48 protein-coding genes, 1 tRNA gene and 1 pseudogene (1 of these 50 running past the window's edge) are annotated in these 56,927 nt (G+C 70.8%); 28 read left to right on the plus strand and 22 right to left on the minus strand.

The genetic code is table 11. The features are described from left to right. From ACFYPA_RS25860 to ACFYPA_RS25870, 3 genes and pseudogenes are all read left to right on the plus strand, one after another. Window positions 1-1,402, plus strand: a pseudogene (locus ACFYPA_RS25860) (hypothetical protein); the annotation flags it as partial. A 14-nt stretch (window positions 1,403-1,416) separates the two neighbouring features. Then, the gene (locus tag ACFYPA_RS25865; protein ID WP_359317003.1) at window positions 1,417-2,283 is read left to right on the plus strand and encodes an immunity 49 family protein; all 867 of its coding nucleotides are present in this window, start codon (window positions 1,417-1,419) and stop codon (window positions 2,281-2,283) included. Window positions 2,284-2,370: 87 nt separating this feature from the next. Further along, a complete protein-coding gene (locus ACFYPA_RS25870) occupies window positions 2,371-3,234 on the plus strand; it encodes an immunity 49 family protein (protein ID WP_389134408.1) in 864 nt (287 codons plus the stop codon). A gap of 154 nt (window positions 3,235-3,388) precedes the next feature. Here the strand turns inward: ACFYPA_RS25870 and ACFYPA_RS25875 are convergent, their stop codons facing one another. After that, a complete protein-coding gene (locus ACFYPA_RS25875; RefSeq protein ID WP_389134411.1) occupies window positions 3,389-3,748 on the minus strand; it encodes a winged helix-turn-helix transcriptional regulator in 360 nt (119 codons plus the stop codon). Between the two features lie 66 nt (window positions 3,749-3,814). Between ACFYPA_RS25875 and ACFYPA_RS25880 the strand changes: the two genes are divergently transcribed. From ACFYPA_RS25880 to ACFYPA_RS25910, 7 genes are all read left to right on the plus strand, one after another. Next, the gene (locus tag ACFYPA_RS25880) at window positions 3,815-4,375 is read left to right on the plus strand and encodes a carboxymuconolactone decarboxylase family protein (protein WP_389134413.1); all 561 of its coding nucleotides are present in this window, start codon (window positions 3,815-3,817) and stop codon (window positions 4,373-4,375) included. A 98-nt stretch (window positions 4,376-4,473) separates the two neighbouring features. Beyond that, window positions 4,474-4,767, plus strand: coding sequence for a DUF1330 domain-containing protein (locus tag ACFYPA_RS25885; RefSeq protein ID WP_359082489.1), 294 nt, complete (start codon window positions 4,474-4,476; stop codon window positions 4,765-4,767). 103 nt (window positions 4,768-4,870) lie between these two features. Beyond that, the gene (locus ACFYPA_RS25890; RefSeq protein WP_389134416.1) at window positions 4,871-5,491 is read left to right on the plus strand and encodes a hypothetical protein; all 621 of its coding nucleotides are present in this window, start codon (window positions 4,871-4,873) and stop codon (window positions 5,489-5,491) included. A gap of 235 nt (window positions 5,492-5,726) precedes the next feature. Next, window positions 5,727-6,686, plus strand: a complete 960-nt coding sequence (locus tag ACFYPA_RS25895) for an SDR family NAD(P)-dependent oxidoreductase (RefSeq protein ID WP_389134418.1) — start codon at window positions 5,727-5,729, stop codon at window positions 6,684-6,686. 281 nt (window positions 6,687-6,967) lie between these two features. After that, entirely contained in the window at window positions 6,968-8,125 is a 1,158-nt protein-coding gene (locus ACFYPA_RS25900; RefSeq protein ID WP_359082486.1) for an acyl-CoA dehydrogenase family protein, read from the plus strand. 18 nt (window positions 8,126-8,143) lie between these two features. Then, a complete protein-coding gene (gene tesB, locus ACFYPA_RS25905; RefSeq protein WP_359082485.1) occupies window positions 8,144-9,031 on the plus strand; it encodes an acyl-CoA thioesterase II in 888 nt (295 codons plus the stop codon). A 26-nt stretch (window positions 9,032-9,057) separates the two neighbouring features. Further along, window positions 9,058-10,131 carry a cation diffusion facilitator family transporter gene (locus ACFYPA_RS25910; RefSeq protein WP_389134422.1) on the plus strand — a complete coding sequence of 358 codons (1,074 nt, stop codon included), beginning with the start codon at window positions 9,058-9,060 and terminating at the stop codon, window positions 10,129-10,131. A 94-nt stretch (window positions 10,132-10,225) separates the two neighbouring features. On the opposite strand, the gene ACFYPA_RS25915 is transcribed toward ACFYPA_RS25910, so the two are convergent. From ACFYPA_RS25915 to ACFYPA_RS25930, 4 genes are all read right to left on the minus strand, one after another. Then, window positions 10,226-11,005: a phosphatase gene (locus ACFYPA_RS25915; RefSeq protein WP_389134424.1), complete on the minus strand. Its 780-nt coding sequence runs from the start codon at window positions 11,003-11,005 to the stop codon at window positions 10,226-10,228. A 90-nt stretch (window positions 11,006-11,095) separates the two neighbouring features. Continuing rightward, window positions 11,096-12,619, minus strand: coding sequence for a glycerol kinase GlpK (gene glpK, locus ACFYPA_RS25920; RefSeq protein ID WP_359082482.1), 1,524 nt, complete (start codon window positions 12,617-12,619; stop codon window positions 11,096-11,098). Window positions 12,620-12,706: 87 nt separating this feature from the next. Continuing rightward, the gene (locus tag ACFYPA_RS25925; protein WP_359082511.1) at window positions 12,707-13,552 is read right to left on the minus strand and encodes an MIP/aquaporin family protein; all 846 of its coding nucleotides are present in this window, start codon (window positions 13,550-13,552) and stop codon (window positions 12,707-12,709) included. Between the two features lie 258 nt (window positions 13,553-13,810). Next, window positions 13,811-14,422: a TetR/AcrR family transcriptional regulator gene (locus tag ACFYPA_RS25930; RefSeq protein ID WP_389134427.1), complete on the minus strand. Its 612-nt coding sequence runs from the start codon at window positions 14,420-14,422 to the stop codon at window positions 13,811-13,813. Window positions 14,423-14,561: 139 nt separating this feature from the next. Between ACFYPA_RS25930 and ACFYPA_RS25935 the strand changes: the two genes are divergently transcribed. The 6 genes from ACFYPA_RS25935 (at window position 14,562) to ACFYPA_RS25960 (ending at window position 22,567) form a co-directional block, all read left to right on the plus strand. Next, the gene (locus ACFYPA_RS25935; protein WP_389134430.1) at window positions 14,562-16,169 is read left to right on the plus strand and encodes a carboxyl transferase domain-containing protein; all 1,608 of its coding nucleotides are present in this window, start codon (window positions 14,562-14,564) and stop codon (window positions 16,167-16,169) included. A gap of 7 nt (window positions 16,170-16,176) precedes the next feature. Continuing rightward, a complete protein-coding gene (locus ACFYPA_RS25940; RefSeq protein ID WP_389134433.1) occupies window positions 16,177-18,264 on the plus strand; it encodes an acetyl-CoA carboxylase biotin carboxylase subunit in 2,088 nt (695 codons plus the stop codon). Further along, on the plus strand, window positions 18,261-19,235 hold the full coding sequence (locus ACFYPA_RS25945) for a hydroxymethylglutaryl-CoA lyase (RefSeq protein ID WP_389134435.1): 975 nt from the start codon (window positions 18,261-18,263) through the stop codon (window positions 19,233-19,235). Before ACFYPA_RS25940 ends, ACFYPA_RS25945 begins: the two co-directional genes overlap by 4 nt. 8 nt (window positions 19,236-19,243) lie before the next feature. Then, on the plus strand, window positions 19,244-20,410 hold the full coding sequence (locus tag ACFYPA_RS25950; protein ID WP_359082510.1) for an acyl-CoA dehydrogenase family protein: 1,167 nt from the start codon (window positions 19,244-19,246) through the stop codon (window positions 20,408-20,410). Between the two features lie 289 nt (window positions 20,411-20,699). Further along, window positions 20,700-21,683, plus strand: a complete 984-nt coding sequence (locus tag ACFYPA_RS25955; RefSeq protein ID WP_359082509.1) for an ABC transporter substrate-binding protein — start codon at window positions 20,700-20,702, stop codon at window positions 21,681-21,683. Then, window positions 21,680-22,567 carry a siderophore-interacting protein gene (locus ACFYPA_RS25960; RefSeq protein ID WP_359317023.1) on the plus strand — a complete coding sequence of 296 codons (888 nt, stop codon included), beginning with the start codon at window positions 21,680-21,682 and terminating at the stop codon, window positions 22,565-22,567. The genes ACFYPA_RS25955 and ACFYPA_RS25960 overlap by 4 nt, the downstream gene beginning before the upstream one ends. Window positions 22,568-22,664: 97 nt before the next feature. Here the strand turns inward: ACFYPA_RS25960 and ACFYPA_RS25965 are convergent, their stop codons facing one another. Beyond that, window positions 22,665-24,329, minus strand: coding sequence for a beta-N-acetylhexosaminidase (locus ACFYPA_RS25965; RefSeq protein ID WP_359082477.1), 1,665 nt, complete (start codon window positions 24,327-24,329; stop codon window positions 22,665-22,667). Between the two features lie 335 nt (window positions 24,330-24,664). Between ACFYPA_RS25965 and ACFYPA_RS25970 the strand changes: the two genes are divergently transcribed. Continuing rightward, window positions 24,665-24,940: a hypothetical protein gene (locus ACFYPA_RS25970; protein WP_359082476.1), complete on the plus strand. Its 276-nt coding sequence runs from the start codon at window positions 24,665-24,667 to the stop codon at window positions 24,938-24,940. A gap of 104 nt (window positions 24,941-25,044) precedes the next feature. Next, on the plus strand, window positions 25,045-26,874 hold the full coding sequence (glmS, locus tag ACFYPA_RS25975) for a glutamine--fructose-6-phosphate transaminase (isomerizing) (protein ID WP_389134438.1): 1,830 nt from the start codon (window positions 25,045-25,047) through the stop codon (window positions 26,872-26,874). Window positions 26,875-26,979: 105 nt separating this feature from the next. Here glmS and ACFYPA_RS25980 read toward each other — a convergent pair whose 3' ends face one another. Continuing rightward, window positions 26,980-27,552: an acetate uptake transporter gene (locus ACFYPA_RS25980; RefSeq protein WP_359082474.1), complete on the minus strand. Its 573-nt coding sequence runs from the start codon at window positions 27,550-27,552 to the stop codon at window positions 26,980-26,982. Window positions 27,553-27,932: 380 nt separating this feature from the next. Further along, window positions 27,933-28,454, minus strand: a complete 522-nt coding sequence (locus ACFYPA_RS25985; protein ID WP_359082473.1) for a universal stress protein — start codon at window positions 28,452-28,454, stop codon at window positions 27,933-27,935. A gap of 946 nt (window positions 28,455-29,400) precedes the next feature. Here ACFYPA_RS25985 and ACFYPA_RS25990 point away from each other — a divergent pair. From ACFYPA_RS25990 to ACFYPA_RS26005, 4 genes are all read left to right on the plus strand, one after another. Then, window positions 29,401-30,588: a helix-turn-helix domain-containing protein gene (locus ACFYPA_RS25990; protein WP_359082472.1), complete on the plus strand. Its 1,188-nt coding sequence runs from the start codon at window positions 29,401-29,403 to the stop codon at window positions 30,586-30,588. Between the two features lie 10 nt (window positions 30,589-30,598). Then, window positions 30,599-31,201, plus strand: coding sequence for an oligoribonuclease (gene orn / locus ACFYPA_RS25995; protein WP_359082471.1), 603 nt, complete (start codon window positions 30,599-30,601; stop codon window positions 31,199-31,201). A 160-nt stretch (window positions 31,202-31,361) separates the two neighbouring features. Beyond that, a tRNA-His gene (locus tag ACFYPA_RS26000) sits at window positions 31,362-31,434 on the plus strand. Window positions 31,435-31,681: 247 nt separating this feature from the next. Continuing rightward, a complete protein-coding gene (locus ACFYPA_RS26005) occupies window positions 31,682-33,229 on the plus strand; it encodes an FMN-binding glutamate synthase family protein (RefSeq protein WP_389134442.1) in 1,548 nt (515 codons plus the stop codon). A 99-nt stretch (window positions 33,230-33,328) separates the two neighbouring features. Here the strand turns inward: ACFYPA_RS26005 and ACFYPA_RS26010 are convergent, their stop codons facing one another. After that, entirely contained in the window at window positions 33,329-34,957 is a 1,629-nt protein-coding gene (locus ACFYPA_RS26010; protein WP_389134443.1) for a right-handed parallel beta-helix repeat-containing protein, read from the minus strand. A 154-nt stretch (window positions 34,958-35,111) separates the two neighbouring features. After that, window positions 35,112-35,951, minus strand: a complete 840-nt coding sequence (locus ACFYPA_RS26015; RefSeq protein ID WP_389134446.1) for an SDR family oxidoreductase — start codon at window positions 35,949-35,951, stop codon at window positions 35,112-35,114. Between the two features lie 91 nt (window positions 35,952-36,042). Between ACFYPA_RS26015 and ACFYPA_RS26020 the strand changes: the two genes are divergently transcribed. Further along, window positions 36,043-36,414 (plus strand): helix-turn-helix domain-containing protein, encoded by a 372-nt coding sequence (locus ACFYPA_RS26020; protein WP_359082467.1) that lies wholly within the window; start codon window positions 36,043-36,045, stop codon window positions 36,412-36,414. 163 nt (window positions 36,415-36,577) lie between these two features. Here the strand turns inward: ACFYPA_RS26020 and ACFYPA_RS26025 are convergent, their stop codons facing one another. From ACFYPA_RS26025 to ACFYPA_RS26050, 6 genes are all read right to left on the minus strand, one after another. Next, window positions 36,578-37,609, minus strand: a complete 1,032-nt coding sequence (locus ACFYPA_RS26025) for a LacI family DNA-binding transcriptional regulator (protein WP_359082466.1) — start codon at window positions 37,607-37,609, stop codon at window positions 36,578-36,580. A gap of 315 nt (window positions 37,610-37,924) precedes the next feature. Beyond that, window positions 37,925-39,385 (minus strand): beta-glucosidase, encoded by a 1,461-nt coding sequence (locus ACFYPA_RS26030; RefSeq protein ID WP_359082465.1) that lies wholly within the window; start codon window positions 39,383-39,385, stop codon window positions 37,925-37,927. 144 nt (window positions 39,386-39,529) lie between these two features. Next, window positions 39,530-40,450 carry a carbohydrate ABC transporter permease gene (locus tag ACFYPA_RS26035; protein ID WP_359082464.1) on the minus strand — a complete coding sequence of 307 codons (921 nt, stop codon included), beginning with the start codon at window positions 40,448-40,450 and terminating at the stop codon, window positions 39,530-39,532. A 15-nt stretch (window positions 40,451-40,465) separates the two neighbouring features. Continuing rightward, window positions 40,466-41,464, minus strand: a complete 999-nt coding sequence (locus ACFYPA_RS26040; protein ID WP_359082463.1) for a sugar ABC transporter permease — start codon at window positions 41,462-41,464, stop codon at window positions 40,466-40,468. A 208-nt stretch (window positions 41,465-41,672) separates the two neighbouring features. Then, window positions 41,673-43,001 carry an extracellular solute-binding protein gene (locus ACFYPA_RS26045; protein WP_359082462.1) on the minus strand — a complete coding sequence of 443 codons (1,329 nt, stop codon included), beginning with the start codon at window positions 42,999-43,001 and terminating at the stop codon, window positions 41,673-41,675. A 692-nt stretch (window positions 43,002-43,693) separates the two neighbouring features. After that, the gene (locus tag ACFYPA_RS26050; RefSeq protein ID WP_359082508.1) at window positions 43,694-44,389 is read right to left on the minus strand and encodes an FCD domain-containing protein; all 696 of its coding nucleotides are present in this window, start codon (window positions 44,387-44,389) and stop codon (window positions 43,694-43,696) included. Between the two features lie 175 nt (window positions 44,390-44,564). Here ACFYPA_RS26050 and leuA point away from each other — a divergent pair, with 175 nt between their 5' ends. After that, window positions 44,565-46,355: a 2-isopropylmalate synthase gene (leuA, locus tag ACFYPA_RS26055; RefSeq protein WP_359082461.1), complete on the plus strand. Its 1,791-nt coding sequence runs from the start codon at window positions 44,565-44,567 to the stop codon at window positions 46,353-46,355. Between the two features lie 150 nt (window positions 46,356-46,505). On the opposite strand, the gene ACFYPA_RS26060 is transcribed toward leuA, so the two are convergent. From ACFYPA_RS26060 to ACFYPA_RS26070, 3 genes are all read right to left on the minus strand, one after another. Continuing rightward, entirely contained in the window at window positions 46,506-47,999 is a 1,494-nt protein-coding gene (locus ACFYPA_RS26060; protein WP_359082460.1) for a cellulose binding domain-containing protein, read from the minus strand. Window positions 48,000-48,127: 128 nt separating this feature from the next. After that, on the minus strand, window positions 48,128-49,579 hold the full coding sequence (locus ACFYPA_RS26065; RefSeq protein WP_359082459.1) for a HAMP domain-containing sensor histidine kinase: 1,452 nt from the start codon (window positions 49,577-49,579) through the stop codon (window positions 48,128-48,130). Beyond that, complete coding sequence (locus ACFYPA_RS26070; protein ID WP_359082458.1) at window positions 49,576-50,286, minus strand: response regulator transcription factor; 711 nt, start codon at window positions 50,284-50,286, stop codon at window positions 49,576-49,578. Before ACFYPA_RS26070 ends, ACFYPA_RS26065 begins: the two co-directional genes overlap by 4 nt. A 90-nt stretch (window positions 50,287-50,376) precedes the next feature. Here ACFYPA_RS26070 and ACFYPA_RS26075 point away from each other — a divergent pair, with 90 nt between their 5' ends. Next, window positions 50,377-50,934 (plus strand): hypothetical protein, encoded by a 558-nt coding sequence (locus ACFYPA_RS26075; RefSeq protein WP_359082457.1) that lies wholly within the window; start codon window positions 50,377-50,379, stop codon window positions 50,932-50,934. A gap of 31 nt (window positions 50,935-50,965) precedes the next feature. Here the strand turns inward: ACFYPA_RS26075 and ACFYPA_RS26080 are convergent, their stop codons facing one another. Together ACFYPA_RS26080 and ACFYPA_RS26085 are read right to left on the minus strand one after the other, a co-directional pair. After that, window positions 50,966-51,889 (minus strand): spermidine synthase, encoded by a 924-nt coding sequence (locus ACFYPA_RS26080; RefSeq protein ID WP_389134450.1) that lies wholly within the window; start codon window positions 51,887-51,889, stop codon window positions 50,966-50,968. 65 nt (window positions 51,890-51,954) lie between these two features. After that, the gene (locus ACFYPA_RS26085; RefSeq protein ID WP_389134627.1) at window positions 51,955-52,419 is read right to left on the minus strand and encodes a hypothetical protein; all 465 of its coding nucleotides are present in this window, start codon (window positions 52,417-52,419) and stop codon (window positions 51,955-51,957) included. Window positions 52,420-52,673: 254 nt separating this feature from the next. Here ACFYPA_RS26085 and ACFYPA_RS26090 point away from each other — a divergent pair, with 254 nt between their 5' ends. Beyond that, window positions 52,674-54,053: a tetratricopeptide repeat protein gene (locus ACFYPA_RS26090; RefSeq protein ID WP_359082455.1), complete on the plus strand. Its 1,380-nt coding sequence runs from the start codon at window positions 52,674-52,676 to the stop codon at window positions 54,051-54,053. A gap of 88 nt (window positions 54,054-54,141) precedes the next feature. Here the strand turns inward: ACFYPA_RS26090 and ACFYPA_RS26095 are convergent, their stop codons facing one another. After that, a complete protein-coding gene (locus ACFYPA_RS26095; RefSeq protein WP_359082454.1) occupies window positions 54,142-54,738 on the minus strand; it encodes a histidine phosphatase family protein in 597 nt (198 codons plus the stop codon). A 279-nt stretch (window positions 54,739-55,017) separates the two neighbouring features. Between ACFYPA_RS26095 and ACFYPA_RS26100 the strand changes: the two genes are divergently transcribed. Continuing rightward, a complete protein-coding gene (locus ACFYPA_RS26100; RefSeq protein WP_359082506.1) occupies window positions 55,018-55,989 on the plus strand; it encodes a phosphatase PAP2 family protein in 972 nt (323 codons plus the stop codon). Further along, window positions 55,895-56,927, plus strand: the 5' portion of a protein-coding gene (locus tag ACFYPA_RS26105) for a hypothetical protein (protein ID WP_359082453.1). 134 nt of this gene lie beyond the right edge of the window; 1,033 of the gene's 1,167 nt are visible here — the first part of the coding sequence; its start codon is at window positions 55,895-55,897; its stop codon lies beyond the right edge, outside the window. The genes ACFYPA_RS26100 and ACFYPA_RS26105 overlap by 95 nt, the downstream gene beginning before the upstream one ends.

Here is a 56,927-nt window from a genome sequence, read left to right on the forward strand (position 1 = left end):
GCACGGCAACACCGTCTACCTGGACCGCCCCGGCAACGTCCTCAAGGAGGACGGCACCCTCCAACAACACCACAGCGCCGCGAAGCCGGAGAACGTGGCCACAGGGGCGGAGACCCCAGCCATCACCCCGCACCCGGTCCAGCAGCCGGTACTGGTCGGCGCCCACACCGTCGGCGGCAACGCGGACGGGGCGATCCGGATGGGCGACGACCTGGGGGGCGTGGGGCGTACCGGCGACGACGCCACCGGTAGCGGTACCAGCAGGACACCGGGCGGTGCGGCGAACAACCTGCCGGGCGCCTCAGCCGGCCACCACATGCCCAGCAACAGCCTGGACGGCGGCGGGCCGGGCGGCCCCGAGCGGGGCGGCCCGGTCAACCACCAGCCCACGAACACCCACAGTGGCGGAACGCGCGGCGAGGGCCACGCCGAGCCCACGGGTGCAGGCGGCCGTGACATGCCTGCCGGTCCGGCGGTCGACAGCGGAGTCCCGGGCAACGCCGCCGGAGGCGCGCGCCACGGCGGCGAAGAGACGAGCGTGCAGCGGCTCAGAGAGCTCCAGCAGAAGCACGTCGAGCTGGCGAACACAAACGAGGCCTGGCGTCTGGAGCACTACAACACGCTTGGCCGCCGTAAACGAATCGTCAACCTGGTGGACGGTGTCGAACTTCCACAACTGACCCTCGATGCCAACGGCAAGTGGATCTCCGTTCACGACTTGCCGAACGGGCCACGGGAGGCCCGGTTCAACCCCAAGACGCTGGACGCAAGCTCAATCCCGGGCGAGGTTCTGCCGGACTTGAACAAGGCCGCTGGCGATCGCCGCGTGTACGTCGACCTGAATAACGCGGAGCTCAAGCTGAAGGGGGCGGACACTCCGGCGCACCGCGAGGCCGTCAAGCTGGCCCGGGCGGCATACGACGCCCGCCTCCCCGGAGTTCCCAACAACAGTAAGATCCCGGAAGCGCTGGGCAACCGGGCGGCGGTGCTTCACGTGATCCCGCACGAATTCCCCCGAGCGCAGGGGATCGATCTCCCGAAGACCCTCAACGGCGCACACATGTTCGATGGCGCCTACAAACTGCCCGATGGGGAACGCCTGCTCGTAGAGGAAAAGGCCCCGTCCAACGATCCCGACTGGCGCCAAGGCAAATCCGATCCCGACCCGCAGAACCCGAGCGACCACGGCGGCGCTCAGGGCATGCGGGTCCAACAGGGCACCAAGCCTTACATCCGGACGATTCTGGCCGAGATGACGTCCCGTGGTGGCAAGGACGCCACGATCGCCGCAGATCTCCGCACCGCACTGAAGGCTGGGAAGCTGAGGTATGTGCTGGTCAAAGCACTGGAGGACACTAACGGCCTCTACGCTGGGGCCGTGATAGAGGAATTCAAGATCTAGCTGCAGGAGAGTGCATGACAACGCGCATTCCGCGCCACGACTTCCGTACGGACGACGCCACGGAGGCCATGAAGCCTGTCGTCGCAGCCGCCCAGGAGGCCATCGAGGGGATCGAGACGTCTGAGGACGATCGCTACGACGCCCTGGCATTCGCGCTTGGCGCCGCGAAATGGCAGTGTCTGTTGGATCCCGAGGCGAGTGAGCTGGTCACCTGGGAATCCTGGGTACGTGCTATGCAGGTCGGCTCCGCGCTCTTCGTCGCCGGCACCACGCAGGAGAGCACGGTGGCCTGCCGGGTCGGAACCCTGGACGAAGTACGCACGCTCCCAGGGACAGGGCCACAGGACTACCTGCACGCTGGGAACTGGCTCACCTCCTTTTACCTGGCCGTGATCTGCCGCGAGAACGACCGGGTGAAGCAGCTGGCCCAGGTTCCAGTACCGTTTCTGCGTGCTTCCGGTGCTGAGTTCGACGAGTACGTCTACACCTGGATCGAGACTCTCCAGCACCTCTGGTTCGGCCGCCCCCAGACTTGGGACTCCCTGGTCAGCGCGATCCAGGGCACCGCGCCCGACCAGGCCCGGATCGCGAGCACCGAACTGATGCTGAAGATCCTCTACCCGCCACTGGAACTCTTCCAGCTCTACCTGCGCCGGGAGAACCAAGCCTTTACCGACTCGCTGGCGACGGCTCTGACCTGGCACAAGGAGTACTGGACCGCGGACGAGGCCCGCTCGCTGAGCGGCGACGGACTCGTCGCCCTGGGCCCATTGGCCATCGCGTGCATGGCATACGACGCGGATATGCCGATCGACATCGAGTCTGCGTACCTCCCGAAACACCTGCTCCAGCGCAGCTGGATCGGCGAATTCCCCACCTGACATCCTTCCGGTCTCATACAGCGCCAGGAAGACCCTGGAATGACGGAGCATGTCGCCCGAGCCGGACACACAGGGAGGCAACCAGTTGTGACCGTCATCATCCCCCGCCACGGTGTGCCCGGGCCCGACGATGAGGGTTTTGCGCGTGACCTGACCCGAGAGACCATCGAAGAAACCTGTTCGATCGAGCAGTCGCCGCACATGATCGATGCTCTGTGGAACTCCGTGCGGACGTGCGTACGCGCCCGTTCGACGGTCGATCCCACATGTTCGGCCGTCGAAACCTGGGAAGCCGTTGTCAACGCCATGCAAGTCGGATCGGCCATCTTCCGAACCGCGACTGCCACCGGCGCCACCGTTGAGTGCCGCATCCATCACGAGATGCGCACACTGCCCGTTACCGGCCCCAGGACCTTCATCAACGCACCGTCGTGGATCGATGCCTTCTATTTCGCCCTCATCTGCCGCGACCAGGAACGGCTGACCGAACTCTGCGAGGTGCCGATGGACGTGCTGCGCGCCTCCGGTGCACAGCACGACGAATACCTCTACCACTGGGTAGCCACACTGCAGGCGTACTGGTCACGCCAGCAACCCCACATGGTTGAGGCCCTCACCGCAGCCCTCCAGACCTCCCACCCGGACGCGGCCCAAATCGCTCCGCGAGACTGGCTGCAGAACATCTCGTACCCGCCGATCAACCTCTTCTACCAGTTCATCAAACACGACCACGCCGGCTTCGACAGCGCCCTGGTAGAAGCACTTGAACTCCACAAAACCTACTGGACAAAAGACGAAGACCGCGAGGACGACATCAAAGGCCTGTGGGCCGTCGGCCCACTGGCCATCGCGTGCCTCGCCCACGACGGCGACTTCCCCATCGACGTCGAATCCGACTACCTCCCCCAGCATCTCCTCCAGCGCAGCTGGGTCGGGGAGTTCCCCGTCTGAAACCCCCCTCACCGGTGAACGGGCCTGCCCATGACGGCTGCGGCGCCGTGATCACACCATCACCGGCCGAGATCATGCCACCGAAGCCGCCGGCATGAACGGCCGAGCGATACTTCGCAGCGTGGTGGGCGGATGCTCTGCCGCCGGCGCGCCCTCAACTCCCGCAGCCCCCTGCCGTGTCGGTGCGTGTTTCCTCTGCCCATCGCCGACTCCAGGCGTTCAATGGGCTGAGCGCCGCAACGAGGCCCTCACCGAGCTGGGTGAGGTGATAGGCGTCGCCGTGCAGAGTGAGCACGCGGGCTCCGGTCAGCTCGCCCAGCCGGGTGCTGAGCACGCTCGACGACATGCGTTCACAACGGCGCTGCAACTCCCGGAAGCCTGCCGGGCCTTGGCTCAGTTCCCACAGGATGCGCAGCGTCCAGCGCCGCCCGAGCAGGTCGAGTGCGGCCATGACCGGGCGTCCTGAATCGGACCCTCGTACCGGTGAGCCCGGCCGAGGCGTTCTGGCTTCCATACTCACTCCTTGCGCTTCGACTTTCGAAGCATCATAGTGATGCGAAAACCGAAGCAGGAGGTGCCCATGCCGCGCATCGAACCGCTCACCCCGCCCTACCCCGCGCCCATCGACCAGGCACTCCGCCGATGGATGCCACCCGGCGTGACACACGAACCGCTCGCACTGTTCCGGGTACTGCACCGCAACCCGGACCTCGCCTCACGCATGTTCGCCCTGGGGGCCGGCCTGCTGGGCCACGGACTTCTTCCCGCCATCGACCGCGAGATCGTCATCGCCCGCGTGACCGCACGCACCGGCTGCGCCTACGAGTGGGGCGCACACGCCGCGACCCTCGCCCAGGAGACCGGACTGACCGAGGAACAGCTCCACGCCACCACTGACATCGACACCGCAGCCAACACCGCGTGGCCGCCTCGCCATGCGGCACTGCTCAACGCCGTCGACGAACTGCACGACACAGCACGACTCTCACAAGCCGTCTGGGATTCCCTGGACGCCCACTACGAAGACGCCCAACTCCTGGAGTTCCTCGTGCTGGCCGGCTGGTACCGAACCATCAGCTACCTGGCCAACGGACTCCTCCTGGAGGAGGAACCCTGGGGCACCCCGTTCCCAGCACGGTGAGCCCTTTCCGGCTTCACGCCCCTGATCCGTCGCCGGGGCCGATCCATCCGAGTGTCGACTCGGAGCCCGGCACACTCGTCCGAACACAGGAGGTTTCCATGGCCAAGGGCTACTGGGTCAGTGCCTACCGCACCATTTCCGACCCCGAGAAGCTAGCCGCCTACAACAAGCTGGCCGCCCCGGCCGTCCAGGCCGGGGGCGGCCGGGTTCTCGCCCGCGGCGGTCGGGTCGTCGCCCACGACGCCGGAATCGCCGAGCGCACCGTCGTGATCGAGTTCGACACCTTCGAACAGGCGGTCGCGGCTCGCGAGAGCGCGGCCTACCAGGAGGCGCTGGTCGCCCTTTCCGACGGCGTCGAGCGCGACTTCCGCATCATCGAAGGCATCGACTGACCAGCGCACTGGCGTTCAGGCCGGCGGCGCCGGCCTGGACGTCAGCCGGTGCCGACTCGACCTTCCTGCACCGCGTTGCGGAACAACTCATAAGGTTCGCCTCATGAGTTCTTCCTTGAGCGTCTACCTGGTGGACCTGTCCGCTACGCACGCCCTGATCGGGTCACGTGATGGCCAATTGCTGAACGTCATACGCGCCGACTTCGGGGACGACCTGACCCGCGACGACGAGTACCACAGTTACGCGATCGAGCAGGGAGCTCCGACGGCTGACGAGGCACTCTCCGCGGTCATCCACGGCGGCCCCTTCAGCGAGAACCGCGACCATGCCTTCCAGTACAGCTACGCCTACCAGCGAATATGCTCGCTCACCGGCGCATTCCTGCCCAACGACTGCTTCACACCGCACAAGGGCGACTGGCTGTCTGTCGTCGACCAGGGCCTGAAGTCCCTGGGTATCACCGCTGTGTCCGTGGACGCCTTCAGTTACGGCGCCCCGCCGGCTCCGCTGCCCTACGCCGACACACCGGGCTGCGACGAGTGGGCACCCGAGCACATCGCCCAGGCGCTCCAGCAGTTCGAGGCCACCAAGCGCGCGGCCGACGAGTCGGGGCAGGCCCCGCCGCTGGAGCCCGAAGTCCTGGAGGCTGCCATGCAGTGCCTCACCTGGATGCGGTACGCGGAAGCACGACCGGGCTACGGCGTCATAGGCTTTCGCTCCTGAATTCGAGGCACGGGCGACGGGCTGGACGTCTTCACCGCGTGGTCGGCGACGGAATCGGACAGCGGCGTCGGTCACGCCGACCGCCTGGCCGGCCATCGCCCTCCGCGCCCCCAGGGGGCCGAGGCCGCCCGGGGTGCGTTCCCCACGCACGCGGCGTGCACGCAGCGGCCGGCATCGGGCCTCCTCCGCCAACTGCCTTGCCTTAGAGCGCGGTTCAACACCTACCGTGCCGCTCATGACGACACCTCAGCACAAGATCGGTTCGGGCTTCGGCGCCCGCAGCACCGCGGACGACGTCCTGCACGGGATCGACCTGTCCGGCAGCACGGCGATCGTCACCGGCGGCTACTCGGGGCTCGGCCTGGAGGCGACCCGTGCCCTGGCGGCCGCCGGGGCCCGGGTCCTCGTCCCCGCGCGGCGACGGGCGGTCGCTCAGGAGGCCGTCGAGGGCGTCGACGGCGTCGAGATCGACGACCTCGACCTGTCGGACCTCGACAGCGTCCGCGGCTTCGCCGAGCGGTTCCTGGCCTCGGGGCGCGACGTCGACATCGTGATCAACAACGCCGGGATCATGGCCTGTCCCGAGACGCGTGTCGGACCGGGGTGGGAGGCACAGTTCGCCACCAATCACCTCGGCCACTTCGCCCTCGTCAACCATCTCTGGCCGGCGATCGCCCGCGGTGGCGCACGCGTGGTCGCCGTGTCGTCCGGCGCGCACGGCATGGGCGTCCGCTGGGACGACATGCACTTCGAGCGCGGCTACGACCGATGGGAGGCGTACGGGCAGGCCAAGGCGGCGAACGTGCTGTTCGCCGTGCACCTCGACGCACTCGGCCGTGACGCCGGAGTACGAGCGTTCGCCGTGCACCCGGGCAGCATCCTCACCCCGCTGCAACGCCACCTCGCGCGGGAGGACATGGTCGACGCGGGCTGGATCGACGAGAAGGGCACCCCGACCGATCCCACGTTCAAGACGCCCGGGCAGGGCGCGGCGACGCATCTCTGGGCGGCGACCTCCCCCCAACTGGCGGGCATGGGTGGCGTGTACTGCGAGGACTGCGACATCGCCGAGCCGGCCGCCGACGGCAAGGAGGGCGGCGTACACGCACACGCGACCGACCCGGAGCAGGCCGCCCGCCTGTGGGCGCTGTCGGCCGACCTCACGGGCGTCGACGCTTTCGCGCCCGCCCGCTGAGGGCCGTCCGGACCGGGAACGCCGACCGGCGCCCCCTCACTCCTTCCGCGACCCCCAGGGACGACGCGACCTGGGCGTTCGAGACGGGCCTCGACTGCGTGCTCGACGGGATCGCCGCCCGGTTCGGTATCTGAGGCGGCCGACGGGAACGGCGGGCAGCACCCGCGCCTCCGGCGTGCTCAGCATCACCCTGGACAGCTTCGGTGACCGCCGGGTAACTTTTAACCAAGGCTGAGCAAGCGCTTAGCCAAGCCGAGCGAAGCCGACCAGGGAGGCACCCCGTGCGCCGTACGGTATTCAACGAGGACCACGAGGCGTTCCGGGAGACCATCCGCGCCTTCATCGCGGCCGAGGTCGTGCCCGTGTACGACGAGTGGTTCGCGGCCGGTCAGGCCCCGCGCGACTTCTACCTGAAGCTCGGCGAGCTGGGTGTCTTCGGCATCACGGTGGACGAGGAGTACGACGGCGCGGGCATCGACTCGCACAAGTACGAGGCCCTCATCTACGAGGAGACCGCCCGCGCGGGTGTCTCCTTCGGCGGCTCCGGCGTGCACACGCTGCTCGGCCTGCCCTACATCAAGATGCTCGCCACCGATGAGCAGAAGAAGCGCTGGCTGCCGAAGTTCACCACCGGCGAGGAGATGTGGGCCCTCGCGATGACCGAGCCGGGCACCGGCTCCGACGTCGCGGGCATGAAGACCACCGCCAAGCTCTCCGAGGACGGCACGCACTACGTCCTCAACGGCTCCAAGACCTTCATCACCGGCGGCGTGCACGCCGACCGTGTGATCGTCTGCGCCCGTACGTCCGCCCCGCGCGAGGACGACCGCCGCTTCGGCATCTCCCTCTTCGCCGTCGACACCAAGTCCGAGGGCTACTCGATCGGCCGCAAGCTCGACAAGCTCGGCCTGCGCGTCTCCGACACCGCCGAGCTGGCGTTCGTCGACGTGAAGGTCCCGGTCGAGGACCTGCTCGGCGAGGAGAACAAGGGCTTCGGCTACCTCGGCACCAACCTGGCCTCCGAGCGCTGGGGCATCGCCTTCGGCGCGTACGCCCAGGCCGCCGCCGCCGTCCGGTTCGCCAAGCAGTACGTGCAGGACCGCACGGTCTTCGGCAAGACCGTCGCCTCGTTCCAGAACACCAAGTTCGAGCTGGCCGCCTGCCAGGCCGAGGTGGACGCGGCCCAGGCCGTCGCCGACCGCGCGCTGGAAGCGCTGGACGCCGGTGAGCTGACCGCCGCCGAGGCCGCCTCCGCGAAGCTGTTCTGCACCGAGGTGGCGCACCGCGTGATCGACCGCTGCCTTCAGCTGCACGGCGGCTACGGCTTCATGAACGAGTACCCGATCGCCCGCCTGTACGCGGACAACCGGGTCAACCGCATCTACGGCGGCACCAGCGAGGTCATGAAGTCGATCATCGCGAAGTCCATGGGCCTGTAGAGCGGCTACGTTCTCCCCATGAGCTCAGAACCGGACGCCCTGCTCGATCTGCTCGATCTGCTCGACCTGGAGCAGATCGAGCAGGACATCTTCCGGGGCACCAGCCGTTCGGCGATCGTGCCCCGCGTCTTCGGCGGACAGGTCGCGGCCCAGGCGCTCGTCGCCGCGGGCCGCACCGTCCCCGCGGACCGGCCCGCCCACTCCCTGCACGCGTACTTCCTGCGGGCGGGGGATCCGGGCGCGCCGATCGTCTACAGCGTCGACCGCATCAGGGACGGCCGCTCCTTCACCACCCGGCGGGTCGTCGCCGTCCAGCACGGGCAGCCGATCTTCCACCTCTCGGCGTCCTTCCAGACGCACGAGGAAGGACTGGAGCACCAGGCGGGCATGCCGGCGGCGCCGGATCCCGAGTCGCTGCCCACGGCCGCCGAGATGCTGCCCCGGTACGCGGACCGGTTCAGCGACCCGAGTGTCGTGGACCGGCTGATCGAGGCACGGGCCGCGGTCGACCTGCGGTACGTGGACGCCCCGCCGTTCGGCACGGTCGGGGAGCCGCGCGAACCGCGCTCGCAGGTGTGGTTCCGCACCAACGGCAAGCTGGCGGACGATCCGCTGCTGCACGTCTGCATGGCGACGTACGTCTCCGACATGACGCTGCTCGACTCGGTGCTCCTCGCCCACGGGCGCGGCGGCTGGGCGGTCGGCGACGTGGTGGGCGCGAGCCTGGACCACGCGATGTGGTTCCACCGGCCGTTCCGGGCCGACGAATGGCTGCTGTACGACCAGGAGTCACCGTCCGCCTCCGGCGGGCGCGGCCTCGGTCAGGCCCGCATCTACACCCAGGACGGCCGGCTGGCGATCACCGTCATCCAGGAGGGCGTCGTCCGGGTCCCGCGAGAGGGCTGAACGGACCGCACGGCGACGCGTCGGACATGCCCGGCCCGGCTGCGGACATACTCCCCATCATGAGTGACGAGAAATCTGCTGGTGGGGACTCCACGTTCACGGTCGTCGTCGCGGCGGTCGCCAACCTCGGCATCGCCGTGGCGAAGGCCGTCGCCGGCCTGATCAGCGGATCGAGCGCGATGCTCTCCGAGGCGGCCCACTCGGTCGCCGACACGGTCACCGAGGTGCTGCTGCTCACCGCCCTCAAGCGCAGCGAGAAGCCCGCCGACGAGGAGCATCCGCTGGGGTACGGCCCCGAGCGGTACATCTGGGCGATGCTCGCCTCCGTCGCCACGTTCGTCGGCGGCGCGGTCTTCTCGCTCTACGACGGCATCCACACCCTGGTGGCGGGCGAGGACCTCGGCGACCCCCTCATCTCGTACATCGTGCTCGCCGTGGCCTTCCTGCTGGAGGGCTACTCGCTGCGCACCGGGCTGCGGCAGGTGCGCCGGGAGGCCGGGCGGCTGGACACACCCGCCCAGCGCTACCTGCGGCGCACCCCGGACACCGCGGTCAAGGCCGTCGTGATGGAGGACTCCGCCGCGCTGGTGGGTCTGCTGCTCGCGGCGGGCGGTCTGCTCGGCGGCCAGCTGTCGGGTTCGGGCGTCTGGGACGGCCTCGCGTCGATCCTGATCGGCGTGCTGCTCGTGTACGTGGCCTGGGTGCTCGGCCGTTCCAACGCCCAGCTGCTGATCGGGCGGCCGGTACCGGAGTCGATGCGCACGGGGGTGCGGGAGGAATTGCTCTCGGTGCCGCACATCATCGAGGTACTGGAGCTGACCACGCTCATCCAGGGTCCGACCGAGATCCTGATCGCCGCGAAGGTCGACTTCCGGGACGTGGCCAGTGCCGAGCAGGTCGAGTGGGCCTGCGAGGAGGCGGAGCAGCAGTTGCGGGAGCGGTATCCGTCGATCAAGCGGGTGTACCTGGACCCGACGCCGGGTGTGGCACAGCGGCGCCGGGCCCGGGCCGCCGGAGCGGATCCGGTGGTCGGGCCCGGCGACGGGGAGGGCGACGGGGACGGCGGAGGGCTGTTCACCGACCGCCTGGACAACGGCTGAGCCCTTCGCCCGTACAGCGGCTGGGCCCTTAGTCCGGGCAACAGCTGGGCCCCTCGTCCCGGCAACGGCTGGTCCTCCCGTCCGGGCAGCCCGGTCAGAGCAGCCCGGCCGCGTCCAGCAGGTACTCGGTCATCGGGTCGTAGAACCGCGGGTCCAGCACGTGGTCGTCCAGCGGGACGGCCACCTGGAGGGTGCCCTCGGCCTCCCCCAGGAACAGGGCCGGGTCGTTGCAGTCCGCGTAGCCGATGGCGTCCAGTCCGCGCTGGGCGGCGCACCCGGCCCAGCCGTGGTCGGCGACGACCAGGTCGGGCATGGGGCGCCCGTCTCGTTCCAGGCCGTCCAGGATCGCGGCCATCGGGGCCGGGGAGTGGGTGTGCCAGAGGGTCGCGCCACGCTCCTGCACGGCGACGTCGGCGAACTGGAAGACCATGCCCTCGTCCGCCGTGAGCCCTGACGGGATCGTCATGATCTCGCAGCCGGCCGCCCCCAGCGCCGCCGCGGTCTGCCGGTGGACGTCCAGGAGCCCGCCCGGGTGACCGGTGGCGAAGAGGACCCGCTCGGTTCCGTCGGCGGCCTTGCGGAGCCGCGCCGCCGCCCGGTCGAGGGCGGCGACGGTGAGCTCGGGGTCGATGGTGTCCTGGCCGTACCGGTGCTCCGGGTCGTCGCTGACCCCGCATCTCTCGGCCATGACCGCCAGGACGTCCTGCTCGTCGCGCCACCGGTCGCCGAGTTCCAGCCCCAGCCAGAAGTGGCGGTCGCCGTTGGCGAGCTTGCGGTAGTGGGAGAGGTTGTTGTCGCGCGGGGTCGCGACCTCTCCCGCTATGCGCGTACGGACGAGGTGGTCGACGAGGGCAGCGCGGCTGGGTATCGGCATGAACCCATTGTGCCGGTCGGGACGCACCGTGCACGGGTCGTACCGCACTGTGGATGCGGCCTCAGCCGCGTCGCCGGCCCGCCGCGCCGCTCAGTCGGCTTGCACCCGCACCCAGTCCAGAGTGCGCTCCACGGCCCGTTTCCAGCCGTCGTAACCCTCCTGGCGCCGGTCCTCGCTCCACTGCGGCTCCCAGCGTTTCGACTCCTGCCAGTGGGATCGCAGCTCGTCGGTGTCACGCCAGAAGCCGGTGGCGAGGCCTGCCGCGTAGGCCGCACCGAGCGCCGTGGTCTCGGCGACCACGGGGCGGCTGACGGGCACGCCCAGCACATCCGCCTGGATCTGCATGCACAGGTCGTTGGCGGTCACACCGCCGTCCACCCGGAGCACATCGAGGTGCACACCGGAGTCCTGTTCCATCGCGTCGACGACGTCGCGGCTCTGGTAGCAGATGGCCTCCAGGGTGGCACGCGCGATGTGCGCGTCGGTGTTGTAGCGGGCCAGGCCCACCATCGCGCCCCGTGCGTCGGAGCGCCAGTAGGGTGCGAACAGCCCGGAGAAGGCGGGGACGAAGTACATCCCGCCGTTGTCGCTCACCGACCGGGCCAGTTGCTCGCTCTCCGGTGCACTCTTGATGATCTTCAGCTGGTCGCGCAGCCACTGCACGGCCGCGCCGGTCACGGCGATGGAGCCCTCCAGCGCGTAGACGACCGGGCTGTCGCCGAACTGGTAGGCCACGGTGGTCAGCAGCCCGTTCTGCGAACGGACGAGCTCGGTCCCCGTGTTGAGGACGAGGAAGTTGCCGGTGCCGTAGGTGTTCTTGGCCTCGCCCGGCGCGAAGCAGACCTGGCCGACCGTGGCCGCGTGCTGGTCGCCGAGGACTCCGGTGATCGGGACGGCGGCGTTCAACGGCCGTGAGGTGCGGGTGCTGCCATAGGATTCCGCGTCCGACGACGGGTGGATGTCCGGCAGCATCGCGCGGGGGATGCCGAACACGCCCAGGAGTTCGTCGTCCCAGTCCAGCGTCTCCAGGTTCATCAGCATCGTACGGCTGGCGTTGGTGACGTCGGTGGCGTGCACGCCGCCGTTCGGACCGCCGGTGAGGTTCCACAGCACCCATGCGTCCATGGTCCCGAACAGTGCGTGGCCCGCCTCGGCGGCCGCACGGAGACCGTCCACGTTCTCGAGCAGCCACTTGATCTTGCCGCCGGCGAAGTACGTGGCCGGCGGCAGGCCCGTCCGGTGCCGGATGGTGTCCCCGTGACCGTCGCGTTCCAGGGCTGCCGCGATCCTGTCCGTGCGCGTGTCCTGCCAGACGATGGCGTTGTAGTAGGGCCGCCCGGTGCGCCGGTCCCAGACGACCGTCGTCTCCCGCTGGTTGGTGATACCGATCGCCCTGAGGTCCGAGGCCTGCAGACCACTCGCCCGGACGGCGCTCTGCATGACCGTGTTCGTGCGTTCCCAGACCTCCACGGGGTCGTGTTCGACCCATCCCGACCGCGGCAGGATCTGCTCGTGCTCGAGCTGGTGCCGGGCCACCTCGTTACCTGCGTGATCGAAGATCATGAAGCGCGTGCTGGTGGTTCCCTGATCCACCGCGCCAATGAATTCGGGCATCGCTGCCGTCCCTTCCCATGGTGCAGATGTCCGCGAACGGACCGGTTCCTTGCGTCAGGTGGCTCCTCGTGTCGCCACCGCGGACGGTCAGCGTTCGGCCGTCGGCTCGTCGGGGACGTGCCCCTCCTGCGCCGGGCCACCGCGCGCCTTGACCAGCGGGGAGATGACCAGGTCGTAGACGAGGGTGCCGACGACTCCGCCGATGAGCGGTCCGACGAGCGGGATCCACCAGTAGCCGCTGTACCAGCCGAATGTCCCCGGCAGTGCGATGTCGCCCCAGCCCTCGAAGTACGCGAACAGCCGGGGCCCGAAGTCGCGGGCGGGGTTGATCGCATAGCCGGCGTTCGTACCGAAGGTCATTCCGATCGCCACGACGATGAGTCCGATGACGAAGGGCGCGAGGTTGGCCAGCGGCGCCTGGTTCCGGCTGTCGGTGACCGCGCAGATCAGAAGGAGCAGGATGCCTGTGCCGATGATCTGGTCGAGCAGCGGGCCCCACCAGGAATCCCCGAAGTATTCGGCGGGAAAAGTGGCGAAGATCGAGAACGTGGAAAGCGACTTGTCCCTGGCCAGACCCTCCTTCTGGTTGAAGAAGTCAATCGCCCATCGGTAGGACGCGTACACGAGCGCGGCGGCCACGAAGGCTCCCACCACCTGGGCGAGCCAGTACGGAGCGACCTTCCGCCAGGCCAGCGTGCGCCGGACGGCGAAGGCGAGCGTGACAGCCGGATTGAGGTGCGCGCCGCTCACACCTCCGGCGACATAGACGCCGAAGATCACTCCGAAGCCCCAGCCCCAGCTGATGATGAGCCAGTCGGCGGCTCCGAAGGGGTCCGTCCGGCGGCCGGACCCGGGCAGACCGGCGACGGTCAGGGCCACCGAGCCGACACCCAGCAGAATGAGAACGAACGTACCCAGGAACTCGGCGAGCATCTCGCCGACGAGCCCCTCCCGGTATCCGCGTCGACGCGTCGTCGTATGACTGGCCACCTTGATCGACCCTCCTTCATCGGGTCGAAACATCTGGCCATCCCGCGGCCGCTTACCGGCGCATTGCCGACGGCGCGCCCCTGGACTCTCCCCTGCTGCGTGCGGAATTCGACCAATCAGCCGTGGGGTCGGCGGGTGCACGCACAGGTTTCCGGGACCTGCGCCCGTGAGGCTCGCACCCCGGGACGCGCCCGGCGACCGTCAGGATCCCGCGGCGGCGAAGGCACCCCGCGCCAGCCGGTGCAGCAGCGCCGCCGTGTCCGGGCGGCCGGGCAGCGCGCCGGGCCGGCCGAGGTGCGGGGTCGAGTTCAGCAGGCCGAAGACGGCGTGGACCGTCGCGCGGGCCTCGTGCTCGGGAAGGTCCGGGTAGAGGTCGCGGACGACGGCGACCCACACCTCGACGTACTCGCGCTGGAGCCGGCGCACCTGTTTGCGGTCGGTGTCCCGCAGGCGGTCCAGCTCGCGGTCGTGCAGGGTGATCAGGGGGCGGTCGTCGAGGGCGAAGTCGATGTGGCCCTCGATGAGCGCGTCCAGGAGCGCCTCGGGGGAGCTGCCGCCGGAGGCGCTCTCGGAGACCCGCAGCTGTCCGCCGGCCAGGAGCCGCTCGCTGATGCCGACGAGCAGTTCGGCGAGCATCGCGTCCTTGCCGGGGAAGTGCCGGTAGAGGCCGGGACCGCTGATGCCGACGGCGGCGCCTATCTCGTCGACGCCGACGCCGTGGAAGCCGCGCTCGGCGAAGAGGCGGGCGGCCTCCTTGAGGATCTGCTCGCGGCGGGTGGGGGCCGCGACGCGGGCGGCGGCATGGGTGCTCATGAGCAGTCATTCTAGACAGGTGCGTTAGCGGTCGTTAACCTGTGGTGGCAACGTTAACGCTCATTAACGCCTCCCCCTCGATGACCGACGTCGCGGGTGGGGCCGTCACACCGCGGTACGGGCAAGGGGGCTCGACAGGATGCAGCAGGCACCGGTGCTGGCGAGCGCGGCCGATCCCGCCTCGGAGGCCTGGCAGGCCAACGAGGCGGCGCATCACGCGCTCACCGACGAGCTGCGCAAGCGGCTCGCCACGGCCAGGCTCGGCGGGGGTGAGAAGGCCCGCGCCCGGCATGTGGCGCGCGGCAAGCTGCTGCCCCGGGAGCGGGTGGACACCCTGCTCGACGCGGGTTCGCCCTTCCTGGAGCTGGCCCCGCTGGCGGCCGAGGGGCTGTACGGGGGCGCGGCGCCGGCCGCCGGCGTGATCGCCGGGATCGGCCGGGTCAGCGGCCGGGAGTGCGTGATCGTCGCCAATGACGCGACCGTCAAGGGCGGCACGTACTACCCGATGACCGTGAAGAAGCACCTGCGGGCCCAGGAGGTGGCGCTGGAGAACCGGCTGCCCTGTCTGTACCTGGTGGACTCGGGCGGCGCCTTCCTGCCGATGCAGGACGAGGTGTTCCCGGACCGCGAGCACTTCGGGCGGATCTTCTACAACCAGGCCCGGATGTCCGGGGCCGGGATTCCGCAGATCGCGGCCGTGCTGGGGTCCTGCACGGCCGGTGGGGCGTACGTCCCCGCGATGAGCGACGAGGCCGTGATCGTCCGCGGCCAGGGGACGATCTTCCTGGGCGGGCCGCCGCTCGTGAAGGCCGCGACCGGCGAGGTCGTCACCGCGGAGGAGCTGGGCGGCGGCGAGGTCCACTCCCGTACGTCGGGGGTCACCGACCACCTCGCCGAGGACGACGCGCACGCGCTGTGGATCGTGCGGAACATCGTGGCGACGCTGCCCGACCGGGGCGCGCTGCCGTGGTCCGTGCGGACGGTCGACGAGCCGAAGGTGGACCCCGCCGGGCTGTACGGGGCGGTGCCGGTCGACTCGCGCACCCCGTACGACGTACGGGAGGTGATCGCCCGGGTCGTCGACGGCTCGCGCTTCGCCGAGTTCAAGGCGGAGTACGGGACGACGCTGATCACCGGCTTCGCGCACATCCACGGCCACCCGGTCGGCATCGTCGCGAACAACGGCATCCTGTTCTCCGAGTCCGCCCAGAAGGGCGCGCACTTCATCGAGCTGTGCGACCAGCGCGGCATCCCGCTGGTCTTCCTGCAGAACATCTCGGGCTTCATGGTCGGCCGCGACTACGAGGCCGGTGGCATCGCCAAGCACGGCGCCAAGATGGTCACCGCCGTCGCCTGCACCCGGGTCCCGAAGCTGACCGTGGTGGTCGGCGGGTCCTACGGGGCGGGCAACTACTCCATGTGCGGCCGGGCCTACAGCCCCCGCTTCCTGTGGATGTGGCCCAACGCGAAGATCTCCGTCATGGGCGGCGAGCAGGCCGCGTCCGTCCTCGCCACGGTCAAGCGCGACCAGCTGGGCGACGACTGGAGCGCCGAGGACGAGGAGTCGTTCAAGGCCCCGATCCGCGAGCAGTACGAGACCCAGGGCAACGCGTACTACGCCACCGCCCGGCTCTGGGACGACGGCGTGATCGACCCGATGGAGACCCGGCAGGTGCTGGGGCTCGCCCTGACCGCGTGCGCCAACGCGCCCTTGGGCGACGCCGGCTTCGGCGTCTTCCGGATGTGAGGAAGAGATGACGATGTTCGACACGGTTCTCGTCGCCAACCGCGGCGAGATCGCGGTCCGGGTCATCCGGACCCTGCGCGAGCTGGGCGTGCGCTCGGTCGCCGTCTTCAGCGACGCGGACGCGGACGCCCGGCACGTACGGGAAGCGGATACGGCGGTACGGATCGGGCCCGCACCGGCCTCCGAGAGCTATCTGAGCGCGGACCGGCTGCTGGAGGCGGCCCGCCGCACGGGCGCGCAGGCCGTCCACCCCGGCTACGGCTTCCTCGCCGAGAACGCGGGCTTCGCTCAGGCGTGCGCGGAAGCGGGGCTGGTCTTCATCGGGCCGCCCGCCGCCGCCATCTCGCTGATGGGCGACAAGATCCGGGCGAAGGAGACCGTCTCCGCGGCCGGTGTCCCGGTGGTGCCCGGCTCCACGGGCAGCGAGCTGACCGACGGCCAACTGGCGGACGCCGCCAAGGAGATCGGCATGCCGGTGCTGCTGAAGCCCTCGGCGGGCGGCGGTGGCAAGGGCATGCGGCTGGTGCGCGAGGAGGCGCTGCTCGCGGACGAGATCGCCGCCGCCCGGCGCGAGGCGCGCGCCTCGTTCGGCGACGACACCCTCCTCGTCGAGCGGTGGATCGACCGGCCGCGCCACATCGAGATCCAGGTACTGGCCGACGGGCACGGCAACGTGGTGCACCTGGGCGAGCGCGAGTGCTCGCTCCAGCGCCGCCACCAGAAGATCATCGAGGAGGCGCCGTCCGTCCTGCTCGACGAGAAGACGCGGGCGGCGATGGGCGAGGCGGCCGTGCAGGCCGCCCGCTCGTGCGGGTACGTGGGCGCGGGCACGGTGGAGTTCATCGTCCCGGGCAACGACCCGGCCTCGTACTACTTCATGGAGATGAACACCCGTCTCCAGGTCGAGCACCCGGTGACGGAGCTGATCACCGGCCTCGACCTGGTGGAATGGCAACTGCGCGTCGCGGCGGGCGAGCGACTGCCCTGCGCCCAGGGCGACATCACGCTCACCGGGCACGCGGTCGAGGCCCGGATCTGCGCCGAGGACCCGGCCCGCGGCTTCCTGCCCTCGGGCGGTACGGTCCTGGCCCTCCAGGAGCCGCAGGGCGGCGGGGTGCGCACGGACTCCGGGCTCGCCGAGGGCGGCGAGGTCGGCAGTCTGTACGACCCGATGCTGTCGAAGGTGATCGCGTACGGCCCTGACCGGGCGACGGCCCTGCGCCGGCTGCGGGCGGCGCTCGCGGACACGGTGGTCCTCGGCGTCCCCACCAACGCGGGCTTCCTGCGCCGGCTGCTCGGCCACCCGGCCGTGGTGGCGGGCGATCTGGACACCGGGCTGGTGGAGCGCGAGGTCGACGCGCTGGTCCCGGACGGGGTCCCGGAGGAGGTGTACGCGGCGGCCGCACTGCTGCGGCGGCACTCCCCCGGGCCGGCCCGCACGGATGTGTGGAACGACCCGTTCTCGGCCGGTGACGGCTGGCGGCTCGGCGGCACCCCGGCGCGTACGGTGCGGCACTTCGCGATCCCCGGCCACGACCCGGTCCAGGTGGGCCTGCGGCCGTGCGGCGCGAGCACCGAGTTGACGTTCGGGCACGTCGGGGAGGGCGCGCAGCCGCCGGCTCCCGAATCGGGCACCTGCGGTCCGCTGGGACCGCTGCCCGGCAGCGCGGAGACGGCGAGGACGCTGACCGTGGACGGTGGCCGCATCACGCTCGAACTCGCCGGTGTCACGCACTCGTTCGCGTACGCCACCTCCCCGGAGGGCCACTGGCTCGGCCGGGACGGCGACACCTGGCACGTCCGGGACCACGACCCGGTGGAGGCATCGCTGTCCGGCGCCGGCCGCTCCGGGGCGGACACGCTCGCCGCGCCCATGCCCGGGACCGTCACCGTGGTGAAGGTGGCCGTCGGGGACGAGGTCGCGGCCGGGCAGAGCCTCCTCGTCGTGGAGGCGATGAAGATGGAGCACGTCATCTCCGCCCCGCACGCCGGCACCGTGACCGAACTCGACGTGACCGCCGGGACCACGGTGGCCATGGACCAGGTACTGGCCGTGGTCGTGCCCGTGGCCACCGCCGGCGAGGAGCAGGCATGACGACCGACCGCACCCTGCCGATGACCGTGGCCGCTCCGGGCCTGCCCGCCCGGGTCCGTATCCACGAGGTCGGCGCCCGCGACGGGCTGCAGAACGAGAAGGCGGTCGTGCCGACCGAGGTGAAGGCGGAGTTCATCCGCCGGCTCGCGGTCGCCGGCCTGACCACGATCGAGGCGACGAGCTTCGTCCACCCCAAATGGGTGCCCCAACTCGCGGACGCGGAGCAGCTGTTCCCCATGCTCGGCGACATAGGGGACGTGGGCGACGTGGCCCTCCCGGTCCTCGTGCCGAACGAGCGGGGGATGGACCGGGCGCTGGCGCTCGGAGCACGCCGGATCGCGGTGTTCGGCTCGGCGACGGAGACGTTCGCGGCCCGCAACCTCAACCGCACGATCGACGAGTCTCTCGCCATGTTCGAGCCCGTCGTGGCCCGCGCCAAGGCGGACGGGATGCATGTGCGCGGCTACCTGTCGATGTGCTTCGGCGACCCGTGGGAGGGCCCGGTGCCGGTCCCCCAGGTCGTCCGGGTCGCGAAGGCGCTGATGGACCTCGGCTGCGACGAGCTCTCGCTCGGCGACACGATCGGGGTCGCGACGCCCGGCCACGTACAGACCCTGCTGCACCGGCTGAACGAGGGAGGCGTCCCCACCGACACGATCGGGGTGCACTTCCACGACACGTACGGGCAGGCCCTCTCCAACACTCTTGCCGCGCTCCAGCACGGCGTGTCCACCGTGGACGCCTCCGCGGGCGGCCTCGGTGGCTGCCCGTACGCGAAGAGCGCGACCGGCAATCTCGCCACCGAGGATCTCGTGTGGATGCTCGACGGCCTCGGCATCGAAACCGGGGTCGACCTCGACGAGCTCACCGCCACGAGCGTGTGGCTCGCCGGACATCTGGGCCGACCCAGCCCCTCCCGTACCGTCCGCGCGCTCTCGGTGCAACACACACAGTCCCACAAGGAGCAGTGATTTCCCCCATGTCCCTGGACCACCGGCTGACCGCCGAGCACGAGGAACTTCGCCGCACGGTCGAGGAGTTCGCCCACGACGTGGTCGCACCGAAGATCGGCGACTTCTACGAGCGCCATGAGTTCCCGTACGAGATCGTGCGCGAGATGGGGCGGATGGGCCTGTTCGGGCTGCCGTTCCCGGAGGAGTACGGCGGGATGGGCGGCGACTACCTCGCCCTCGGCATCGCCCTGGAGGAGCTGGCCCGGGTCGACTCCTCGGTCGCGATCACGCTGGAGGCCGGGGTCTCGCTCGGTGCGATGCCGGTGTTCCGCTTCGGCACGGAGGAGCAGAAGCGGCGGTGGCTGCCGAAGCTCTGCTCGGGCGAGGCGTTGGGCGCGTTCGGCCTGACGGAGCCGGACGGCGGCTCGGACGCGGGCGGCACCCGGACGACGGCCGTGCGCGACGAGGCGACGGGCGAGTGGGTGATCAACGGCTCCAAGTGCTTCATCACCAACTCCGGTACGGACATCACCGAGTTGGTCACGGTCACGGCGGTGACGGGCCGCAAGGAGAACGGCGCCCCGCTCATCTCGTCGATCATCGTCCCCTCGGGCACCCCCGGCTTCACGGTCGCCGCCCCGTACTCGAAGGTCGGCTGGAACGCCTCGGACACCCGGGAACTGTCCTTCAGCGACGTGCGCGTCCCGCTGGAGAACCTGCTGGGCGAGGAGGGCCGCGGCTACGCGCAGTTCCTGCGGATCCTGGACGAGGGCCGGATCGCCATCTCGGCACTCTCGACGGGCCTGGCGCAGGGCTGCGTGGACGAGTCGGTGAAGTACGCCGCGGAGCGGCACGCGTTCGGGAAGCCGATCGGCTCCAACCAGGCGATCCAGTTCAAGATCGCGGACATGGAGATGCGGGCCCACATGGCGCGGATCGGCTGGCGGGACGCGGCGTCGCGGCTGCTGGCGGGCGAACCGTTCAAGAAGGAGGCGGCGATCGCCAAGCTGTACTCCTCGACGGTGGCGGTGGACAACGCCCGCGAGGCGACCCAGATCCACGGCGGCTACGGCTTCATGAACGAGTACCCGGTGGCCCGGATGTGGCGCGACTCGAAGATCCTGGAGATCGGCGAGGGCACGAGCGAGGTGCAGCGGATGCTGATCGCGCGGGAGTTGGGCATGTCTGCCTGACACCGGGGATGGTGCGCCGTGGGGGGGGTCCGGGTGCCGGGCCCGCCCCACAGCTGTCCGGGCAGGCCACCGGGCCGGGCCCTTGTGCCGCTGCCTGTGCGACTCGGATTCCCCGGTCGTCCGGTGACCGGGCGGGCCGGGACGGGGGGACCGGCGGGCTCGACAGTTCGTGAGGTTAGGCTAACCTCAGCTCGAACTTGTCACCGGCCGGTTTCCGGCTCGTACGAAAGCGGACTCCGTCATGCGCACTGCCCGAGTGTCCCGTCCCACCCGCCGCGGCCTGCTGGCCATGGGCGGAGCCCTTGGTCTGGGCGCCGCGCTGGCCGCCTGCGGTGACAGCGACTCGAAGGACTCCGGCTCCACCGGCTCCAAGAGCGCCGACGCCGGGCCCTGGAGCTTCAAGGACGACCGCGGGCAGAGTGCCGAGGCCAAGTCCGTCCCGAAGAACGTCGTCGCCTTCACCGGTGTCGCCGCCGCGCTCCACGACTACGGCGTCGAGGTCAAGGCCGTCTTCGGACCGACGAAGACCAAGGACGGCAAGGCCGACGTGCAGGCCGGCGACCTGGACATCAGCAAGGTCGAGATACTCGGCAACGTCTGGGGCGAGTTCAACGTCGAGAAGTACGCCGCCCTCGGCCCGGACCTGCTCGTCACCGCGATGTGGGAGAAGGACGCCCTCTGGTACGTGCCGGACGCGTCCAAGGACAAGATCCTGAAGCTCGCCCCGAGCGTCGCCCTGTGGGCCGCCCAGACCACGATCCCCAAGGCGATCCAGCGCCACGAGGACCTCGCCGCCTCGCTCGGCGCCGACGTCAGGGCCAAGCCGGTCACCGACGCCAAGGCCCGCTTCGAGAAGGCCGCCGCCCGGCTGCGTGCCGCCGCGAAGTCCAAGCCGAACCTCAAGGTGATGATCGGCTCGGCCAGCCAGGACCTGTTCTACGTCTCACTCGCCAAGATGTCCGCCGACACCCTGTACTTCCAGGAGCTGGGCGTGAAGTTCGTCGAGCCGAAGGTCGACGAGGCCGGCTTCTTCGAGAATCTGAGCTGGGAGAACGTCGACAAGTACGAGGCCGACATCATCATGATGGACAACCGCTCCTCGGCCCTGCAGCCCGACGCCCTGACCTCCAAGCCGACGTGGACGCAGCTGCCCGCCGTCAAGGCCGGCCAGGTCATCCCGCGCACCACCGAGCCGATCTACAGCTACGACAAGTGCGCCCCGATCCTCGAGGACCTCGCGAAGGCCATCGAGGACGCGAAGAAGACCGCCTGACCGTGACGACCGCCGCCGCGCCCGACGTCGATCCCTTCCGGTTGTTCCGGCTGACCGTCCTGCGCACCGGGCGGCTGGGGCCGTCCCTGCTCCGGGTCACGTTCGGCGGGCCCGGACTCGACGGGTTCGCCTCCGGGGGCCGCGATCAGAGCCTGTCGCTGTTCCTCCCGCACCCCGGACAGCCGGAACCAGTCGTTCCGGTCGATAACGAGGGCAACTGGTTCGGCCCCTGGCGGGCGCTTCCGGCCGAGGAGCGGGCGGTGCTGCGCTCGTACACGGTCCGCGCGCAGCGTCGTACCGACGGCGGTTCGGCCACCGAGATCGACATCGATTTCGCGCTCCACGAGGACGGCGGCCCGGCCTGCCGCTGGGCCGCCGAGGCCTCACCCGGCGACGTGATCAAGGCGCTCGGGCCTGCGGTCGAGGACAACACGGCGGTCCGTTTCCGCCCTCCCGAGGACACCGACTGGGTGCTGATCTGGGCCGACGAGACGGCCCTGCCCGCCGCGACGGCCGCCCTGGAGTGGCTGCCGGCCCGGTTGCGGGCGCGGGTCTGGCTGGACGTCCCGCACAGCGGGGACCGCCAGGCGATCGACACGGCGGCCGACGCCCGGATCAGCTGGCTGGTGCGGGACGAGGCGGAGACGCCGGATGCCGTGGAGGCCGTGCGCGCGGCGGAACTGCCCGCGGGGACGCCGTACGTCTGGATCGCGGGCGAGGCGTCGAAGGTGCGCGCCATGCGGCGGCACCTGGTGCGCGAGCGGGGATTCGACCGCAAGCGGGTGACGTTCGTGGGCTACTGGCGCCGCGGCCTGAGCGAGGAACAGCTCCGCGAGGAAGCCACACCGGCCCCGGCCGCCACATCCAGCCCGACCGGCGATTGAGGACAGCGTTTCGAGCCCGTCCGGCGCTTGAGGACACCACCCCGAGCCCACCCGGCGGCCAAGGGCATCGCACCCCCGCCGCCGGACGGCCCCACGCTCACCCCGCCGCAGCCGGCTCCGCCGGCCACGGCACCTGGGGCGACCGGTAGTAGTCGATCCCCAGCGCCGTGAACCGCGGTCCGAGCGCCGCGAGGCGCACCTTGTACGTGTCCCAGTCGTGCGTCTCGGCCGGGGACCAGCCCAGCTCCGCCGCCCCGGGCAGCCGCGGGAACGCCATCACGTCGATGTCGTCGCTGTCGGTCAGGGTCTCCGCCCAGATCGGCGCCTCGACCCCGAGCACCGCGTCCGCCGGCGTACCGGCGAGGTAGGTCGCCGGATCCCAGTCGTAACTGCGCTGCACCTCGACCAGGCCCGCCCACTTCAGGCCGAGCACGGTCTGGTCGTTGTACTTCATGTCGAGGTACACCCGGTCCGCCGGCGACAGCACGAGCCTGGTGCCGTTCTTCGCCGCGTCCACCACCTGCTGCCGGTCGGCGGCGCTCGTCTTGTCGTAGCCCCAGTACTGGGCGACCGCACCCTCGACCGGCGCGGCCCCGGTGAGCTGGTGCCAGCCCATCACGGTCTTGCCGTACTTCCCGACGACGGCCTGCGCCCGCTCCATGATCCTGGCGTAGTCCTCGTGGCTGGTGGAGTGCGCCTCGTCACCACCGATGTGGATGTACCGGCCGGGGGTCAGCTCGGCCAGTTCACGGATGACGTCGTCGATGAACCGGTACGTGACGTCCTTGGCCGCGCACAGCGAACTGAAGCCGACCTTGGTCCCGGTGTAGAGCGGCGGCGCGACGCCGTCGCAGTTCAGCTCCGCGTACGAGGCGAGGGCGGCGTTGGTGTGGCCGGGCATGTCGATCTCCGGCACCAGTTCCATATGACGGGAGGCCGCGTACCGCACGATCTCCTTGTACTGGCTCTTGGTGTAGTAGCCGCCGGGGCCGCCGCCGACCTCCGTGGAGCCGCCGTACGTGGCCAGCTTCGGCCAGGAGTCGACGGCGATCCGCCAGCCCTGGTCGTCGGAGAGGTGCAGGTGGAAGGTGTTCATCTTGTACAGCGCGATCTGGTCGATGTAGCGCTTGACCTCGTCGACCGAGAAGAAGTGCCGCGAGACGTCGAGCATCGCGCCCCGGTAGGCGTAGCGCGGCATGTCGGTGATGCTGCCGCCCGCGACCTTCCACGGGCCCTTCTGGCGGCTGTCGCTCTCCACCTGGGCCGGCAGGAGCTGACGCAGCGTCTGGACGCCGTGGAAGAGCCCTGCGGGCTTGCGGGCGGTGATGGTGACGGCGCCGTGCCCGGAGGTCAGAGTGTAGCCCTCGGCGCCCAGCTCGCTGTCGCGGGAGCCGAGCCGGAGCCGGATGCCGTCATGGCCGGACCGGTCGGTGACCGGCAGGGAGTATCCGGTGGAGGGTCGCAGCACGCCGGCCAGGTACTCGCCGATCCTGCGCGCCTCGCCGGACGAGCCGTCGACGCGGATCCTGGTGGCGCCGGTGATGGAGTACGGGGATCCGCCCGGTCTCACGGAGGCGGGGGCGGGCACGACCTGGCCCAGCGGCCGGGGCGGCGCGGACGCGGTGGAGCCGCCGCCCACCGCGGATGCCGAAGTGGCCGCGCAGGCCGTGGAGACACCTGCCGCCGTGACGAGAAGCAGCGAGCCGAGAAGACGGGGTAGAGCACGGGGAAGAGCACTGCGCTGCGTCGTGTGCAGTCTCACAAGCCGGGTCCCTTCTAACTTCTACTGGTTCACACCTGGATCACCTGACCGTTCGAACCGTCACCATGCGTACCGCGCGTCTCACGGATGGTCAAGGTGTAGACCACTTCCCCCCATGACCCACACCTGAACGTGGCCGACCGTCCGGGGCGTCTGGCCGAATCCGCCCCGTCACCCCCGGCGCCCTCCGTCACGGCCGGACCGGAGGCCGGACGCGTCGGCTCGGACGCTACAGAATCACCCAGATCGGAAAAATGGACGCCACTCGACCACCTTCCTGCCCGATATCGGGCAGGATTGTTGCGTCCGAGCCCCTTCCACCGCAATATCGACGAGTGCTCGAACGCCGCTCGTCGTACGACGACCTCATTGACCACCTGATGCGCAGCACCGCTCTCCCGCGCGGTGAGGCGGCCCGGGTGATCCTCGACGTACTGGCCTACTTCGACGAGACGACCGACGTCTTCGTCCGCCGTCGCCACCGCGAACTACAGTCGGGCGGCCTGGTCAACACGGAGATCTTCGAACGGATCTCGGCCGAGCTGCCGCACCGGGCGGTCGCGCCGCCGGAGCTCTCGCTCCGCCAGCTGCGCCGCATCGTCTACGGCTGAGACCGGCAGACCTCCGGGCCTTCGGGCCTCGGGCCGGAACACCGGCCGGGCACCCGCTTACTCGCTTGTTCGTACCTGTACGTCGATGGAAGGGCAGAGGCTCCATGTGCGGAATCGTCGGTTATATCGGAAAGCGTGATGTGGCTCCGCTGCTGCTGGAGGGCCTGCAGCGGCTGGAGTACCGGGGTTACGACTCCGCGGGCATCGTCATCACCGGAAAGCCGGCGGCCGGCAAGCCCGCCGCGCTGAAGATGGTCAAGGCGAAGGGCCGGGTCCGCGAGCTGGAGTCCCGGGTGCCCAAGCGCTTCACCGGCACCACCGGCATCGCCCACACCCGCTGGGCCACCCACGGCGCACCGAGCGACGAGAACGCCCACCCGCACATGGACGCCGACAACAAGGTCGCCGTCGTCCACAACGGCATCATCGACAACGCCTCCGAGCTCCGCGCGAAGCTCGTCGCCGACGGCGTCGTCTTCCTCTCCGAGACCGACACCGAAGTGCTGGTCCACCTGATCTCCCGCTCGCAGGCCGTCACCCTGGAGGAGAAGGTCCGCGAGGCGCTGAAGTCCGTCGAGGGCACGTACGGCATCGCCGTCATGCACGCCGACTTCAACGACCGCATCGTCGTCGCGCGCAACGGCTCCCCCGTCGTGCTCGGCATCGGCGAGAAGGAGATGTTCGTCGCGTCCGACGTCGCGGCCCTGGTCGCGCACACCCGCCAGATCGTCACCCTGGACGACGGCGAGATGGCCACCCTCAAGGCCGACGACTTCCGTACGTACACCACCGAGGGCTCGACCACGACGGCCACGCCCACCACGGTGGAGTGGGAGGCCGAGTCGTACGACATGGGCGGCCACGACACGTACATGCACAAGGAGATCTCCGAGCAGGCCGAGGCCGTGGACCGCGTGCTGCGCGGCCGCATCGACGACCGCTTCTCCACCGTGCACCTGGGCGGCCTGAACCTGGACGCCCGCGAGGCCCGCGGGGTCCGCCGCATCAAGATCCTGGGCTGCGGCACCTCGTACCACGCCGGCATGATCGGCGCCGGCCTCATCGAGGAGCTGGCCCGCATCCCCGCGGACGCCGAGCCCGCGTCCGAGTTCCGGTACCGCAACCCGGTCGTGGACCCCGACACCCTGTACGTCGCCGTCTCCCAGTCCGGCGAGACGTACGACGTGCTGGCCGCCGTCCAGGAGCTCAAGCGCAAGGGCGCCCGCGTCCTCGGCGTCGTGAACGTCGTCGGCTCGGCGATCGCCCGCGAGGCCGACGGCGGCATGTACGTCCACGCGGGCCCCGAGGTCTGCGTCGTCTCCACCAAGTGCTTCACGAACACCGTGGTCGCCTTCGCGCTGCTCGCCCTGCACCTGGGCCGCATCCGCGACCTGTCGGTCTCCGACGGCAAGCGGATCATCGAGGGGCTGCGCAAGCTGCCCGAGCAGATCGGCCGGATCCTCGAGTCGGAGGACGAGATCAAGAAGCTGGCCGAGGAGTACGCGGGCGCGCAGTCGATGATGTTCATCGGCCGCGTCCGGGGCTACCCCGTCGCACTGGAGGCCTCCCTGAAGCTCAAGGAGATCTCGTACATCCACGCCGAGGCCTACCCCACCTCTGAGCTGAAGCACGGCCCGCTCGCGCTCATCGAGCCGGCGCTCCCCACGGTCGCGATCGTCCCGGACGACGACCTGCTGGAGAAGAACCGCGCGGCCCTGGAGGAGATCAAGGCCCGCAGCGGCCGCATCCTCGCCGTGGCCCACCGCGAGCAGGAGAAGGCCGACCACACGATCATCGTGCCGAAGAACGAGAACGAGCTGGACCCGATCCTGATGGGCATCCCGCTGCAGCTGCTCGCCTACCACACGGCGCTGGCCATGGGCCGGGACATCGACAAGCCGCGCAACCTGGCGAAGTCCGTCACGGTGGAGTAGTCACGCCGCCGTATCGCGCAGAGCGGCCCCGCACCCACTTCCCGTGGGTGCCGGGCCGCTCTGTTGTGCGGGCCGGTGCCGCCCGGACCGGCCCGGGCGGCTGCCTCAGCCGGTGGCCGTCACTCCCCGGCCGGCAGCACGCTTCGGAACCGACGTCGGCCAGTGGGCCAACGCCGCGGTCGCTCCGTACCAGGCGGCGAGGCCGGCCACCGCGGCGAACCAGCCGCCCGCCCTGCCCAGGAAGCCGCTGTCCGCGAACTGTCCGACGCCCAGCAGCAGTAGGGCCAGGAACAGCAGTCCGTACGTCCCCTGACCGAGCAGACCGCGCCCTGACGCCCCGAGCGTCAGCGTGAGCGCGAACAGGGCCCAGAGGAGCAGGAAGAGCCCAGCCGCGTGGTCCGAGACCCGGGCGTCGGCCCCGGTGCCCCAGGTGAACCAGAAGGCGCCCAGTCCGGCGAAGGCGGTGCCGGTGAAGCCGTTGCCCGCGCGGAACTCCAGGAGTCCGGCGACGAACAGGGCGATACCGCCGACATAGAGCGCGAGCGAGACGGCGTCGGCCGCCGTCACCCCGTCCACGGCCCCCGTGTGACCGATCCCGAATGCCAACAGTGTGAGTCCCAGGGCGAGATGGCCGAGGGTGGAGGTGCTGGTGTTTCCCGCAGAGACGTCGTTGTCCACGGCGGGCTCCCTTCGCATGCGAACGTGCTGTTCCGAGTGACGTTTATGTACCCTTCACAAACGCACAATCCACCTCTACGGACCGGTAGCTTCGCCTTTTCCGCTGTTTCTGTAGTCGAGTTGACGCCATGTCCGCTCGTGACCGACGGAAAGAGACCGGCCGTCGGCCGGAGTTGATCGCCACGGGCGCAGAACCGACCCGAAACAGACCGCCCGTCGCCGGCCGACGCGGCGGAACGGGCGGAAGAGGCCCCACGGGGACGGATCACGGGGGCGGGTGCACCACCGACACCGGCGGATACGGACGGGTGCGGTAGGAGGAGCTGGTGCGGCGGGAGCTACGGCGGGTGCGACAGGGGCTACGGCGGGTCCGGTAGGGGCTACGGAATGACGACGACCGGGCGTTGCGCCCGGCGCGCCAGCCGGCCCGCCACCGAGCCGAAGATCCGGCCGACGATGCCGTGCGTGGAGCCCACGACGATCGCGTCGGCCGAGTACTCCCGGCCGACCTCCTCCAGCTCGTGGCAGATGTCCCCGCCGCGCTCGACGAGCACCCACGGCACCTCGGTGAGGTAGTCGGCGCAGGCGAGCTCCAGGCCGAGGACCTCGGTGCGGTGATCGGGGACGTCCACGAAGACGGGCGGCTCGCAGCCCGCCCAGACCGTGGTCGGCAGCCGGTTGGCTACGTGGACGATGATCAGGCCGGAGCCCGTCCGCCGGGCCATGCCGATGGCGTAGGCGAGGGCCCGCTCGCTGGAGGTCGAGCCGTCGAAGCCGACGACGACGCCGTGCCGGAAGGCGGGATCGCACGAATGGCGTGCGTCTTCGGCCGCCTGCTGGTCCGACCGAGGGTCGGCTACCTGCTTGCGGTCCGCGGGTTCGGGGATTTCGTGACCGGCCATCGGTGTCTCGGCGAAGAGAGTCCTCGTGAGGAGAGCGACGTGGGGACTGCGTCAGCGGGCGGTGTTGCGGTGTCCGGGAATCATCTTCCCAACCCCTTACCCCCAAGGGTACGGCGCCACTCCTCCACTGCCCAGACCCGCGCAAAGCGCGTGCGACGTTTCACGGAGCATGCCCGAGACCGCCCCGTATGGCAATGCCGGTTGCGCGGTACACCGACGTCCCGGCCCCGGACGCCCGCATCCGGTGACCGGGCGCGGCCCGGCCCGTCAGCCCCGTGTCCCATGCCCCCGCACACCTGCCGCGTGAGGCCCGCGGGGCCGTCCCGTACCGCCGGAACGCCACCCGAGCCGTCCCGACGGATCACCCCGCGCCCGCACCCGTCCCGCCCACCCGTCCGGAACCCGCCGGGCAGTCGCGAGCGGCGCGATCGGCCGGGCGACGTCCGGCTGCCCGCCGGCGCCGGTCGCCCGTGTCGCACTCGCTCGTCCCGCCCCGTTCCGCGTGGTCGAGGGGGCGCACAGAAGTACGGCACCTCTCGGGTCGTGCGCCGGTAGAACGACTGGTTTCCGCACACGCGACCGTTTGTTTTCAGCCAACTTCAGGGTTCAGTCGATTCCTTGTCGAATTGGCCGATCAACCCCCTTGCCAGCAGGCAGGAAGAGACCAAGCGGTACGCTTCCACCCCATGGGGACGGGCCATGAACGCCAGGCGCACTTCCCTGCACGACTCACGAGTGAAACGCTTCGTGATCGAATGCTTCCCGCCAGGTTGCCTTGTCGACATAAAGCCGGTTGGTGAACTTGTCACGACGGCACCACGGGACGCAGTAGATTCGATCTTGGGTGTCGAAGGCTGGGGACTCGTGCACGACCGAGGGGACATGTGCAGGTGCGACAGGCCCGTAAGGACCAGAAAGACGCGAACACCGAGGGGGGCTTAGCGTCATGAGCCAGGACTCCGCCACCGCAACGGAGGCTGTACGGAAGCTGAGCGGGCGCCGACGCCGTGAGGTCGTCGCCGTGCTGCTGTTCAGCGGTGGCCCCATCTTCGAGAGCTCCATTCCGCTCTCGGTGTTCGGGATCGACCGCCAGGACGCGGGAGTTCCGCGATATCGGTTGCTCGTGTGCAGCGGCGAAGAAGGACCGCTGCGCACCACAGGGGGACTCGAACTGACCGCGCCCTACGGGCTGGAGGCGATCAGCAGGGCCGGCACCGTCGTGGTGCCCGCCTGGCGCTCGATCACCTCCCCACCGCCCGTGGAGGCGCTCGACGCGCTGCGCCGCGCCCACGAGGAGGGCGCACGCATCGTGGGGCTGTGCACGGGAGCCTTCGTGCTCGCCGCCGCCGGGCTGCTGGACGGCCGCCCGGCCACCACACACTGGATGTACGCACCGACGCTGGCCAAGCGCTACCCGTCGGTGCACGTCGATCCGCGCGAGCTCTTCGTCGACGACGGCGACGTGCTCACGTCCGCCGGGACCGCGGCGGGGATCGACCTCTGCCTCCACATAGTCCGCTCGGACCACGGCACGGAGGCCGCCGGGGCACTGGCACGCCGGCTCGTCGTGCCGCCCCGGCGCAGTGGCGGCCAGGAGCGCTACCTCGACAGGTCTTTACCTGAGGAGATCGGCTCCGACCCGCTCGCCGAGGTCGTGGCCTGGGCGCTGGAGCATCTGCACGAGCAGTTCGACGTGGAGACGCTCGCCGCGCGCGCCTACATGAGCCGACGGACCTTCGACCGGAGGTTCCGCTCGCTCACCGGCAGCGCGCCGCTCCAGTGGCTGATCACCCAGCGGGTGCTGCAGGCGCAGCGGCTGCTGGAGACGTCCGACTACTCGGTCGACGAGGTCGCGGGCCGCTGCGGCTTCCGCTCGCCGGTCGCGCTGCGCGGACACTTCCGGCGCCAGCTGGGCTCCTCCCCCGCCGCATACCGGGCCGCCTACCGGGCCCGCCGTCCGCAGGGCGGTGGTCCGGAGCAGGTCATGACGGCGGCCGAGCCGGTGGTACCCGCCCAGGGCACCTCCGCGCACCGTCGGGCGCCGGTGCCGGCGGGCCAGTCCCCGTCGGGTCCGTCCACGGCCGTCGCGGACGCGGGCCGCCCAGCTCTGCCGGGACAGCGGAGCGCCCCGTAGGGTGGGGCGCATGAACGACCGCATGGTGTGGATCGACTGCGAGATGACCGGGCTCTCGTTGACGGAAGACGCACTCATCGAGGTGGCCGCGCTGGTCACCGACTCGGAGTTGAACGTGCTCGGCGAAGGGGTGGACATCGTGATCCGCCCGCCGGACGCGGCGCTGGAGACCATGCCCGAGGTGGTGCGGCAGATGCACACCGCCTCGGGCCTGCTCGACGAGCTGGCCGCGGGCACCACCCTGGCCGACGCCGAGGAGAAGGTCATGGCCTACATCCGCGAGCACGTGAAGGAGCCCGGCAAGGCCCCGCTCTGCGGAAACTCGGTCGGTACGGACCGCGGCTTCCTGTCGCGGGACATGCCGACGCTGGAGGGCTACCTCCACTACCGGATCGTCGATGTGTCCTCGGTCAAGGAACTGGCCCGCCGCTGGTTCCCGAGGGCGTACTTCAACAGTCCGGCCAAGAACGGCAACCACCGGGCGCTCGCCGACATCCGTGACTCCATCACGGAGATGCGGTACTACCGCGAGGCGGTCTTCGTCCCGCAGCCCGGCCCGGACTCCGAGCGCGCGAAGTCGATCGCGGCGCGTCTGTCGGAGCCCTCGGCCTAGGGCCTTTCGTTCGGATCGCGACGAAAGGCCCCAGGGCCTGGGGAAAGCTGCTGGTCACGGCTCTTTCGAGGGCCGGGACCAGCGGCAGAACAATGGGGGCGCGAGCACCCTCTCAGACCCTGTACACTTTTTCTCGGCCGGTCGGAAACGCCCGGACATGGTGGGTATAGCTCAGACGGTAGAGCACCTGGTTGTGGTCCAGGATGTCGCGGGTTCGAGTCCCGTTACTCACCCTGAATGAGGAAGGGCCGATCCGCGCAAGCGGATCGGCCCTTCCTCATGTGCGGGGTCGGTCCCTGATCAGGTGCGGGGCCCACTCACCCACCCTGCCGCGTCGGCCCGTCCGCGCGACTTCTAGCATCATGTGGCGTTTCGTCGTCGGACGCCGATTCCTGCCCGGCCGCGTCCGTCGCGCAACGCCACGACGTCCATCACGCAGGGATGGAGTCGGGTACGGAGCAGTCGACGAGAGGAACGTTCATGCGCGCTCGGAGCATCGGTGCGGCGGCCGCCGCGGCATTGGCACTGGTGGCTGCCCGCGACCTCGTCCAGAAGAAGCACGCACTGCTCAGGAACTTCCCCGTGATCGGACACGCCCGGTACCTGCTGGAGACGATCGGGCCGGAGCTGCGGCAGTACGTCGTGACGTCCAACGAGGAGGAGCGCCCGTTCAGCCGTGACCAGCGCACCTGGATCTACGCGTCGGCGAAGGAGGAGAACAACTACTTCGGGTTCGGAACCGACGTGGACGTCGAGCACGTACAAGGGCACGCGTACGTGAAGCAGCGGACGTTCGCCGGGACGCTGCCCGAGCTGCACGACCCGCAGGGCCCGCTGCCCTCGGCGAAGGTGCTGGGCGGCCCGCGCGGGCGCGCCAAGGCGTTCCGGCCGGCGAGTGTCGTGAACATCTCGGCGATGAGCTTCGGATCGCTGTCCGGCCCGGCCATCACGGCGCTCAACAAGGGCGCGGCGCTGGCCGGCGCGATGCAGAACACGGGCGAGGGCGGCCTCTCGCCGTACCACCGCAACGGCGGTGACCTCATCCTCCAGATCGGTACGTCGTACTTCGGCTGCCGCGACGAGGACGGCACCTTCAGCCTCGAGAAGCTCATGGACGTGGTCGCGAGCGCCCCGGTCAAGGCGATAGAGATCAAGCTCTCGCAGGGCGCGAAGCCGGGGCTCGGAGGGCTGCTGCCGGGCGCGAAGGTGACGCCCGAGATAGCCGAGATCCGCGGCATCCCGGTCGGTGAGGACTGCGCCTCGCCCTCTCGGCACACAGCGTTCCACGACGTCGACTCGATGCTCGACTTCGTCGAACTGCTCGCCGACGCGACCGGTCTGCCGGTCGGGATCAAGAGCGCCGTGGGGGAGATGAGCTTCTGGGAGGAGCTGGCCACGCTGATGGCGCGCGGTGATCGCGGCGTCGACTTCGTGACCGTCGACGGAGGCGAGGGCGGCACCGGCGCGGCTCCCCTGATCTTCACCGACTCGGTGTCGCTGCCGTTCCGGATGGGCTTCTCCCGCGTCTACGGCACGTTCGCCGAGCGGGGTCTGACCGATGACCTCACCTTCATCGGCTCCGGCAAGCTCGGCCTGCCCGAGAACGCCGTCGTCGCGTTCGCCCTGGGTGTCGACATGATCAACGTCGGCCGCGAGGCGATGCTGTCCATCGGCTGCATCCAGGCGCAGAAGTGCCACACCGACAAGTGCCCCACCGGTATCGCCACCCAGGACCCGTGGCTGGTGCGCGGCGTCGACGCGCCCTCGAAGGCCACGCGGGCGGCTGTCTACCTGCGCACCCTGCGCAAGGAGCTGATGAAGATCTCCGGCGCCGTCGGCGTGGCCCACCCGGGACTCATCACCACCAGCGACATCGAGATCATGAACGGCGACTACGACGCCCGCGCACTGGCGAGCGTCTACGGCTACAAGGACGGCTGGGGCGAGCTCGGCCCCGAGCTCGCCCGGGCGATCACCGCACCCCTCACCACCGAGCCGGCCCCTCTCCGTGAGACCGCCGCTGAGTGACGACGATGCCGCCCGGGGCGGGGCGGGGAGGGGCTGTGTGCCGAGGCGCGGGCGTGGATCCGCCCGGCCTCGCCCCGCCCACCCGCACGGGCCGCCGGCTCAGCCGAGGTTGTCGGCTGCCACGGTCCCGGTGCCCCGGTCGAGGACCGCCGCCGCACCCCAGCCGCGCAGATCGTTGCCCCTCACCCAGGCGCCCTGGCTGCCGGCCATCACGGCGATGCCCGCCTCGGCGCCCGTACCGTCGCCGGGGCGGGACACATTGCCCTGGCACGACACGTTCACGGCGTTCCCGCCGATGCGGACGGCGTAGGTGCCCGCCAGACCGGCCGAGCCCGCGCCGGTGATCCGGTTGTCGCGCAGGGCGATGTCGGAGGAGGCGGCGGAGATCCCGTTGCGGGCCGCGTCCAGCACGATGTTCTGGGCGACCAGCACTCCCGTCGAACCGCTGTCGACGCCGATGCCGTCGCCGTCCACGTCCGACACGTGGTTGCCGGTGACCACGGCGTCGGGGCAGTCCTGGATCTGGATCCCCTGGGCGTTCCCACCGGACGGGTGGCGGGTCGTGGCGACGGTGTTGCCGGTGACCGACGCGCCGTCGGTCTGTCCGACGTAGATCCCCGTCTCGCCCTCCACCCCGCGGATGAGGTTGTCGCTGATGACCACCGAACCATTGCGCCCCGCGCCGGTGTTGGAGACCACGATCGCGCCCCCGGTGCCGGTCCCGCGCACGGTGTTGCCGGTCACCGCGATGTCCTGCACCGGGTTGCCGGAACCGGAACTGACGTAGATGCCGGTGACCGCCGCCGAGTCGATCGTGTTGCCTGCGATCACCGACTGCTGCCAGTCGGTGGCGCGGACGCCGTACGCGCCGCTGCTCTCCACCCGGTTCCCGAGGATCCGGATGTTCCGGTGCAGGGGCCGGGGTGAGCCGGCGGAGGCGACGTAGTGGTCGCCGCACAGCGCGTCGAAGGGGGCTTTGGCGGACGAGGAGTTGCGCAACGTGCAGCCGGAGATCAGCACGTCCTCGCAGGGGGTGCCGTCGTAGTCGGGCGCCGGCAGGTTGTACGCGTTGGTCGCTCCGGTGATCTGCACGGCCTCGTGCCGGTTGGGCACGCCGGGCACACCGGGCGCCACGTACACCCCGTCGAAGAGACAGTCGGTGATCCTGACCCGCCGTACCGCGTTGAGTTCGAGGGCGTGTGCCTCGGGGACATCGAGCACGGTGGCGTCGCGGACGGTGAAGCCATCGGCATGGGTGAAGACGAACGCGGGGCAGGTCGAGGTGAACCTGCTGCCGCGCATGTCCCAGGTACCGCCGTGGACGGATATGTTCCCGACTCCGCCGTACCGGGCGACCGGAGGCATGCCAGTGGTGTAGTTCTTCACCAGGGCCGAGGTGTTGCCCGTCCGGAACAGCAGGGCTCCGTACGCGCGCACGGTCATGCCCTGGCCCAGCAGCAGGGGCTCCCCGAGTGGGTAACTGCCCGCCGGGACCAGCAGCGTCGCTCCGCCGCCCGCGACCTCCCGCGCGGCCGTCAGCGCCTGGCGGAAGGCCGACGTGTCGTCGGTGACGCCGTCGCCGACCGCGCCGTAGGCCCGCACGTCGAAGACGGGGCCGGTCGCGGTGTCCGTCCCGGCGGCGACGGCCGGCGAACCCGCCATCGCCTGTGCGGCGCCGACGCCGCCGAAAAGTCCGCCGGTCGCCAGCATCAGGGCGCGTCTGTCCATGGGGTGTCTTCCTCCGAGGGGCGTGTCGTGGCACGGATGCGGCCCCGGGGCCCGAGCCATGGCGGGCTCAGCGGCCGCGGGGCCATCCTGCCACCGGAGTTGTCAGGGGCGCCGGAGACGGTGCCCGGCGCCGCTCCGGCGGCTCTGCCTCATCTCAGCGGAACGCCGCGACATTGCGGGCGGCCCAGTCGGCGAAGGTGCGCGGGGCGCGACCGAGCACCCGCTGGACGTCCGGGCTGACGCGCAGCTCGGCCGGGCTCGGGGAACCGAGGATGTCCAGGGTGTCGTCGGCGAGCTCCGCCGGCATGCTCCGGGTCATGGCGGCCTTGGCCTCCTCGCGGGTGAGCTCGTGGAACCTCACCGGCGAGCCCAGTGCGGCGGCGATGGCCTCCGCCTGCCGGCGCGGGGTGATCACCTCCGGGCCGGTCAGCTCGTAGACACCGCCGGTGTGCCGGTCATCCAGCAGGCAGGCTGCCGCGACCTCGGCGATGTCCGCGGGGTCGATGATCGGCACCCCGACATCGCCGAAGGGCGCGGCGACGACCTGTTGCGCGCGGACGGACTCGGCCCACCACAGCGCGTTGGAGGCGAAGCCGCCCGGCCGCAGGATGGTCCACTCCAGGCCGGACTCCCGCAGGGTGTCCTCCAGTTCGCGCATCGCGATCCGCGTCGAGCCGAACGGCCTGGTCGCCACACCCAGCGTGGAGAGCAGCACGACCCGGCGGACCCCGCTGTCCACGGCTTCCCCGATGATGTCGGCAGGGCTTGCTCCAGCGGCATGCAGGTCGCCGGACAGCAGCAGGAACAACGCCTCCGCCCCCGCCAGCGCGGGCTTGAGGCCGGCCGGCTCGGTCAGGTCGGCCACCACGTGGCGGACGCGGGCCGGCACCGCCGCCGTGTGCCGTGACACAGCCGTCACCTGCCGGCCCGCCTCGGCCAGCGCCTGCGTCAACGGTCGGCCGATGTTTCCGGTAGCCCCGGTCACCACGATCATGGTCAGCTCCTCGTCAGTTGTCCTCTGTGGTCTGCACGCTAGGAGCCGAGCTAACTTTCCGTAAGGACATACCTTTGGGTAAGCTCATGACATGACGGGAAGCGTGCAGGACAGGCAGGCCGAGGCAGTGAAGCGGTATGACGTGTTTCACACCGACTGCCCCGCGCGGGCCGCGGTCGACCATGTGACCAGCAGGTGGGGCGTCTGGGTGCTGATCTCGCTGCGGAGCAACAGCCTCCGGTTCTACGAGCTGCGCGACAGCATCCAGGGCATCAGCGAGAAGATGCTTGCCCAGACCCTGCGCGCGCTGGTCCAGGACGGCGTGGTCTGGCGGGAGGTCGAACCGACGACGCCGCCCCAGGTCACCTACGGGCTGACCGAGTTCGGCCGGGACGTCGGCGAGCCGCTGACGGAGCTGTTCGATCGGATCACCCGACGCCTGGCGCCGCGCAGCGCGGAATAACACGGCCATCGCGAGGGGAAGCCGGAACGGCCCGGCACCTCGCCCTTTCACCGCGCCGGGGGGTACCTGACGCCCGCTGCCCGACGGTGGCTCGACCCGCGAAGCCGCCGCCGGCCGGGCACGGGGACTCGGCGACGCTCGCACGGTCCCCGCGCGCCCGTCCTCACGACGAGTCCCGCACCACCAGTTCCGTCGGCAGCACGATCTGCGGGCGCTCGGTGTTCTCGCCCGCGATCTGGTCCAGGAGGACACGGGTCATGGCCCGGCCCATCTCCTCGATCGGCTGGCGCACACTCGTGAGCGCCGGGTCCATGTGCCGGGCCACCGCCGAGTCGTCGAAGCCGATGAGGGCCACGTCGTCCGGGATGCGGCGGCCGGCCTCGCGCAGCACCTGACGGGCGCCCGCGGCCATCAGGTCGGACGCGGCGAAGACCGCGTCCACGTCCGGGCGGCGGGCGAGCAGTTCGCGCATGGCCCGGACGCCGGCCTCCTCGGAGAAGTCGGCGGGGGCGATCAGCCGTTCGTCGGGTTCGTGGCCCGCGTCGGACAGGGCCCTGCGGTAGCCGTCGAGGCGCCGCTGGGCGGCGTAGACGTCCAGCCGGCCGGTGATGGTGGCGATGGAGCGGCGGCCCCGGGAGACCAGGTGCTCGACGGCGCCGCGGGCACCCTCGAAGTTGTCCGAGTCGACCGAGGGCAGCGGCTCGGTGGCGGACCTGCGGCCGTTCATGACGGCGGGCATGCCGAGTTGTTCCAGCAGATCGGGCAGCGGGTCATCGGCGTGTACCGAGACCAGCAATACGCCGTCCACGCGGTGCGCGGTCAAGTACTGGGCGAGCCTGCGGCGTTCACGGTCGCTGCCGACGAGGGTGAGCAGCAGCTGCATCTCGGTGTCGGCGAGAGCGGCGCCCACCCCGCGGACGATGCCGGAGAAGTAGGGCTCCGCGAAGAAGCGCGTCTCCGACTCGGGCACGACGAGCGCGATGGCCTCCGTCCGGTTCCCCGCCAGGGCGCGGGCCGCGCGGTTGGGTACGTACCCGAGTTCGGCGACGGCCGCCTCCACCGCCTCGCGCGTGTGCGCGCTGACCCGTGGCGAACCGTTGATGACCCGCGAGGCGGTGCCGCGCCCCACCCCCGCCCGTGCCGCGACCTCTTCGAGCGTGGGCCGGCCCCCGCTCCGTACTCGCGCTGCCGTCATGGCTGCCTCCCGTTCGCGGTCAATTTCTCACAGTCGGATAACCAAACCAAGTCCTGGCGTGGGATCCCTTGACACTCGGCGGCAGCGGGCCGCCGTTGCCCGGCCCACATCATGGGAGCGCTCCCACTCTACGCGCGTGGTCAAGCGGACCCCGCAGGTCCGGAGGCGGGGGCGGAGAAATGGCCCGCCGGCGCGACGCGGAGGCGGAGCAGGCGCGACGCGGAGACGACTCGAACGCGACGCGGACACGGCCGGACATGACTGAGACCCGGCACTGGGCCGGGTCTCAGGTGCTCTCTCGGGGTGGCGCGAAAATCAGGCGAGGTCGGCCGGCGGCAGGGCGTGACGGCGGATCACGTCGGAGTACCAGTGGGCGCTCGCCTTGGGGATGCGGCGCTGGGAGGCGTAGTCGACGTACACCGTTCCGAAGCGCTTCGAATAGCCGTACGCCCACTCGAAGTTGTCCATCAGCGACCAGAGGAAGTAGCCGCGGACGTCCGCGCCGTCGGCCACCGCCCGCTGCACGGCGTCGAGGTGGCCGTGCAGGTAGGAGATCCGCTCGGGGTCCTCCACCCGGCCCTCGGGCGACACGTAGTCGTCGAAGGCGGCGCCGTTCTCCGTGACCATCAGCGGCAGGCCGGGGTGGTCGCGGGTGACGTCCATCAGCAGGTTGTAGAGCCCGTTGGGGTCGATCGGCCAGTCCATGGCGGTGCGCTCCTTCCCCTCGGCGAGGTGGAAGGCCACGTGCTCGGAGCCGGGCCACGGGGAGAACACGCTGGAGCCGTGGACATCGTTGCCACTGCCCGCCACACCCTTCTCGGGGGTGGAGACCAGCGTCGGCGTGTAGTAGTTGATGCCCAGGATGTCGACCGGGCGGGAGATGGCGGCCAGGTCGCCGTCCTGGACCAGCTTCGACCAGTCCACCAGGTGCGCGGTGTCGGCGAGCAGGTCCTCGGGGTACTCACCGCGCAGCATCGGACCCGTGAAGATCCGGTTGCCGACCGCCTCGATCCGGCGGGCGGCATCCGCGTCGGCCGCGCTCGCGGTCAGCGGGCGGACCTGGTGGAGGTTGAGGGTGACCGAGGTCTGCGCGCCAGCGGGGAGTTGATCGCGCAGAACCTCGATCGCCCGGCCATGGGCGAGGTTGAGGTGATGGGCCGCCCGCAGGGCGGACGCGGGCTCGGTGCGGCCGGGGGCGTGCACACCGGAGCCGTATCCGAGGAAGGCCGAGCACCACGGCTCGTTGAAGGTGGTCCAGGTCGCGACCCGGTCGCCGAGGGCACCCGCCATGATCGCGGCGTAGTCGGCGAACCGGTCGGTGGTGACCCGCTGGGGCCAGCCGCCGGCGTCCTCCAGCTCCTGGGGCAGGTCCCAGTGGTAGAGGGTCGCGACGGGGGCGATGTCCGCCTCGAGCAGTTCGTCGACGAGCTTGCGGTAGAAGTCCAGTCCGCGTTCGACGGCGGGGCCGCGGCCGGTGGGCTGCACGCGGGACCAGGAGATGGAGAAGCGGTACGCCTTCAGCCCCAGCCGCTTCATCAGCGCCACGTCGTCGCGGTAGAGGTGGTAGTGGTCCGCGGCGATGTCACCGGTGTCGCCGTTGCGGACCTTGCCCGGCGTACGGCTGAAGGTGTCCCAGATGGACGGGGTGCGGCCGTCCTCGGCCGCGGCACCCTCGACCTGGTAGGCGGCGGTCGCCGCTCCCCAGACGAAGCCCGTCGGGAATTGCGTTGCCTCGGGCGCCTGCTTCGGGGCGATGTCGGGTCGGACGGCAGTCATGCGGGAGCGCTCCCAGGTGTGGACGGACAGGGGCGGGAAAGAAGGGGTGGAACTCCGGAGCCCGTACAGCCCGCGGTCAGGTACGGGCCGTACGGGAGTTCCGGGAAGTGGAGGAGGCGGCGGCCGGGGAACGGCCGGAGGATGTCAGCCCTTGACGGCGCCGGACATGATCCCGCCGACGATCTGCTTGCCGAAGATGACGAACACCACGAGCAGCGGCAGCGTGCTGATCAGCGCGCCGGCCATCACGATGCTCTCGTCGGGGGTGTAGGAGGCCTTCAGTGAGCCGAGGGCCACCTGAAGGGTGGGGTTTTGCTGGTTCAGCGCGAGGTAGGGCCAGAAGAAGTCGTTCCACGACTGGACGAAGGTGAGCATGCCCAGCACCATCATCGCGGGGCGGGCCACCGGGATCACGACGCTCCGCACGATACGGATGTTGCTCGCACCGTCGATCTTGGCGGCCTCGATCAGCTCGTACGGCAGCGCCTCGATCAGGTACTGCCGCATGAAGAACACGCCGAACGCGCTGACCAGGGTCGGGAAGATCACCGACTCGAGGCTTCCGCCCCACCCGAGGTCGGCCATCATCATGAACAGCGGGACGACGCTGAGCTGCGGCGGAATGGTCAGGGTCGCGATCACCGCGGTCATCAGCGCGCCGCGGCCGCGGAAGCGCATCTTGGCGAAGGCGTAGCCGGCCAGGGTGCAGAAGAAGAGCGTCGCCAGCGTGATGCAGCCGGAGACGATGAAGCTGTTGACGATCGCCTTGCCCAGGTTGGCTTGCTCCCAGGCGGCTTCCAGGTTGTGGAACAGCCGTCCACCGGGCAGGAAGGGCGGGGTGGTGGCCAGGACTTCGTCCTGGGTGTGGGACGCGGCTACCAGGGTCCAGTACAGCGGCAGCAGCGAGCCGATGCCGACGACGGTCAGGGCGATGTAGGCGAACGGACCGCCCTTCATCTGCTGCCCGGCACCGGGCTTGAAACGGCTCGGGCGCTTCTGCGCGCGATGGGCGGTGCGCACCGGGCGGACGGACCCAGGGGCTTTGGTGGGGCTGGTGATGGTCATGGATATCGCTCCCGGTCAGACCGCGGATTTGCGTACGAAGCGGCCGATGAGCCAGTTGACCGCGGCGATGATCAGCAGGATGGCGAGCATCGCCCAGGCCACTGCGGCGGCCGGACCGAGATGACCCAGTTTCCAGCCGTAGTTGAAGAGGTAGATGCTGAGCGTCTCGTACTGGTTCTCGCTGCCGCCGGTCGCACCGAGCGCGCCACCCTCCAACAGCAGCGGCTCACCGAACAGCTGCATGGAACCGATGGTCGAGATGACGATCGTGAACAGGATCGTGGGCCGCAGCGAGGGGATGGTCACCTTGAGGAACTGCTGCCAGCGCGAGGCGCCGTCCAGCGAGGCGGCCTCGTACAGATCGGACGGCACGGCCTGCATAGCGGCGAGGTAGATCAGCGTGTTGTAGCCGGTCCAACGCCAGATCACGATGACCGAGATGGCGATCTTGGACGTCCAGTGGCCGTTGGCCCAGTTGGTGTCACCGAGGCCGACGAACTCCAGCGCCCAGTTCAGCAGACCGCCGTCGGCCCGGAAGACCAGGGCGAAGACGAGGGCCGCGGAGGCCACCGAGGTGGCGTACGGGGTCAGGATGACGGTCCGCCAGAAGGTACTGGCGCGGAGCTTGTAGTTCAGCAGGTGCGCCAGACCGAGCGCGACGAGCAGCTGCGGAACCGTCGACATGACACCGATCAGGAAGGTGTTGGTGACGGCCGTCCAGAACTCCGAGTCATGCAGGATCTTGTCGAAGTTGCCCCAGCCGACCCATTCCATCTGGTCCAGGCCGGTCATCTCGACCCGGTGCAGGGCGATCCAGCCGGTGTAGATCAGCGGATAGAGCCCGAAGGCGCCGAAGACCAGGAAGAACGGGGCGATGTAGGCGTACGGCGACGCCTTGTCGTCGAACCGCCAGAGGCGGCTCCGCCACGTCTGCCGGCGGGTGCTCGCCGACTTCCGTTGTGATCCGGGGGGCGGCGGGGTGTATACGTCCCGGGTGGGAGACGAGGTGGCCACGGGCGGGATTCCTTCCCTGGAGTGCTTGGGTTACCCGGGTACGAGGCAGGGGCCGAGGAGGCGTGCGGTGGGCTTCCACGGGGCGGCCGGGGAGGTACCCGGTCGCCCCGTGCAAGCCCGCCGGCAGACGCGTCCCGCACGGCCACGCCCTCGCGGGATGGAGACGTGCAGGTGCGGGCGGCCCGGGGGCCGCCCGCCGCTGCGAACGTCAGCCGATCACCTTGTCGATCTGATCCGTCGCCGCGTCCCAGGCCTTGTCAGGCTTGGTTCCGCGCTGCTCCATGTTGTTGATCTGGGTGGAGATGGCCTGCTTGATGTCGGCGTCCTTCGGGCCGATGACGGCCTCGGGGATGGACTTGGCCTCATCGGCGTAGATCTCGCCGATCGGCGCGTCGCTGAAGTACGGGAGCTTGCCGTTCTTCACGTCGGCCAGTTCGTACGCACCCTTGTTGGACGGGAAGAGGCCGACGGCCTTGAAAACGGCGGCCTGCTGCTCGGGGGCGGTCAGCCACTTCACGAGCTTGCCGGCCTCGTCGACGTTCTTGCCGGACTTCGGCACACCGAGGAACGATCCACCCCAGTTGGCGGCAGACGAGCCGGGGGCGGTGGTGATGTCCCACTTGCCCTTGTTGGCGTCACCGGCGTTCACCGAGATCTGGGCGGCCATCCAGGCCGGGCAGACGACGGTGGCCATCGTGCTCTTGCGCAGCGCGGCCTTCCACGGGTCACTGAACTGGGCGAGGCCCTGGGTCAGGCCCTTGTCCGCGGCCTCGGCCGAAAGGTTCCACCCCTGCTTGACGCTGGGGCTCTCCTTGTAGATCGCCTTGCCGCTCTCGTCGTAGTACTGCTTCGCGTTCGAGCTCACCACGGCGTTGAACATCGCGCTGGCGGAGTCCATGAAGTACGTGTCCTTGGGCGCGTTCTTCTTGTACTCCTCACCGAGCTTGAGGTAGTCCTCCCAGCCCCCGGCGAACTTCGCGGCGACTTCCTTGCGGTCGGTCGGCAGGCCGGCCTTCTTGAAGAGCTCGGTGTTGTAGCAGAGCGACATCGGGCCGATGTCGGTCCCCGCGCCGATCACCTTGCCGTCCTTCGAGGTGGCCTGCTTCTCCTTCCAGGACACCCACTCGTTGACGTCGATGACCTTGCTCAGGTCGGCGAACTTGTCCGACTGGGTGTCGACGAGCTCCTTGATGCGTCCGACCTCGAGGCCCTGGACGTCGGCCAGACCACTGCCCGAGTTCAGCTGCTGGAGCAGCTTGGGGTAGTAGTCCTCCTCCTTGGCGGTGGTCTCTTCCTTCACCGTGATGTTCGGGTGAAGCTCGTGGTACTTCGCGAAGAGACCGGCTTCCTTGTAACCGAACTGCCCGAAGTCGGCGACGGTCAGCGTGATCTTCCCGTTCGCGTCGGCGCCCGTGCTGTCCGAATCGTCCGAGTCGCTGCTGCAGCCGGTCAGCAACAGGGCCGTGGCTGTCAGGCCCGTGGTGGCCAGAACCGCGACTCTGCGGCTCCGACCGGCGGCGGTGCGGGTGATACGCATTCCACTACTCCTTGTTCCAGGGTGGGACTGGCTCACTGCGTGGCATTCCCGCTGGTGAGTGCGGGTGCCGGATGGTTCGGGGGGAAGGCACGGGCAGTGCCGTTCGCACGAGAAATCCTCTTGCGATGTGGGAGCGCTCCCATGCGTCGATGTCGGAAGGTTGCTGCCTGGGAGGGGTGGGTGTCAAGAGTTGAAGACGCTTCCGTTGCGCGAGCGTGTCCTGCAAGTCACGAGACCGTGTCCGGCCGAAGGCTTGCCAAAGCGCGTCACCATCGGAAGCGGATGGACCGATTCCCGAATTCCCGCAGGTGGCAGCCCTCTTGGGAGTGGATCTTGCCGCTGGCTCCAGGAAGCGGACCCGAGCGCGCCGGTTTTCCGGCAACCCCCGGAAACACCCTCCGCCACCCCCGATTCCTTCGACCGGGTCCACCGGAAGGTGAACGGGACGCCACGCCCAGGGGGTGCCCAGACCCACCTCCGCGTTCTTTCCCCGAAGTCGAGCGCCGGACGGTGGCTGAAACGACGACCCGGCCGGTGACCTGAACGAGGCCCGACGGAAGCCGCGGATCCGGGCAAGCCGGGCTGCCGGGGCGGCCCGGCCCGCCGGGACGAACCGGGCCAACTGGACACGTGGGGCAGTGCGATGGAAGGCGGGGCGGGGGGCGGGCAGGTGCGGGGCGCACCGAGCGCCCTCAGGCCGCGCGCAGGCGGTCCAGGGTGTGCTGCAGCTCCGCCTGGGCCGCCCGGCCGGCCGACTCCGCGTCACCCGCCACCACGGCGGTGACCAGCGCCCGATGCTGGGCTTCACCGTGCTGCGGGTCTCCGCGGCGCAGCCCGAGCAGGTCCACCAGGTCGATCAGGGCCTGCCGCAGGGCGGGGGCGAACTCGGCGAAGAGATCGGTGAGTACGGGGTTGTGGGCGGCCGCCACGACCGTACGGTGCAGGGCGATGTCGGCGTCCACGAACGCGGCGTCGTCCGACGCGGCGCCCGCCGCCCGCCGCGCCGCGAGCGCCGCGTCCAGGGCGATCAGATCCTCGTCGGTGCGGCGGCGGGCGGCGAGCCGGGCGGCCTGGACCTCGATCAGCATGCGCACTTCGTAGACGTCGGTGACCGCGGCCCGCCGCAGCCGGACCGGCCACTCCTGCGTCTCGTGGGCGGCGATGACGAAGACGCCGGCGCCCTGGCGGGGCTGGAGCAGTCCGAGCGTGGCGAGCGTACGCACCGCCTCGCGCACGGTGGAGCGGCCCACACCCAGCGTCTTGGCGAGCGTGGTCTCGCCGGGGATCTTCGTGCCGACCGGCCAGTGCCCTTCGGTGATCTGCTCGCGCAGATGACGTGTGGCCTGTTCGACCAGGGGGCTGGGGCGGAGCGGGCCGAGCGAGGACACGAGTTTCACCTGTCAGGTTGTCTGAGGACTTGGTTTCTGGTTACTGTACCGATCATGACGTACCGCGGTCTCCTCCTTCTCGGCTGCCGCGGCGGGGCCTGAAGCGATCGGCACCCCGCCGCGGGGTGCCGTGCTGTGCCGGTCGCATTCGGCGATGCGAGAAGAGACCCCGTTCATGCCCGAGCCCATGTCCGAGTCCGCGTCCGACGTCCTGTCACCGATGCACAGCTTCCCCACGATCTGCACGCCCCGCGGCCCCGTACCCGAGGCGGCGCCCCGCTGGAACCCGCAACGCTCCAGCTCGATGCCCTCGCACCGCTACCGTCCGGCGTTCGACCGGGTCGACATCCCGCTGACGGGCCGGAGCTGGCCGCAGGCCCGTATCGACCGCGCGCCCCTCTGGGTTCCCGTAGACCTGCGCGACGGCAATCAGGCACTGGCGGAACCGATGGACACCCCGCGCAAGCGCCGGATGTTCGATCTGCTCGTCGCGATGGGCTACAAGGAGATCGAGATCGGCTACCCGTCCGCGAGCCGCACCGACTTCGGCTTCGTACGGCATCTGGCGGAGAGCGGGGCCGTGCCCGACGACGTGACCGTGGTCGTCTTCACCCCGGCCAGGCCCGAGCTGATCGAGCGGACCTTCGAGTCCGTCGCGGGGATGGACCGGGTGGTCGTCCACCTCTACATCCCGACCGCGCCCGTCTGGCGGGACGTCGTCCTCGGACGCGGCCGGGCCGAGGTGCACGGTGTGGTGCTGGACGCCGCGCGGCAGATGGACCGGCTGGCGCGGGCCAGGCCCGGGACGGACATCCGGTTCGAGTTCTCGCCCGAGGTCTTCGTCCTGACCGAGCCCGACTACGTCCTGGAGATCTGCGACAGCCTCACCGAGCTGTGGGACGCCTCGCCGGACCGGCCGGTCATCCACAACCTCCCGGCCACGGTGGAGATCGCGACGCCCAATGTGTACGCCGACCAGATCGAGTACATGCACCGCCATCTGGGCCGCCGCGATTCCGTGATCCTCTCCGTCCACCCGCACAACGACCGCGGTACGGGCGTGGCCTGCGCGGAGCTCGCCGTGCTGGCGGGGGCACAGCGCGTGGAGGGCTGCCTGTTCGGCAACGGGGAGCGCACGGGCAACGTCGACCTGGTCAACCTGGCCCTCAACCTGCACGCCCAGGGCGTCGACCCGATGATCGACTTCTCGGACATCGACGAGATCCGCCGCACGGTCGAGCACTGCAACCGGCTGCCGGTGCCGCCGCGCCATCCGTACGGCGGCGACCTGGTGTACACCGCGTTCTCGGGCACCCACCAGGACGCGATCAGCAAGGGATTCGCCCACCACGCGAGCAGCGACTCGGAGCTGTGGTCGGTTCCGTACCTGCCGATCGACCCGGCGGACGTGGGGCGCACGTACGAGGCGGTCATCCGGGTCAACAGCCAGTCCGGCAAGGGAGGCATCGCCCACCTGCTGCGGAGCAACCACGGGGTGGACCTGCCGGCGGGGATGAGGGCGGACTTCTCCCGCACGGTGCAGGAGGCGACGGACGACAGTGGTCTGGAGGCCACGCCGAAGGACCTGTGGGACCTGTTCGACGCGACATACCTGTCCCCCGGGCGGGACGGCTCGGTCGCCCTGACCGCATGGTCGGCGGAGAGGTCCGCGGACGGCTCCGCGGAGAGGTTCGTCTGCACGCTGCGGGTGGACGGGCGCGAGGGCGACTACGAGGGCGCCGGCAGCGGCCCGGTGGGCGCCTTCACGGATGCGCTGGAGGGCGCCGGGGTGAAGGTCACGGTGCTCGACTTCGCGGAGCACGGCTCGCAGGGGCCGGAGGCGACGGTGACGGCGTACGCCCGCTGCCGGGTCGGCGGGGCCGAGCGCTGGGGCGCGGGCCGGGGCGCGTCGAGCGTGGCGGCGTCGGTGGCGGCGGTGCTGTCGGCGGTGAACCGGGCGGAGTGACGAGGTGCGCGGTTCACCGCGCACAGGGGCGCGCACCCCGGCCGGGTGGGGGGAGTGTGGGGGCCGGCCGGGATGCACGGGCGGGGGAAGGTGGCTACGGGAAGGTGGCTGCTTGAAGGTGGCTACTTGTAGGTGGCTACGTGCGGGTGGCTACTTGTAGGCGCCGAACGCCTTCGTGAAGGCGAGCGGCTCCTGCGCGATCGAGCTGCACGAGGCGTCCGCGGAGGGCTTCGGCCCGCCCGCGCACTCCTTGTCGCGCGTGCCCGACCACATCGCCAGCCAGGCGAGGCCCTTCTCCTGGGCGAAGGCCACCAGTTGGGTGGCGTCCTCCACCTTGAAGACCTCCGTGGCGACGTCGTTCACGCCGATCATCGGCGTGACGGCGACGGTCTTCCACGCGTCCGCGTCGGAGAGGCCCAGCACGCCCTTGATCTGCGCCTGGGTGGCCGTCGCCGCCTGGATGGCGTACGTGCCCATGTCACCGCTGTACGAGGCGCCGTAGTCCATCGCCATGACGTTGACCGCGCCGACGTCCACGCCGTTCTTCTTCGCGTCGGCGATCAGGTCCACACCGGGCTGGGTCAGGCCCTCGGGCATCACCGGCAGGGTGAAGGAGACGTCCAGGCCGGGGTGGGACTTCTGGAGCTGGGCGATGGCCTGGGAGCGACGGGAGTTGGCAGCCGTGTCGGGCAGCGCGCCGCCCTCGATGTCGAAGTCGACCTTGGTCAGCCCGTATGTGTCGACGACCTTGCCGTAGGCGGTGGCGAGATCGGCGGCCGACGTGCAGTTGAGCGCCAGTTCGGAGCCGGAGGCGCCGCCGAAGGAGACCCGGACGTCGCCGCCGGCCGCGCGCAGGGCGCCGATCTGGGAGGCGACGTGGTCGTCGCCGAGGCCGGTGACCCCGCCCCAGAGCGGGGCGCAGCTGCCGCCGGAGGTGATGAAGGCGAGCGTGTACTGCTTCACCCCGGTCTTGGCGGCGGTGCCGGCCAGGTCGAACGCCGGGTAGAGCGAGGTGTCGACGTACGGGGCGAAGCCCGCGCCGCTCGCCGTGCCACCGCTGCCGCCGGGCCGGGTCGGCGTGGGGGTCGGTGTGGCGGTCGCGGTGGGCTTCTCCGTGGGGGTGGCCGGAGCGGTGGGGGTGGCCGGAGCGGTCGGGGTGGGGGTCGCGGTCTCGGTCGGGCGGCCGCTCGGCTCCGGTGTCGCGCCGGTGTCGACGGAGCACGTGGCGTCGTCGATGAGGCAGCCGGTGGGGTCGGCGGCCGTGCCGTCGGAGCTGGTGACGAAGCCGACGGTGACGGACTTGCCGGGGGCGAGCTCCTTGTTCCAGCTCGCCGGCTTCACGGTGACGTGGCTGCCGCTGACGGTGTGCTCACCGTTCCACAGGGAGCTGAGCTTCGTGCCCACCGGCAGGTCGAACTCGAGGGTCCAGCCGGTCTTGACCTGGTCGGTGTCGTTGGTGACGACGTACTGGCCGGTGTATCCGCCGGTCCATCCGCTGGTCCTCGTGTACGCGGCGCCGACCGCCGCCGCCTGGGCCGTGCCGGTGAGGGCGAAGACCGTGCCGCCGATCACGGCCGCGGCGACGACCGAGCCGATCGCCTTGGTCCTGGTGCTCGCCGTGCGCCGGTGCGTGCTGGTGCCCATCGCGTTCCTGCCTCGTCGTACGGAAGTGGGGATGCGGCAGCACGCTAGCCGCACCGAATCCGACAAACGGCATGATCCGGACCGGAGTTGATGTTCTTAGGGTTGGCTTAAGGAGCCCATCGGCCGCGCTAAAGGTTCGGGCCCGCACCGGAGCGGAATCGGAGCTTCGCACGGCGCCCGGACACTCCGCGCCGCTGCCGGCCCACCCGGTGGCCGCGCCCGCGCCGCTGTGGCCGCTGTCCGTCGAGCCCGATCCATACGCGCACCTCCGTGCCGCCGAGCACCGAGCGCCCGATCCGCACGTCGCCGCCGGTGGACTCCGCGACCCGGCGGACGATGTCGAGGCCCAGTCCGGTCGAGCCCACCGCGCCCCCGTCCGCGCCGCGCCCGCTGCCGCCGCGTGCCAGGGCGGCCTTCGGGTCGGCGATGCCGCCGCCGGCGTCCGAGACGAGCACGATCACCGCGTCGCCGCTGTGGTGGACGTCCACGGCGAAGGCGGTGCCCTCCGCCGTGTGCCGGAAGACGTTGCCGAGCAACGCGTCGAGTGCGGCCGCCAGTTCGGGGCGGGCGACCGGGATGCGTACCGTACGGTCCACTCCCGCGAGGCGCACCTCGCGGCCCTCGTCCTCGGCCAGCGCGGACCAGAAGGCCATCCGCTCGCGGATCACCTCGGAGACGTCGCAGCCGGCGCCGGGTCCGCCGCTCTGCCCCTGGGTCTGCGGGCGCTGTTCGCGGGCGGTCCGGATGATCGTGTCGACCTCGCGCTCCAACTGCTGGACGGCCGCCCGGGTCTGCTCGGCCGCCGGGCCCTCGCCGAGCGAGGCGGCGTTGAGCCGGAGCACGGTGAGCGGGGTGCGCAGCCGGTGCGAGAGGTCGGCGGCCAGTTCACGCTCGTTGGCGAGGAGCTGGACGACCTGGTCGGCCATGGAGTTGAACGCTGCTGCCGCGGACCGCAGTTCGGTCGGCCCGTCCTCCGGCACCCGGGTGCCGAGCCGCCCCTCCCCCAGGTCCTGCGCGGCGCCCGCGAGCCGCCGGGCCGGTTCCACCATGCGTACGCCGAGCCGGTCGGCCACCGCGACCGAGCCGACGATCAGCGCGATGCCGACCGCCGCCAGCATCAGCCAGGCGGTGGCGACGCCGTTGGAGACCTCGTCCTCCGGCACGAACACCTCGACGACGACGGTGCCCCGGGAACCCAGCGCGGTCGGCTGGAGCAGCGCGGAGCCGCCCGCCACTTCGGTGATGGAGGCGCGCCCCGACTCCCGTACGGTCTCCAGGTCCTTGCGGGTGGCGCGCCGGCTGCCGATCTCCACGGCCACGCCGTCGGCCTCGCCGGAGGCGGGGACGTGGACGGCCATCCGGCCCGCGGCTCCCGGTTCGGTGGTGAGGACGGCCGTCTCCAGCTCGGTGCGGTCGGTGGTGATGGAGAGCGTGGGGGCGATCGTCGCGGCCTGCCGTTCGGCGTCCGAGAAGGCGCGGTCGCGCGCCATCTCCTTGATGACGAGGCCCAGCGGGACGGCGAAGGCGACCACGACCATCGCGGTCACGGCCAGGCAGACCTTGACCAGGGCCCATCTCATGCGGGCTGCTCCGGGGGCGCGGCGGGCGGCTGGAGCTTGACGCCGACGCCGCGCAGGGTGTGCAGGTAGCGGGGCCGGGCGGCGGTCTCGCCCAGCTTCCGGCGCAGCCACGAGAGGTGGACGTCGATGGTCTGGTCGTCCCCGTAGGACTGCTGCCAGACCTCCGCGAGGAGTTCCTTGCGCGGGACGACGACGCCGGGCCGGCCGGCCAGGAAGGTCAGCAGGTCGAACTCGCGCCGGGTGAGGTCGAGCGCGGTGCCGTCCAGTTCGGCCCGGCGCCGCAGCGGGTCGATGGAGAGCCCGCCGACCTGGATGACGAGCGGTGGCGTGGCCTCGCCCGCGGCGGCCCGCGAGCGGCGCAGCACGGCGGCCATCCGGGCCGAGAGGTGCTCCACGGAGAACGGCTTGGTCAGGTAGTCGTCGGCGCCGTCGTTGAGCAGCCGGACGATCTCGCTCTCGTCGTCGCGCGCGGTCGCGATGATGACGGGGACGTCGGTGATGCCGCGGAGCATCTTCAGCGCCTCGGCGCCGTCGAGATCGGGCAGCCCGAGGTCGAGGATGACGACGTCGAAGCGGAAGTGGGCGACCTCGCGCAGCGCTTCGAGCGCGGTACCGACACTGCGCACCGTGTGGGAGGCCTCGGTCAGGTGCCGGATGAGGGCGGAACGTACGAACTGGTCGTCCTCGACCACGAGCACACTTGGCATGGGCGGCACCGTACGCCATCGGACACCGCGCGGTCCGCCCGGTCGCCGTACCCGGGACACCGGTGGGGGCCGTGGGGCAGGATGGGCCGGATGCAACGAGGTCTCGTACACGCGCTCGCGTGGTCGCTCGCCACCGGCGCCGCGGTCACGCTGACGTGGTGGGGTGTGCACACCGTGATGGCGGGTACGGCGTACGACCCGCCCCGCGCGGTGCCGATCGCGGCGGGTGCCCGGGGCGACGGGGACGGCGCGGAGAGCCTGGTGTCCTCGACGCACCGCCCGCGACCGACGCCGTCGAGGACGGCGTCCGCCACACCTCCGGCCACCCCGAAGCCGGCCGCGACCCCGTCCCGGACGCCGTCGCGCACCCCGGCCGGCACTCCGCGCCCGACAGTCTCGGCCACCGCGCCGGCCAACGCGTCGGGTACGGCGAAGAGCTACCGGACGGACGGTGGCCGGATCGTCTTCGAGCTCGGCACGGATGCGGCGAAGCTGGTGTCGGCGACGCCGGAGCAGGGCTGGTCGGTGCAGGTCTGGACGAACACGACGTGGATCCGGGTGAACTTCACCAAGGACGACGGCACGACGGTGTCGGTCTACTGCACCTGGAACGACCATCCGCCGATGGTCGAGATCGTGAATGAGTGAGCCCGGGACCGTGACGCCGGCCGACTCCCCGTCAGTCGAAGGCGGACGCCGGCGGTGCGGGTGAGGGCCGGGCGTCCGCGTCGTGCACCGCGGCCGCCCCGCCGGTGAAGTCGGCGAGCGCCCGCCCGTGTTCGACGCGCCCCGGGTGCGGATCGGTCGCCACCCGGCGGGTCAGCTCCGCGACCTTCGGCGTCACATCGGAGGCGAGCAGTACGGCGTTGCCGAAGCGGCGGCCGCGGAACACGGTCGGGTCGGCGGCCAGCGCCAGCTCGGGGAAGACGGCCGCGGCGGTGGCGATCTGGCCCCGCAGATGGGCCAGCGGCGGCCCGTCGGCGAGGTTGGCCACGTAACTCCCGCCCGGTTTCAGGACACGGCGCACCTCGGCGAGGAACTCGGTGCTGGTGAGGTGGGCGGGGGTACGGGCCCCGCTGAAGACGTCGGCGATGACGAGGTCGGCCCAGTCGTCCTGGACCTTCCCGAGCCCGGCGCGGGCATCGGTGGCGCGGACCCTGATCCTGGCCTGGGGGTCCAGCGGCAGCTCCCGGCGCACGAGTTGGACGAGGGCGGCGTCCACCTCGACGATCTGCTGGGTGGAGCGGGGGCGGGTCGCGGCGATGTAGCGGGCGAGGGTGAAGGCCCCGCCGCCCAGGTGTACGACGTGCAGCGGCTGCCCGGCCGGCGCGACCAGGTCGGCGATGTGGCCGATGCGGCGCTGGTACTCGAACGAGAGGTACGTCGGATCGTCCAGGTCCACGTGGGACTGCGGGGCGCCGTCGATCGTCAGGGTCCAGGCACGACGGCGTTCCCGGTCGGGCACCAGCTCGGCGACACCGCCGTCCACGGGCTCCGTGACGTTGCCCGCGGGGCGTTCGGGGCCGCGCGCGGCCTTGCGGTCGGTCCTGCGGTCCGCGCGCTGCTTGCGCTCGCCGCCGCCGCCCGCTCCTCGACGTGCCACTGCCCCTCGTCCCCGCTCGTCGTGCCGTCCACCGAGGCGTTTGCCCTCGTCCGGCCATTATGAGCTCAGCGGCAGTTGTCGGCCGCCTCGATCAGCCGGGCGGCCTGGTCGAGGGCGGCCCGCAGCGCGGCCGGGTCGGTGACGGGGGTGTCGTCGGCGGGCGGCAGCAGCCAGCCGCTGCCCTGGACCGGCGGCTCGGCGGGGATGCGCAGCCCGCGGCCGTCGGTCTGCGTACAGGCACTGCCCGGTACGTCCCAGGCCTGCGCGGTGCCGGGGGGCACCAGGAAGCCGAGGGTGGCGCAGGCCCCGTCGTGGATGACCGGGCCGACGGCCTCCTGGTCGGCGCCGCGCCGCAGGATGTCGACGGCCTCCAGACCCTGACGGGCGGGGACCGTCACCACGTCACAGGGTTCGGGCCCGGGGGGCGTGCCCGGCCCCTCGGTGGGTACGGGGGTGCCGGTCGACGCCGTACTGGCCGCCGTCCCGGTCGTCGCGGTCGTTCGCGATCCGGTCGCCATGCCGAGGTGCAACAAGGGACCTCTCCTCTCATCGCCGGGCGGAGCCGGGCGGAGCCGGACTCCGTCTCCGCATGGACCAACGCGCCGACCGCGTCAAGGGCTACGGCGCAGCACCGCCGCAAAGGGTGGCAGTTCATGGCGGATCGTGGGCGAGATGCCCCATTTGCGGGCAAACGCAGCGTGTGTGTCCCATCACAGCAGGTACGTTCTTGCTCCGCCGGGACACCGGAAACAGGCGCCCGGCTTGCACCAGAGAGGGCCCCGCAATGGTGTCGACACGGGCAGTTCCCAACCTCGCCTTCCGGCGGCTGCGCGGACAACGCTCCGCCGGGGAGTTCGCTGCCGCGGTACGCAGGTCCGCTCGCGAGATCGGTGAGCAGGTCGCGTGCGACGCCCGGTACATCGGACGCGTGGAGTCCGGCGAGATCCGCTGTCCCAACTACGCGTACGAGCGGGTCTTCCTGCACATGTTCCCCGGGGCGAACCTGGCGGACCTGGGCTTCTCACCGCGCGAATCGGTCCGCGGCCGGGGGGCCCGGCCCGCGGCGGGCGCCCCGCCACCCCCGACTTCCCCGCTGCTCGTACTCGGCAGCGAGACCGACGAGGAGAGCGACGTGCTGCGTCGCGCATTCATGACGAGCGGCACCACCGCGGTGGCGGCCGCCTCCCTGGGCCTGGGCTTCGGCGGCCCGGCCGCCGCCGCCTCCGTGCCCGTGCAGCGCCGGGTCGGCGAGGCGGAGGTGAGCGCCGTCGAGAAGGCGGTGCGCCAGATCCGCCTGCTCGACGACCGGCACGGCGGCGACGGCCTCTACCGGCGGGCCTCCCAGCCGCTGCGGAGGGCGTACGCGCTGCTCGACTCCGGCACGCCGACCCGCCGCTCCACGGCGGACCGGCTGCACGCGGGCGCCGGCGAGCTGGCCATCTCGGTGGGCTGGCTGGCCCATGACTCGGGCCGGTTCGACGACGCCCGCTCGCACTACGCGGAGGCGCTGGCCACCGCGCGGCTGGCCGGGGACCCGGCGCTGGAGGCGCACGCGTTCTGCAACGCGTCGTTCCTGGCCCGCGATACGGGCCGGCCGCGCGAGTCCGTGCGCGCGGCGGAGGCGGGGCAGCGGGCCGCCCAGCCCCTGGGCTCGCCGCGGCTGCTGGCGCTGCTCGCCCTGCGCGAGGCGGGGGGCCGGGCCGGGCTCGGGGACCGTACCGGCTGCGAACAGGCGCTCGGCCGGGCGCACACCGCGTTCGGGAAGGGGCCGTCCGCGGCGGACCCGGAGTGGATGACCTTCTTCCGGGAGGCGGAGCTGGAGATGCTGGAGGCGCAGTGCTGGTCGGCCCTGGGCGACTGGTCGCGGGCCGCGCGGCACGCACGGCGGGCGACGCGACTGCAGGACCCGCACTTCACCCGGAACCTGGCGCTGTACCGCGCGGAGCTGACGTGGGACCTGGCGCGGGCGGGCCTCATGGAGGAGGCGGCGGCGACGGGCCACCGGGTGATCGACCTGCTGGACCAGGTCCAGTCCTCCCGCATCCGGTCGATGCTGGCGGACGCGGCCACGGTCCTGCGACCCCGGGGCCGGGGCTCGGTGGACGTCAAGGACTTCCTGGACCGCCACGCGATGTCCGCCCGTCCGAGCCCGTCCGGCGTTTGAGGACGGAACCCCGGCTCCGGGCCGGGGTCCTCGGACCGGCCCGCCCTTCCAGCCCGTCCTGAAACGCCGGACGGGCTGGAACGAACCCCTACCGCTCCAGGTGCCCCGTATCGTTCCACCGCTCCAGCGCCGGCGCCCCGTACGCCCACCCCAGGACCGACAGTGACGTCGGGTCCAGCCTGATGCGGGCCGCGAACGACGCGTCCTCGCCCAGCCACCGCGCCCCCAGCACCCGCAGGATGTGGCCGTGGCCGAAGACCAGGACATCGCGGTCGGCCGAGCGCGCCCACTCGACGACCTCGTCCGCCCGGGCCGACACCTGGGCCAGGGTCTCCCCCTCCGGCACCCCGTCCCGCCAGATGAACCAGTCCGGGCGGATCGCCTTGATCTCGGCGGGAGTCATCCCCTCGTACGCCCCGTAGTCCCACTCCATCAGCGCGTCCCACGGCTCGGCCCGCTCGCCGAACCCGGCGATCCGGCACGTCTCGGACGCCCGCACGAGGGGACTGGTGCGGACCTCCAGACCGGGCAGGTCCGCCCACGGCCCGCGGTGCAGCCGCTCACCGAGCAGCTTGGCTCCCTCGCGCCCGGAGTCGAGCAACGGGATGTCCGTCCTGCCGGTGTGGTTTCCCTTGACGGACCATTCCGTCCGGCCGTGCCTGGCCAGCAGGATGCGCGGTGCCATGTGACAGCTCTCCCTGAAAAACTGAGACCTGAGATGCGGGATCTGAGATCTTGGACGTCTGCGGGACGATGAGCGAGGAAACGTATCGTCCGGTTTTCCATCATCGCGTACCTTCGCGTGAGGCAACCTGGGGGGGCCGTACGGGCGTCCCAATGACCACAGATGAATTCGAACAGCTGAGGGGCGCCGAAGGGCACCCCGGGCGAACCGCGCCCGACCCGCACCGTACGGTTGAACGCCCGCCGTCGGCCGCATGAACACATGATGGAGAACTTCCGGATGCCGCATGCCACCACCGCGCCCGTGCCGCGCCACCGGCCCCGCTGGTGGACCGAGCTCCCGCTCCTGGCCCTGGTGTACGGGGCGTACTCGGGCGGCAGACTCCTGGTCCGGGGCGACGTGTCCACCGCCGTCGACCACGGGCTGCGCATCCTGGATCTGGAGAAGGCCCTCTTCCTCAACGCCGAGCACCCGCTCAACCGGCTGTTCACCGCACACCCCTCCATAGGCATACCCGCCGACTTCGCGTACGCATCCCTGCACTACCTGGTCACCCCGGCCGTTCTGATCTGGATGTTCCGGCGCCACTCGGCCGCCTACCGCCGGGCCAGGACCTGGCTGATGACATCCACGATGCTCGGCCTCATCGGCTTCACGCTGATGCCGACCTGCCCGCCGCGGCTGCTGGCCGCCGGGCACGGTTTCGTCGACACGATGGCCCAGTACAGCTCGTACGGCTGGTGGGGCAGCGAGGCGAGCGCACCGCGCGGCATGGGCGGCATGACGAACCAGTACGCGGCGATGCCGAGCCTGCACGTCGGCTGGGCGCTCTGGTGCGGCATCCTCCTCTGGCGCCACGCCAAGCACCCCCTCCTGCGGGCCGCCGGCATCGCCTACCCCCTGATCACCCTCATCGTGGTGATGGGCACCGCCAACCACTACTTCCTCGACGCCGTCGCGGGCGCCGTCGTCATGGGCGCCGGCGCACTGCTCGCCAGGCCCGTGTCGCGCTTCGCCGAGCGGACCAAGGACGCGGTCATGGCCCGCTTCGCACGGGTCTCCCCCGCCGAGCGGTCCCCGGATGTCAGTGCCGGATGCAAGACTTCCGCGGGTGAGCGAATCCCCGGCCAGCGGTCCACCTCCGCAGATCCCACCGATGCAACAGCACCGGCCGGCCCACCTGTCCCGGCCGACGTCCCGGCCGCCGCGGGAAGAGCCGCGGGCGGTGACGCTGCGAAGGCGGCTCGCTGAGCTGAGGGGCCCGGCCGTCGCGCCCCGGCCGCTGGACGCCCGCGCCCTGGCCGCGCTGGCCGCCAACCCCGGCTGCAAGCGGCGCGCCCTGCTCGACGGGGCGGGGGTCGACAAGGGCGCGCTCGCCACCGCGCTCGGGTCACCGGCCGCCTTCGGCCAGTCCCAGTTCGCCTTCATGCGGGGCAACGCCTTCGAGGCCAGGGTCAAGGCCGACGGCGGTACGGAACTGATGCGCCTGCTGCACGAGCGGTTCGGCGTCCCCGGCGAACCGCCCCGGGACGTCCCCACGCCCGACCTGACGGCCGCGGGGCCCGAGGGCCGCGCCGCCCGCACCGCGCTCGCCCTGCGCGAGGCGACCGCGTCCGGCGGCTGGGCGCTGCTCGACCACCCCATGCTGGCCCTGGAGGTGGCGGGGTCCCCCGCCTATCTGGAGCCGGACGCGGTGGTGGTCCACCCCGACGGCACCTGGACGGTCGTCGAGATCAAGTCGTTCCCCATGATCGACGGCTCCGCCGACGCCGCGAAGGTGGGCGCGGCCGCCCGCCAGTCCGCCGTGTACGTCCTGGCGCTGGAGCGGGTCGCAGCGGTGACCGACGGGGCGGAGGTCGGCCACCGGGTGCTGCTGGTCTGCCCCAAGGACTTCTCCAACCTGCCGACCGCGTCCGTCGTGGACGTGCGCAAGCAGCGCGCGGTCACCCGTCGCCAGCTGACCCGGCTCACCCGGGTCGAGGACATCGCGGCGGCCCTGCCCGAAGGCACCACGTTCGACCCGGAGTGCTCCCCCGAGGAGCTGGACACCGCGGTCGAGTCCGTCACCGCGGCGTACGCACCGGAGTGCCTGGCCGCCTGCGAGCTGGCCTTCCACTGCCGGGCGAAGGCCCGGGCCGCCGGTGCGGTCGAGGCACTCGGGCGGAGCGTGCGGGGTGAGCTCGGCGGGC

This window comes from Streptomyces sp. NPDC005775 (assembly GCF_042871565.1).
GTDB lineage: Bacteria > Actinomycetota > Actinomycetes > Streptomycetales > Streptomycetaceae > Streptomyces.

Excerpts from the sequence above, each read along its gene's own strand:
- ACFYPA_RS26025 (WP_359082466.1), bottom strand. The coding sequence starts at position 37,609 with ATGACGGCAGCGCGAGTACGGAGCGGGGGCCGGCCCACGCTCGAAGAG.
- ACFYPA_RS25940 (WP_389134433.1), top strand. The coding sequence starts at position 16,177 with ATGACGATGTTCGACACGGTTCTCGTCGCCAACCGCGGCGAGATCGCG.
- ACFYPA_RS26100 (WP_359082506.1), top strand. The coding sequence starts at position 55,018 with ATGCCGCATGCCACCACCGCGCCCGTGCCGCGCCACCGGCCCCGCTGG.
- ACFYPA_RS26095 (WP_359082454.1), bottom strand. The coding sequence starts at position 54,738 with ATGGCACCGCGCATCCTGCTGGCCAGGCACGGCCGGACGGAATGGTCC.
- ACFYPA_RS25985 (WP_359082473.1), bottom strand. The coding sequence starts at position 28,454 with ATGGCCGGTCACGAAATCCCCGAACCCGCGGACCGCAAGCAGGTAGCC.
- ACFYPA_RS26070 (WP_359082458.1), bottom strand. The coding sequence starts at position 50,286 with ATGCCAAGTGTGCTCGTGGTCGAGGACGACCAGTTCGTACGTTCCGCC.
- ACFYPA_RS25925 (WP_359082511.1), bottom strand. The coding sequence starts at position 13,552 with ATGCTCGCCGAGTTCCTGGGTACGTTCGTTCTCATTCTGCTGGGTGTC.
- ACFYPA_RS25950 (WP_359082510.1), top strand. The coding sequence starts at position 19,244 with ATGTCCCTGGACCACCGGCTGACCGCCGAGCACGAGGAACTTCGCCGC.
- ACFYPA_RS26030 (WP_359082465.1), bottom strand. The coding sequence starts at position 39,385 with ATGACTGCCGTCCGACCCGACATCGCCCCGAAGCAGGCGCCCGAGGCA.
- ACFYPA_RS26065 (WP_359082459.1), bottom strand. The coding sequence starts at position 49,579 with ATGAGATGGGCCCTGGTCAAGGTCTGCCTGGCCGTGACCGCGATGGTC.
- ACFYPA_RS25880 (WP_389134413.1), top strand. The coding sequence starts at position 3,815 with ATGCCGCGCATCGAACCGCTCACCCCGCCCTACCCCGCGCCCATCGAC.
- ACFYPA_RS25890 (WP_389134416.1), top strand. The coding sequence starts at position 4,871 with ATGAGTTCTTCCTTGAGCGTCTACCTGGTGGACCTGTCCGCTACGCAC.
- ACFYPA_RS25945 (WP_389134435.1), top strand. The coding sequence starts at position 18,261 with ATGACGACCGACCGCACCCTGCCGATGACCGTGGCCGCTCCGGGCCTG.
- ACFYPA_RS26060 (WP_359082460.1), bottom strand. The coding sequence starts at position 47,999 with ATGGGCACCAGCACGCACCGGCGCACGGCGAGCACCAGGACCAAGGCG.
- leuA (WP_359082461.1), top strand. The coding sequence starts at position 44,565 with ATGCCCGAGCCCATGTCCGAGTCCGCGTCCGACGTCCTGTCACCGATG.
- orn (WP_359082471.1), top strand. The coding sequence starts at position 30,599 with ATGAACGACCGCATGGTGTGGATCGACTGCGAGATGACCGGGCTCTCG.
- ACFYPA_RS26010 (WP_389134443.1), bottom strand. The coding sequence starts at position 34,957 with ATGGACAGACGCGCCCTGATGCTGGCGACCGGCGGACTTTTCGGCGGC.
- tesB (WP_359082485.1), top strand. The coding sequence starts at position 8,144 with ATGAGCTCAGAACCGGACGCCCTGCTCGATCTGCTCGATCTGCTCGAC.
- ACFYPA_RS26020 (WP_359082467.1), top strand. The coding sequence starts at position 36,043 with ATGACGGGAAGCGTGCAGGACAGGCAGGCCGAGGCAGTGAAGCGGTAT.
- glmS (WP_389134438.1), top strand. The coding sequence starts at position 25,045 with ATGTGCGGAATCGTCGGTTATATCGGAAAGCGTGATGTGGCTCCGCTG.
- ACFYPA_RS26075 (WP_359082457.1), top strand. The coding sequence starts at position 50,377 with ATGCAACGAGGTCTCGTACACGCGCTCGCGTGGTCGCTCGCCACCGGC.
- ACFYPA_RS25915 (WP_389134424.1), bottom strand. The coding sequence starts at position 11,005 with ATGCCGATACCCAGCCGCGCTGCCCTCGTCGACCACCTCGTCCGTACG.
- ACFYPA_RS25895 (WP_389134418.1), top strand. The coding sequence starts at position 5,727 with ATGACGACACCTCAGCACAAGATCGGTTCGGGCTTCGGCGCCCGCAGC.
- ACFYPA_RS25885 (WP_359082489.1), top strand. The coding sequence starts at position 4,474 with ATGGCCAAGGGCTACTGGGTCAGTGCCTACCGCACCATTTCCGACCCC.
- ACFYPA_RS26045 (WP_359082462.1), bottom strand. The coding sequence starts at position 43,001 with ATGCGTATCACCCGCACCGCCGCCGGTCGGAGCCGCAGAGTCGCGGTT.
- ACFYPA_RS26090 (WP_359082455.1), top strand. The coding sequence starts at position 52,674 with ATGGTGTCGACACGGGCAGTTCCCAACCTCGCCTTCCGGCGGCTGCGC.
- ACFYPA_RS25935 (WP_389134430.1), top strand. The coding sequence starts at position 14,562 with ATGCAGCAGGCACCGGTGCTGGCGAGCGCGGCCGATCCCGCCTCGGAG.
- ACFYPA_RS25910 (WP_389134422.1), top strand. The coding sequence starts at position 9,058 with ATGCCCGGCCCGGCTGCGGACATACTCCCCATCATGAGTGACGAGAAA.
- ACFYPA_RS26035 (WP_359082464.1), bottom strand. The coding sequence starts at position 40,450 with ATGACCATCACCAGCCCCACCAAAGCCCCTGGGTCCGTCCGCCCGGTG.
- ACFYPA_RS25865 (WP_359317003.1), top strand. The coding sequence starts at position 1,417 with ATGACAACGCGCATTCCGCGCCACGACTTCCGTACGGACGACGCCACG.
- ACFYPA_RS25930 (WP_389134427.1), bottom strand. The coding sequence starts at position 14,422 with ATGAGCACCCATGCCGCCGCCCGCGTCGCGGCCCCCACCCGCCGCGAG.
- ACFYPA_RS26015 (WP_389134446.1), bottom strand. The coding sequence starts at position 35,951 with ATGATCGTGGTGACCGGGGCTACCGGAAACATCGGCCGACCGTTGACG.
- ACFYPA_RS25955 (WP_359082509.1), top strand. The coding sequence starts at position 20,700 with ATGGGCGGAGCCCTTGGTCTGGGCGCCGCGCTGGCCGCCTGCGGTGAC.
- ACFYPA_RS25990 (WP_359082472.1), top strand. The coding sequence starts at position 29,401 with ATGAGCCAGGACTCCGCCACCGCAACGGAGGCTGTACGGAAGCTGAGC.
- ACFYPA_RS26005 (WP_389134442.1), top strand. The coding sequence starts at position 31,682 with ATGCGCGCTCGGAGCATCGGTGCGGCGGCCGCCGCGGCATTGGCACTG.
- glpK (WP_359082482.1), bottom strand. The coding sequence starts at position 12,619 with ATGCCCGAATTCATTGGCGCGGTGGATCAGGGAACCACCAGCACGCGC.
- ACFYPA_RS25875 (WP_389134411.1), bottom strand. The coding sequence starts at position 3,748 with ATGGAAGCCAGAACGCCTCGGCCGGGCTCACCGGTACGAGGGTCCGAT.